Source organism: Streptococcus sp. UBA4344, from assembly GCF_002393675.1.
GTDB classification, from domain to species: Bacteria; Bacillota; Bacilli; order Lactobacillales; family Streptococcaceae; genus Streptococcus; species Streptococcus vicugnae.
In genome coordinates, this window is the sequence record NZ_DGTE01000032.1 from 1 (window position 1) to 57,671 (window position 57,671).

At 37.1% G+C, this 57,671-nt stretch carries 61 protein-coding genes, 1 tRNA gene and 1 other RNA gene (1 of these 63 running past the window's edge); 11 read left to right on the forward strand and 52 right to left on the reverse strand.

The features are described 5' to 3' along the window. From B4D49_RS05805 to B4D49_RS05865, 13 genes are all read right to left on the reverse strand, one after another. The coding region (locus tag B4D49_RS05805) for an ATP-binding cassette domain-containing protein (RefSeq protein ID WP_286783508.1) at positions 1-299 on the reverse strand (299 nt) is incomplete at its 3' end. Between the two features lie 100 nt (positions 300-399). Next, positions 400-1,248: a helix-turn-helix domain-containing protein gene (locus B4D49_RS05810; RefSeq protein ID WP_132868889.1), complete on the reverse strand. Its 849-nt coding sequence runs from the start codon at positions 1,246-1,248 to the stop codon at positions 400-402. Positions 1,249-1,278: 30 nt separating this feature from the next. Then, entirely contained in the window at positions 1,279-1,722 is a 444-nt protein-coding gene (gene dtd / locus B4D49_RS05815) for a D-aminoacyl-tRNA deacylase (RefSeq protein ID WP_199544643.1), read from the reverse strand. A gap of 112 nt (positions 1,723-1,834) precedes the next feature. Continuing rightward, positions 1,835-4,057, reverse strand: a complete 2,223-nt coding sequence (locus B4D49_RS05820) for a RelA/SpoT family protein (protein WP_074482909.1) — start codon at positions 4,055-4,057, stop codon at positions 1,835-1,837. Positions 4,058-4,173: 116 nt separating this feature from the next. After that, the gene (locus tag B4D49_RS05825; protein WP_286783509.1) at positions 4,174-5,130 is read right to left on the reverse strand and encodes an acetylxylan esterase; all 957 of its coding nucleotides are present in this window, start codon (positions 5,128-5,130) and stop codon (positions 4,174-4,176) included. Between the two features lie 14 nt (positions 5,131-5,144). Continuing rightward, the gene (locus B4D49_RS05830; protein WP_286783510.1) at positions 5,145-5,783 is read right to left on the reverse strand and encodes an SGNH/GDSL hydrolase family protein; all 639 of its coding nucleotides are present in this window, start codon (positions 5,781-5,783) and stop codon (positions 5,145-5,147) included. 10 nt (positions 5,784-5,793) lie between these two features. Next, positions 5,794-6,657, reverse strand: a complete 864-nt coding sequence (locus B4D49_RS05835) for an ROK family protein (RefSeq protein ID WP_286783511.1) — start codon at positions 6,655-6,657, stop codon at positions 5,794-5,796. Between the two features lie 33 nt (positions 6,658-6,690). Beyond that, a complete protein-coding gene (locus B4D49_RS05840; protein ID WP_074482912.1) occupies positions 6,691-7,404 on the reverse strand; it encodes a GntR family transcriptional regulator in 714 nt (237 codons plus the stop codon). A gap of 74 nt (positions 7,405-7,478) precedes the next feature. After that, positions 7,479-9,710, reverse strand: coding sequence for an alpha-galactosidase (locus tag B4D49_RS05845; RefSeq protein WP_286783512.1), 2,232 nt, complete (start codon positions 9,708-9,710; stop codon positions 7,479-7,481). After that, a complete protein-coding gene (locus B4D49_RS05850; protein ID WP_286783513.1) occupies positions 9,707-10,291 on the reverse strand; it encodes a hypothetical protein in 585 nt (194 codons plus the stop codon). The genes B4D49_RS05845 and B4D49_RS05850 overlap by 4 nt, the downstream gene beginning before the upstream one ends. 33 nt (positions 10,292-10,324) lie before the next feature. Next, on the reverse strand, positions 10,325-11,152 hold the full coding sequence (locus B4D49_RS05855; RefSeq protein WP_074564921.1) for a carbohydrate ABC transporter permease: 828 nt from the start codon (positions 11,150-11,152) through the stop codon (positions 10,325-10,327). Next, positions 11,149-12,036 carry a carbohydrate ABC transporter permease gene (locus B4D49_RS05860; protein WP_286783514.1) on the reverse strand — a complete coding sequence of 296 codons (888 nt, stop codon included), beginning with the start codon at positions 12,034-12,036 and terminating at the stop codon, positions 11,149-11,151. Before B4D49_RS05860 ends, B4D49_RS05855 begins: the two co-directional genes overlap by 4 nt. Before the next feature lie 107 nt (positions 12,037-12,143). Continuing rightward, complete coding sequence (locus B4D49_RS05865; protein ID WP_074567050.1) at positions 12,144-13,439, reverse strand: ABC transporter substrate-binding protein; 1,296 nt, start codon at positions 13,437-13,439, stop codon at positions 12,144-12,146. Positions 13,440-13,870: 431 nt separating this feature from the next. Between B4D49_RS05865 and B4D49_RS05870 the strand changes: the two genes are divergently transcribed. From B4D49_RS05870 to panD, 4 genes are all read left to right on the forward strand, one after another. Beyond that, entirely contained in the window at positions 13,871-15,322 is a 1,452-nt protein-coding gene (locus tag B4D49_RS05870) for an RICIN domain-containing protein (RefSeq protein ID WP_286783515.1), read from the forward strand. 160 nt (positions 15,323-15,482) lie between these two features. Beyond that, positions 15,483-16,310, forward strand: a complete 828-nt coding sequence (panB, locus tag B4D49_RS05875; protein ID WP_039697482.1) for a 3-methyl-2-oxobutanoate hydroxymethyltransferase — start codon at positions 15,483-15,485, stop codon at positions 16,308-16,310. 23 nt (positions 16,311-16,333) lie between these two features. After that, positions 16,334-17,176, forward strand: coding sequence for a pantoate--beta-alanine ligase (panC, locus tag B4D49_RS05880; RefSeq protein ID WP_286783516.1), 843 nt, complete (start codon positions 16,334-16,336; stop codon positions 17,174-17,176). 12 nt (positions 17,177-17,188) lie between these two features. Next, entirely contained in the window at positions 17,189-17,590 is a 402-nt protein-coding gene (panD, locus tag B4D49_RS05885; protein ID WP_132868998.1) for an aspartate 1-decarboxylase, read from the forward strand. Positions 17,591-17,636: 46 nt separating this feature from the next. Here panD and manA read toward each other — a convergent pair whose 3' ends face one another. From manA to celB, 3 genes are all read right to left on the reverse strand, one after another. After that, positions 17,637-18,587 carry a mannose-6-phosphate isomerase, class I gene (manA, locus tag B4D49_RS05890; protein WP_132868997.1) on the reverse strand — a complete coding sequence of 317 codons (951 nt, stop codon included), beginning with the start codon at positions 18,585-18,587 and terminating at the stop codon, positions 17,637-17,639. 87 nt (positions 18,588-18,674) lie between these two features. Further along, the gene (locus tag B4D49_RS05895) at positions 18,675-19,400 is read right to left on the reverse strand and encodes a GntR family transcriptional regulator (RefSeq protein WP_132868996.1); all 726 of its coding nucleotides are present in this window, start codon (positions 19,398-19,400) and stop codon (positions 18,675-18,677) included. Positions 19,401-19,452: 52 nt separating this feature from the next. Further along, positions 19,453-20,721 carry a PTS cellobiose transporter subunit IIC gene (gene celB, locus B4D49_RS05900; protein WP_074564909.1) on the reverse strand — a complete coding sequence of 423 codons (1,269 nt, stop codon included), beginning with the start codon at positions 20,719-20,721 and terminating at the stop codon, positions 19,453-19,455. A gap of 150 nt (positions 20,722-20,871) precedes the next feature. On the opposite strand from celB, the gene B4D49_RS05905 reads away from it, so the two are divergent. Next, on the forward strand, positions 20,872-22,272 hold the full coding sequence (locus tag B4D49_RS05905; protein ID WP_132868995.1) for a glycoside hydrolase family 1 protein: 1,401 nt from the start codon (positions 20,872-20,874) through the stop codon (positions 22,270-22,272). Between the two features lie 186 nt (positions 22,273-22,458). Here B4D49_RS05905 and B4D49_RS05910 read toward each other — a convergent pair whose 3' ends face one another. Beyond that, positions 22,459-22,779 (reverse strand): PTS cellobiose transporter subunit IIA, encoded by a 321-nt coding sequence (locus B4D49_RS05910; RefSeq protein WP_014334244.1) that lies wholly within the window; start codon positions 22,777-22,779, stop codon positions 22,459-22,461. 16 nt (positions 22,780-22,795) lie between these two features. Next, a complete protein-coding gene (locus B4D49_RS05915; RefSeq protein ID WP_132868993.1) occupies positions 22,796-23,110 on the reverse strand; it encodes a PTS cellobiose transporter subunit IIB in 315 nt (104 codons plus the stop codon). A gap of 232 nt (positions 23,111-23,342) precedes the next feature. Here B4D49_RS05915 and nrdI point away from each other — a divergent pair, with 232 nt between their 5' ends. Next, positions 23,343-23,813, forward strand: a complete 471-nt coding sequence (gene nrdI / locus B4D49_RS05920) for a class Ib ribonucleoside-diphosphate reductase assembly flavoprotein NrdI (protein WP_286783583.1) — start codon at positions 23,343-23,345, stop codon at positions 23,811-23,813. 99 nt (positions 23,814-23,912) lie between these two features. After that, positions 23,913-24,950: a M42 family metallopeptidase gene (locus B4D49_RS05925; RefSeq protein WP_199544657.1), complete on the forward strand. Its 1,038-nt coding sequence runs from the start codon at positions 23,913-23,915 to the stop codon at positions 24,948-24,950. Positions 24,951-25,288: 338 nt separating this feature from the next. Here B4D49_RS05925 and B4D49_RS05930 read toward each other — a convergent pair whose 3' ends face one another. The 7 genes from B4D49_RS05930 to B4D49_RS05960 all read right to left on the reverse strand — a co-directional run bounded on the left by B4D49_RS05930 (position 25,289) and on the right by B4D49_RS05960 (position 33,061). After that, on the reverse strand, positions 25,289-26,104 hold the full coding sequence (locus B4D49_RS05930) for an endonuclease/exonuclease/phosphatase family protein (RefSeq protein ID WP_199544658.1): 816 nt from the start codon (positions 26,102-26,104) through the stop codon (positions 25,289-25,291). Between the two features lie 102 nt (positions 26,105-26,206). Continuing rightward, entirely contained in the window at positions 26,207-28,387 is a 2,181-nt protein-coding gene (locus B4D49_RS05935; protein ID WP_286783517.1) for a PTS transporter subunit IIBC, read from the reverse strand. Positions 28,388-28,661: 274 nt separating this feature from the next. Beyond that, positions 28,662-29,681: a LacI family DNA-binding transcriptional regulator gene (locus tag B4D49_RS05940; protein ID WP_286783518.1), complete on the reverse strand. Its 1,020-nt coding sequence runs from the start codon at positions 29,679-29,681 to the stop codon at positions 28,662-28,664. 107 nt (positions 29,682-29,788) lie between these two features. Continuing rightward, positions 29,789-30,532 carry a 16S rRNA (uracil(1498)-N(3))-methyltransferase gene (locus B4D49_RS05945; RefSeq protein WP_286783519.1) on the reverse strand — a complete coding sequence of 248 codons (744 nt, stop codon included), beginning with the start codon at positions 30,530-30,532 and terminating at the stop codon, positions 29,789-29,791. After that, the gene (gene prmA / locus B4D49_RS05950) at positions 30,533-31,486 is read right to left on the reverse strand and encodes a 50S ribosomal protein L11 methyltransferase (protein ID WP_286783520.1); all 954 of its coding nucleotides are present in this window, start codon (positions 31,484-31,486) and stop codon (positions 30,533-30,535) included. 203 nt (positions 31,487-31,689) lie between these two features. Beyond that, positions 31,690-32,562: a GIY-YIG nuclease family protein gene (locus B4D49_RS05955; protein WP_286783521.1), complete on the reverse strand. Its 873-nt coding sequence runs from the start codon at positions 32,560-32,562 to the stop codon at positions 31,690-31,692. 28 nt (positions 32,563-32,590) lie between these two features. Then, entirely contained in the window at positions 32,591-33,061 is a 471-nt protein-coding gene (locus tag B4D49_RS05960) for a DUF3013 family protein (protein WP_132869249.1), read from the reverse strand. Between the two features lie 63 nt (positions 33,062-33,124). Between B4D49_RS05960 and B4D49_RS05965 the strand changes: the two genes are divergently transcribed. The 4 genes from B4D49_RS05965 (at position 33,125) to B4D49_RS05980 (ending at position 35,261) form a co-directional block, all read left to right on the forward strand. Beyond that, on the forward strand, positions 33,125-33,619 hold the full coding sequence (locus tag B4D49_RS05965) for a GNAT family N-acetyltransferase (protein WP_132869250.1): 495 nt from the start codon (positions 33,125-33,127) through the stop codon (positions 33,617-33,619). Then, positions 33,609-34,877 carry a replication-associated recombination protein A gene (locus B4D49_RS05970; protein ID WP_286783522.1) on the forward strand — a complete coding sequence of 423 codons (1,269 nt, stop codon included), beginning with the start codon at positions 33,609-33,611 and terminating at the stop codon, positions 34,875-34,877. Before B4D49_RS05965 ends, B4D49_RS05970 begins: the two co-directional genes overlap by 11 nt. A gap of 118 nt (positions 34,878-34,995) precedes the next feature. Then, positions 34,996-35,187: non-coding RNA, 6S RNA (gene ssrS / locus B4D49_RS05975), on the forward strand. Between the two features lies 1 nt (position 35,188). Next, positions 35,189-35,261, forward strand: a tRNA-Lys gene (locus B4D49_RS05980). 62 nt (positions 35,262-35,323) lie between these two features. On the opposite strand, the gene B4D49_RS05985 is transcribed toward B4D49_RS05980, so the two are convergent. The 27 genes from B4D49_RS05985 to B4D49_RS06110 all read right to left on the reverse strand — a co-directional run. Next, a complete protein-coding gene (locus B4D49_RS05985) occupies positions 35,324-36,490 on the reverse strand; it encodes a tyrosine-type recombinase/integrase (protein WP_286783523.1) in 1,167 nt (388 codons plus the stop codon). A 50-nt stretch (positions 36,491-36,540) separates the two neighbouring features. Beyond that, the gene (locus tag B4D49_RS05990; protein ID WP_014619919.1) at positions 36,541-36,873 is read right to left on the reverse strand and encodes a DUF771 domain-containing protein; all 333 of its coding nucleotides are present in this window, start codon (positions 36,871-36,873) and stop codon (positions 36,541-36,543) included. Between the two features lie 87 nt (positions 36,874-36,960). Continuing rightward, on the reverse strand, positions 36,961-37,587 hold the full coding sequence (locus B4D49_RS05995; protein ID WP_286783524.1) for a hypothetical protein: 627 nt from the start codon (positions 37,585-37,587) through the stop codon (positions 36,961-36,963). Positions 37,588-37,798: 211 nt separating this feature from the next. After that, entirely contained in the window at positions 37,799-38,674 is an 876-nt protein-coding gene (locus tag B4D49_RS06000) for a cell surface protein (protein ID WP_286783525.1), read from the reverse strand. A gap of 18 nt (positions 38,675-38,692) precedes the next feature. Then, on the reverse strand, positions 38,693-39,259 hold the full coding sequence (locus B4D49_RS06005) for a hypothetical protein (RefSeq protein ID WP_286783526.1): 567 nt from the start codon (positions 39,257-39,259) through the stop codon (positions 38,693-38,695). A gap of 9 nt (positions 39,260-39,268) precedes the next feature. After that, positions 39,269-39,967, reverse strand: a complete 699-nt coding sequence (locus tag B4D49_RS06010; RefSeq protein ID WP_286783527.1) for a class A sortase — start codon at positions 39,965-39,967, stop codon at positions 39,269-39,271. 15 nt (positions 39,968-39,982) lie between these two features. Next, positions 39,983-41,374, reverse strand: a complete 1,392-nt coding sequence (locus B4D49_RS06015) for a phage tail tip lysozyme (protein WP_286783528.1) — start codon at positions 41,372-41,374, stop codon at positions 39,983-39,985. Between the two features lies 1 nt (position 41,375). Then, entirely contained in the window at positions 41,376-43,514 is a 2,139-nt protein-coding gene (locus B4D49_RS06020; protein ID WP_286783529.1) for a hypothetical protein, read from the reverse strand. Between the two features lie 13 nt (positions 43,515-43,527). Next, positions 43,528-46,029, reverse strand: a complete 2,502-nt coding sequence (locus B4D49_RS06025; protein ID WP_286783530.1) for an ATP-binding protein — start codon at positions 46,027-46,029, stop codon at positions 43,528-43,530. 71 nt (positions 46,030-46,100) lie between these two features. Continuing rightward, positions 46,101-46,511 (reverse strand): conjugal transfer protein, encoded by a 411-nt coding sequence (locus tag B4D49_RS06030; protein WP_286783531.1) that lies wholly within the window; start codon positions 46,509-46,511, stop codon positions 46,101-46,103. Between the two features lie 3 nt (positions 46,512-46,514). Next, positions 46,515-46,739 (reverse strand): hypothetical protein, encoded by a 225-nt coding sequence (locus B4D49_RS06035; RefSeq protein WP_014619907.1) that lies wholly within the window; start codon positions 46,737-46,739, stop codon positions 46,515-46,517. Positions 46,740-46,752: 13 nt separating this feature from the next. Beyond that, the gene (locus B4D49_RS06040) at positions 46,753-47,727 is read right to left on the reverse strand and encodes a conjugal transfer protein (RefSeq protein WP_286783532.1); all 975 of its coding nucleotides are present in this window, start codon (positions 47,725-47,727) and stop codon (positions 46,753-46,755) included. Between the two features lie 18 nt (positions 47,728-47,745). After that, positions 47,746-48,180: a hypothetical protein gene (locus B4D49_RS06045; protein WP_286783533.1), complete on the reverse strand. Its 435-nt coding sequence runs from the start codon at positions 48,178-48,180 to the stop codon at positions 47,746-47,748. 16 nt (positions 48,181-48,196) lie between these two features. Further along, positions 48,197-48,565: a hypothetical protein gene (locus B4D49_RS06050; protein ID WP_286783584.1), complete on the reverse strand. Its 369-nt coding sequence runs from the start codon at positions 48,563-48,565 to the stop codon at positions 48,197-48,199. Beyond that, positions 48,565-48,780 (reverse strand): hypothetical protein, encoded by a 216-nt coding sequence (locus tag B4D49_RS06055; protein ID WP_064593207.1) that lies wholly within the window; start codon positions 48,778-48,780, stop codon positions 48,565-48,567. The genes B4D49_RS06050 and B4D49_RS06055 overlap by 1 nt, the downstream gene beginning before the upstream one ends. A gap of 9 nt (positions 48,781-48,789) precedes the next feature. Further along, complete coding sequence (locus B4D49_RS06060; protein ID WP_286783534.1) at positions 48,790-49,272, reverse strand: antirestriction protein ArdA; 483 nt, start codon at positions 49,270-49,272, stop codon at positions 48,790-48,792. Between the two features lie 51 nt (positions 49,273-49,323). Further along, complete coding sequence (locus B4D49_RS06065) at positions 49,324-49,596, reverse strand: hypothetical protein (protein WP_012962323.1); 273 nt, start codon at positions 49,594-49,596, stop codon at positions 49,324-49,326. 213 nt (positions 49,597-49,809) lie between these two features. Continuing rightward, positions 49,810-49,926, reverse strand: coding sequence for a DUF3850 domain-containing protein (locus B4D49_RS09610; protein ID WP_288940092.1), 117 nt, complete (start codon positions 49,924-49,926; stop codon positions 49,810-49,812). Continuing rightward, entirely contained in the window at positions 49,923-50,330 is a 408-nt protein-coding gene (locus B4D49_RS06070; RefSeq protein ID WP_286783535.1) for a hypothetical protein, read from the reverse strand. The genes B4D49_RS09610 and B4D49_RS06070 overlap by 4 nt, the downstream gene beginning before the upstream one ends. Further along, positions 50,305-51,564, reverse strand: a complete 1,260-nt coding sequence (locus B4D49_RS06075) for a replication initiation factor domain-containing protein (protein ID WP_286783585.1) — start codon at positions 51,562-51,564, stop codon at positions 50,305-50,307. The genes B4D49_RS06070 and B4D49_RS06075 overlap by 26 nt, the downstream gene beginning before the upstream one ends. 270 nt (positions 51,565-51,834) lie before the next feature. Further along, the gene (locus B4D49_RS06080; RefSeq protein WP_286783536.1) at positions 51,835-53,544 is read right to left on the reverse strand and encodes an FtsK/SpoIIIE domain-containing protein; all 1,710 of its coding nucleotides are present in this window, start codon (positions 53,542-53,544) and stop codon (positions 51,835-51,837) included. Positions 53,545-53,554: 10 nt separating this feature from the next. Beyond that, positions 53,555-54,022 carry a conjugal transfer protein gene (locus tag B4D49_RS06085; RefSeq protein WP_286783537.1) on the reverse strand — a complete coding sequence of 156 codons (468 nt, stop codon included), beginning with the start codon at positions 54,020-54,022 and terminating at the stop codon, positions 53,555-53,557. Next, positions 54,022-54,333, reverse strand: coding sequence for a cytoplasmic protein (locus B4D49_RS06090; protein WP_253066413.1), 312 nt, complete (start codon positions 54,331-54,333; stop codon positions 54,022-54,024). Before B4D49_RS06090 ends, B4D49_RS06085 begins: the two co-directional genes overlap by 1 nt. Before the next feature lie 159 nt (positions 54,334-54,492). Next, the gene (locus B4D49_RS06095; RefSeq protein WP_286783538.1) at positions 54,493-56,772 is read right to left on the reverse strand and encodes a putative cross-wall-targeting lipoprotein signal domain-containing proteiin; all 2,280 of its coding nucleotides are present in this window, start codon (positions 56,770-56,772) and stop codon (positions 54,493-54,495) included. Positions 56,773-56,900: 128 nt separating this feature from the next. Then, a complete protein-coding gene (locus B4D49_RS06100) occupies positions 56,901-57,218 on the reverse strand; it encodes a hypothetical protein (protein ID WP_286783539.1) in 318 nt (105 codons plus the stop codon). A gap of 17 nt (positions 57,219-57,235) precedes the next feature. Further along, the gene (locus B4D49_RS06105; RefSeq protein ID WP_286783540.1) at positions 57,236-57,628 is read right to left on the reverse strand and encodes a thioredoxin domain-containing protein; all 393 of its coding nucleotides are present in this window, start codon (positions 57,626-57,628) and stop codon (positions 57,236-57,238) included. A gap of 38 nt (positions 57,629-57,666) precedes the next feature. Then, on the reverse strand, positions 57,667-57,671 hold the 3' portion of the coding sequence (locus B4D49_RS06110; protein WP_286783541.1) for a hypothetical protein. The gene runs 295 nt beyond the window's last position; 5 of the gene's 300 nt are visible here — the last part of the coding sequence; its start codon lies off the right edge, out of view; it ends in the stop codon at positions 57,667-57,669.

Genomic DNA, 57,671 nt, shown 5'->3' on the forward strand with positions numbered 1-57,671 from the left:
AATGCCATGTTATCATAAACAGTCATGTGCGGATAAAGGGCATAGTTTTGGAAAACCATGGCGATGTCACGGTCTTTTGGTGCTTTGTCATTAACAACTTCACCATCAATTTTAAGTTCACCTTCTGTGATATCTTCAAGACCAGCTACCATACGAAGAGTTGTTGATTTACCACAACCTGAAGGTCCAACGAAAACGATAAATTCTTTATCTTTAATGTCAAGATCGAAATCTTCAACAGCATAGTGGCTTGCATTTGGGTATTTTTTGTAAATATGATTAAGATTAAGTTCTACCATTTTTTAACTCCTTTGATCTATGTGGCTTCATTATAACAAAGATAACGCTTACAAACCATAGTCAGGAGTTACAAGATTTTTTGTGCAATGTGCCCAAAATCTAATTTTCCATAATTAACAAATAAGAAAAAGCCAAATCATTAAGATTCTTTAAATTTAGCCCAGATAATAGGCGAAACTTTTCAAGTTTATAGTGGAGAGAATTACGATGAATATAAAGACTTTGCGCCGTTTTAGCAAGATTTCCTTGTTCTTGCCACATGGTCATAATAATCATTCTGATATCTTTACTGTCATCAATCGCTTGTAGAATTTTATGCTTAATAGCTGGCAAATCAAGCTGATGTGCATAGGCCAAAAGCAACATTTGTGAAAAACTTATCGTCCGTTCATTACCACGATAATGTCTCATATTGGCAAATAAGCGGCTTTCTTCTCTGTAAAAAGCAGGTAAATCATCTGCCTGAAACTTACACCACACATTACCAAAGAAAATCGTCAACTTAATCCCAAAGTCACTTTCCAAAGTTGGTAGCACATCATTCATTAATTCTTCTGCTTCAATTAATTCTTCTTGATTCAGAATAAGCAAGGTCCGAGTCTTTGAAATCACTACAGGCGCAAGCAAATTTGGCAATAGTGTTGTAAAAAAATCAAATAACTCTTCTGGCAAGGCCTCCTTGTGATCGATATAAATGATTTGAAGGGATTTGTAATCTTGTGCCAGGCTTAAATCATCTTGGACTAAGTAACGATACCAAGGATTTTCAGTCACCTTATCATCTAAGATGCCATCATTTTTCAAAGCCAAAAGAGCTTTTTCTCGCTCACTAAGATTTGCTAAAGGAAGGTAATAGGTTTGACCATTTTCTTCAACAGCTACCCATTCTTCTGAATGCTCAACTTTTCCAGCTTCAACAGCTTCTGGAAATAATCTCTCTAGTGACATACTCCACCTCCGTTCTTCTCCAATCTAGACTTACCGCGATTGTGTATCCAAGATAATGGTAACAGGTCCATCATTAACAAGGCTAACTTGCATATCTGCACCAAAAACACCAGTTTCAACGGGAACAAATTGGGCTAAAGCTTCATTGAAAGTATCGTACATTGCTGATGCTTTATCAGGCTTAGCAGCTCCTGTAAATGCAGGGCGGTTTCCTTTTTTTGTATCAGCAAACAAAGTAAATTGAGATACTGACAAGATACTTCCCTTAATATCTTGAACTGACAAATTCATCTTGCCCATATCATCTGAAAAAATACGCATATTAGTGATTTTACGCACCGCATAATCAAGATCTTCTTGGGTATCATCTGGTCCTACTCCAACTAGCAATAATAATCCTTGATTGATATCTCCAACAAGCTCATCCTCAATCACAACTTGCGCTTCTTTTACACGCTGAATGACTACTTTCATGTCTAATCCTTTCTGAAAATAAATTCGCTTTCATTACTGTCATTTTACCATTTTCAGAAAAATAAAAAAAGGAAATCCAGGACTTTTACCCTAGATTTCCTTTTATGATTTCCTACCCATTGGTACGTTTAACGGAATAAACGTCTGGGATAATTTTAATTTTATCAACAACCGCTGTTAATTCTGTCAAGTTAGGAATCGTGAAGCTGACGTGGATATTAGCAAACTTCATATCCTTACTTGGCTGAGCATTGACAGTTGAAATATTCTTAGTAACATTTGAAAGGACTTGAAGAACATCGTTTAGAAGCCCTGAACGGTTCAAACCATAAATATCAATTTCAGCTATGTAATCATTATTGGCGCAAGAAGTATCATCCCATTCAACTTCAATCAGACGTTGTTCGTACCCTTCTTGACTCTTGATATTATGGCAGTCTGCACGGTGGATAGCAACTCCACGACCTTTGGTAATATAACCTTCAATTGGATCACCTGGAACTGGGTTACAACATTTGGCGATACGCATCAAGAGACCCGAAGCCCCTTGGATGATAACGCCGTTTTCACTACGAACTTTTAAGACATCTTTGTTTTCTGTCTTGATTTCGCCACCGTTCATCAATTCGTCTGCTTCAGCTTTCGCTTTAGCACGTTCTTCTTCGCGGCGTTCTTTTTCAGTCAATCGATTAAAGACAGCAGCTGCGCTAATTTCACCAAATCCAACGGCCGCATAAAGAGCTTCTTCACTACGGACACTAAAGCGTGGCAAAATAGCTTCAAGGTGTTTTTTATCAAGGTATTTATTAGCCACATAGCCTTGATCTTGGAAATAATCCACCAAAAGTTCACGACCTTTGTTGACGGACAATTCCTTATCTTGATTTTTCAAGAATTGACGGATACGGTTACGGGCTTTGTTTGTCTTAACAATCTTAATCCAGTCGCGGCTTGGTCCAAATGAATTTGGATTAGTCACAATTTCGACTACATCACCTGTTTTTAGTTTAGCTGTTAGTGGTACCATACGGCCATTAACTTTAGCACCGACGGCCTTTTCACCAACTTGAGTGTGGATAGCATAAGCAAAATCAATTGGTCCTGAATCTTTTGGCAATTCTTGCACAGCACCTGTTGGGGTGAAGACGTAGATACGTTCTGAGAAGATATCTTGTTTAACTGAGTCGACAAAGTCTACCGCATCACCATTTGAGGCGTCTTGCAATTCAACCAACTCTTTTATCCAACTCATACCGACAGCTTGTTCTTGGCTGTCTACCTTGCCTTTAATCCCTTTTTTATAAGCCCAGTGAGCGGCTACCCCGTATTCAGCAACTTGGTGCATTTCTTTAGTACGGATTTGAATTTCGATTGGTCCTTTTGGTCCATACACAGTCGTGTGAATTGACTGATAACCATTAGCTTTAGGGGCGGCAATGTAATCTTTAAAGCGGCCCGGCATTGGACGCCACAACTCATGAATGTAACCAACCATAGCATAAACGTCACTAGGTGTCTCCATGATACAACGGATGGCAATCAAGTCATAGATTTGGTCAAAACGTTTCTTTTTATCACGCATCTTGCGATAAATAGAATAAATGTGTTTTGGTCGACCATAAACATCGCCGTAAAGACCTTGTTCTTCAGTGTAGTCTTTGATTTTCTTAACAATCTCATCAACCAAAGCTTCACGTTCTCGACGTTTCTCATTCATCATGTGAGAAATCTTATAGAACTCAATTTCATTAAGGTAACGGAAAGACAAGTCTTCCAATTCCCATTTGATACGGCTAATCCCCAAACGATGAGCCAGTGGAGCATAGATTTCCATGGTTTCACGTGAAATGCGTTCTTGTTTGTCCTTACGAAGATGCTTCAAAGTACGCATATTGTGGAGACGGTCTGCCAATTTTACCAAAATCACACGGATATCCTTAGACATAGCCATCAACATTTTGCGGTGATTTTCAGCAAGCTGTTCTTCATGTGATTTGTACTCAACTTTACCAAGTTTTGTAACGCCATCTACGATAATACGGACATCTTTACCAAATTCCGCCTCAATCTCATCCAAAGTGATATCAGTATCTTCAACAACGTCATGCAAAAAACCACAAGCCACTGTCACCACATCAAGATGAAGATCTGCTAAAATACCAGCAACTTGAATAGGATGAATAATGTAAGGCTCACCTGATTGTCTAACTTGGGAAATATGTGCTTTAGTCGCATAATCTAATGCTTTCTGAACAATTGCCACATCAGATTCACTCATATATTGGGCCGTTAGGGCAACGACCTCTTCACCCGTCAAATTCACAATTTTTGCCATAAGGACCTCTTCTTTTGCATACAGATTTATATTGTATATTATTTTAACACTAAACGCCCCAAAATACCAATGCATCACCCAAAAAGACCTGAACCAAAACTGTTCAGGTCAACTTTTTAATCGTTAATCAAAGTTTGATGAATTATGTCATTAAATTTTGGCAAGTATTCGTGACCGTATTCTGGGTAAAAATAAAGTTTTTTCGGTACTTGAACGTGGTTATAAACAGCAAATTGTGTTTTGGGGTGACAAACTCGGTCTTCTAAGCCCATCGCCCAGACAACATCTGCTTTTATCCAGTCAGCCATATACTGAATATTTACATAATCAAGCGTCACAAAAACTTTTTCTTCATTTTCATGCAAAGGGTCACGAAAGCGGAAATAATAAGCTAATTCTTCATAAGCTGATTGAGTGACATCAAGACTGTAAGCTGTGCGATAATCACTTAAAAATGGATATTGCACAAACACCCGTTTAATCGTCGGGCACAATGCCGCACAAACCAAAGCTAAAGCACCGCCTTGCGAAACACCGTAAGCTATCATCTGCGAAGAATCCACAAAAGACAGCTGACTAACTACTTGCGTTAATTGATAGACATCTTGAAAAACCGCACGATAAAAAAGATTTTCGGCTCCGTCTTCAATCCCTCGAATCAGATGTCCTTTTAAGGTTCCACCATTTGTTTGCAAATGGTCTTCTGATTTACCACCTTGTCCACGAACAGACATGGCTACGATGGCGTAACCTTCTGCCACCAAAGCTAATTTATCTGACCAGTCACCAACATCGCTATGATAGCCGTGAAATTGAAAAATCACGGGAAATTTCTGCTGTGATGTTTTAGGTAAAAGCAATTGTGCGTAAATTCTAGACTGATAAACCCCTGTGAAAAACAGGTCATAACAATCTGCCACACTTGAAGTAAAATCCGCTGGAACCAACTCACAATCTGTCCCTAACATTTCCACTTCTTTTTTAGCCTTTGCCCAAAACGCATCAAAATCAGCTGGTTTGTCTTGACGGCCTTGATAATCGCCCCATTGTCTTAAAGCATCTTCAATTCTCATTTAATCCCTCCACTTTAATAAACAAAAGTAAGACGTTTCAAAATTTCTTGGGCAATGACCATCGCCCCTGCCAAAGTCGGATGAACACCATCTTCACCAGTTAATTCTCGTCTGCCACTGCGAAGAGCTTGCTCATTCATCAGCCCGTCAAGCGGAATCAATTCTAACTTAAACTCACGCGCTAAGTGACGTACAATCTGTATTTTTGGATCCAAATCACGTCGCCACTCTATACGGTCTTCTGGGTAATCAAGAACATAAGGTTCCATTAGCAAAATGCGGTCAATTCCTGCATCCTTTAAGGTTTGCAATAATTTTCGGTAGGTAGTTTCAAAGCGCTTTTGCTCAGCTAAACTAGCAAAGCCATCTTTTCCAACAAGGTGCCAAACATCGTTAATCCCAACCATTAAAACAAGTGCATCAGGTTGGCAAGATAGGCAGTCCTCCACTCGGTCTACCAAATCTTGAACTTTATTGCCACCAATTCCTCGATTAAAAAATTGGAGCTTCAAATCAGGATGATGTTCTAGGATATCTGCAACCACTAGACTCACATAACCATTGCCTAGACTTTCTGGATTGTTCTTATCTCGTCCCCACTCAGTGATACTATCACCAAAAAAGACAAGATGATCATGTTGACGAATTTCCATGACTGGTTCCTCACTTACTATTCAAAAAGTTAGAAACAGCCCCTAATAGATTGGCGTCATTTTGGAATTGGCAAGTTTTCACTTGGTATTCTAATCCGTGAGCATCGGTTTTTTCGACCAATTTTTGCAGACGTTTTTCAAGTTCTGGCACCAAATCTTCACGCGCAGAAATACCGCCACCAATACCGACCAAATCAGGGTTAATGCTGACAAGGCAGTTAAAAATGCCGATAGCAATGACATCATACATTTCTGACAAGGCAGCCTTCGCATCGCTATTGCCAGCATCTGCCAAATCAAATAAATCTTTGCCAGTAAAATCAGTCAAGCCATGTTCTTTAGCATATTTTTTAGCCACGGCAACGGGACTAGCTAGGTTACTAAGCGTAATGCCGTCTTTGATAATCATGAAACCAAATTCACCACCGTAAAGGCTACTTCCTTTGTACAATTTACCATCAAGGCAAACCGCACCACCAATACCTGTCCCAAGAATGAAGTAAATTGATTTTTTACTGTCTTTTCCGATACCAAATTGACTTTCAGCTAGACCTGCACAGTTAGCATCATTTTCGATGGTCACAGGTAGGCCAAACATTGCTTCCAATTCATCAATAATCTTGAAATGATGAATGTATGGGATAGCACTGAAGCCTTTAATCACACCTTCTTCAGTATCCACAGCACCAGGGCTAGAGATAGCAACTCCTTTGGTATCAGCATCTGATAATTCTGTAAAGACACGATACAAGTTTTCTTTCATTTCTTCCCAAGTTTTGGGAGTTGGAAAGGAACCTTTTTTATCAATGGCACTGTCTTGGTAATGGCCATATTTCACAGAAGTTCCACCAATATCAAACACGACTAAATTCATTTTCTTCTCCATTTCTACGTAGCAAGATCACTGCTAACGATGTGTTAAAACAATCTCCAATGAAAATTCATCATAACGATGCGTACTAATTGAGTATTCAAACGCAGCTCCATTTGTTAAATAACCTGTTTGAACAGCTACTGCTACAGGATCACCTTGTTCAAGTGCCAAGTAGTCAGCTTCTTCATCTGTCGCACGTCGAACCGTAATGGTTCGGTGACCAGATTGAATCTTCAAGCCAAGGTCATTTTCAATGTAATCATAAATCGAATTTTCCACATGCTCGATTTTCAAACCTGTAATCAAATCAATTGGCATGTAAGTTTCTTCAATAACTGTTGGTTTATCATCAACCAAACGAACACGATGAATTTTATAAACAAAGCTTGTTTCTTTTATTTTTAACTTCTCTGCAATTTCAGCGTTTGCTTTTACAACTGTAAAATCAATCACGCGACTTGTAATTTTTTTGTCTGGATAAAAAGCTGTTGTCCCCATCATTTGAATATCCATCAGCATTTTTTCCATTTTTTCAACCGATAAATCCATGACAAAGGTACCAGCACCACGGCGCTTGTAAATCAACCCTTCTGCAACTAAAATGTCTAGAGCTTTTTTGACCGTCATTTTACTAACTTTATATGCTTTACAAAAATCTTTTTCAAAGGGTAATTGCTCATTTGGTTGATATACACCTTCTAAAATTTTCTTGCGAACATCATTTGCAATAAGGTTGTATTTTTCCATTTCTTCTCCTTCGTTCATGTACTTACTCTTTTGTTTATCTATATTGTAAACTAGAAGCCTCGAAGTTCCAAATGTTATTTGACAATTTCTTGCAAATGATACATTTTTCCATAAAAGTCACCCGGCATTTCGCGTGACCAATAATCATTTTCTCTTCCAATATAATTTTTTCCTAAAATGATACCTACCGTTTCTAAATCACGACCAAATCGGATACTTTTATCATCGGCTTCCGATACTTGGTAAGCAGCATCGGTTTTTAGTCCAACTAATTTAAGACGTTCATAAGAAGGATTTGGCTGCGCTAAAATGGTATAGTAACCAACTAAAGCTTCGCTTCTATCTCGACTAACAACCATCCAACCAACATGATTCTTATCTGTCAAATCCAAACGATAGAAAATACCATTTTGAATCAATTCTTGATAGGCATGATATTCTTCAATCTGCGCTTTAACAGTTTCTTTTTCCTCTGCTGTCAAAGACAAAGGGTTCAATTCGTAGCCAAATACACCAAACATGGCAACATCTTTTCGCATATCAAGCGAAGTCACACGTGCTACTTGATGATTAGGAACTGCTGATACGTGGGCACTCATGGTCGACAAAGGATAGACCATCGATGTTCCCCACTGAATACTCAAACGTTCCACTGCATCTGTATCATCACTTGTCCAGATTTGTGGTGAGTAGTAAAGCATTCCAGGGTCAAAACGTGCCCCGCCACCTGCACAAGACTCAATCAAAACATCAGGAAATGCTTGATTTAGTTTTTCATACAAACTATAGACACCTAAAATATAACGATGATTGACCTCACCTTGCTGCTCACTAGGCAAATGATTCGAAAAGCTTTCTGAAATATAGCGGTTCATGTCTAGCTTAATGTAATCAATTGGCACCGTTGATAACAAGTGTGCCATTTGTTTGTAAATTTCTTCAACTACCTCAGAATTTCCAAAATCAAGGACAAATTGGTTACGACCATGCGAAATATTTTTTTCTGGATTGCCGATGACCCAATCTGGATGCTCTTCAAACAAATCAGTATCATCTGATACCATTTCTGGCTCAAACCAAAGTCCAAATAGCATTCCTTTTTCTTTGATAGCCTTAGCTAAATGAGCAAGTCCGTCTGGTAATTTTTCCTTGTTTTCTGTCCAGTTACCAAGTGAACCTGTATCACTATTTCGCTTGCCAAACCAGCCATCATCAAGAACAAAAAGTTCGATACCCAATTTGCTAGCTTCTTCAGCTACTTTTAAAATCTTTTCTTGATCAAAATCGAAATACACCGCCTCCCAACTATTTAACAAAATAGGTCGTTTTTTATTTTTCCATGAACTTCGAATCAAATGATTTCTATAAAAATCATGAAAAGCCTGACTCATTCCATTAAAGCCTGATTGGCTGACAACCATGACAGCTTCAGGAGATTCAAACAGCTGCCCTGGTCGCAGTTTCCAATCAAACTGAAAAGGATTAATACCCATTTGTATGCGTAAGGTATTATAATTATCGGATTCAATTTGGGCTAAAAAGCTTCCACTATAAATCAAGCTAAAACCATAAACAAGTCCACTGTTTTCACACGTTTGTGGTGAGCAAACAGCAAAGAATGGGTTATGCATGTGACTACTGTGACCTCTCGTGCTTGAAATATTTTGGATACCTTTTTGAATGGAGCTACGTGATAAATGATTTTCACGCGCCCAAGCACCATCTAAATGAACCCAGTCATAATTCTCATTTGGAAGATCTAAACTAAAACTAGCAAAACGTTTAATCGAGACCGTTTGTGTGTCCTTGTTAATGATTTTTTGCTGACGCGTAATGATAGGATAATTCGCATAAATCGCATAATGCAATTCAAGCTCTAAATCAGCATAGTCATCTTTCAAACAAACAATCAACGTTTCAACATCTTCTTCATTTCCAAAAGTCCCTGGAAGAGCACCCGTTACCGTTTTTCCTTTTTCAATACGATAGCCCACATAGCGAAAATGTGAAATCAAATCTCCCGTCGGATATTGAATTTCTAAAGCAGGATAACGAAAATCCGTCGTCCCAAATACGGGATACTCTTGCTTAATATGCTCAAGCGACATTAAGCTCGACCCCATATAAAGATTATTTCCTGGGCGAATTTCACGCTCAATCAAAAAGGTAAACGATTCGTAATCAGAAATGGCAGGTCCGCAATATAATTGCTCTAAAATCCCTGTTCTCTCCATTACTCTAAACACATACGATACTTTTCCATTAGTCAAATGAAAAGACTGTTCTTCTTCATTAATGTGAATCATGACTCGACTCCTTTAAAATGGACTTTTTGAATACGTTCAACAAGATAAAAATAAATTCCTGGGAATAATAACCACCCCAACATTGTTTTAGTTAATGTTAACCACACAAAGATAAAAGCAAGAAGAAAAATTAAGATAACCTTTTGAAAGTCTCGTTTCATCTCAAGAAGGACTTGATAAAGCTGATTTTCTCCGCTTGACGACTGTGTTTTAACGTAATAAATCACGATAACTAACCAGACTAGCCAAGCAAGCCCACCAATATAAAACATGGCAAACGATAGCTGGCTTATATTGACCAGACTAAGTAGCCAACCAGTCAATCCCAAGCTAAAGAAGAAAGTCATCATAGCCGAAATCACTTTAGCATAAGCTACTTCTTCTACTTGCTTTATGAAATCTCTGAATCGTATATCCTGTGGATTATCAGATGCAAAATACTGCAAAATAACTTTGATAGCAAAGACCCAGCCATAGACAAGACCTCTACTTAGCAAAGCCAGCCAGAAGAGCACTGAGCCCTTCATGACGGTATAAACTAAATTAACAGCGTCTATCAAACGCGATGATTTTTCGGTCATAGCTGTTCCTTTCTAGACAACTTCTAAATCTTTCTATTTTACTGAACCAGCAACACCATTGTAGATGTACTTTTGAAGTGATAAAAAGACAATTAAAATTGGCAAAATAACGATGACAACCCCTGCCAAAATAACAGGCCAATTGGTTCCGTAAGGTCCCTTAAAGGCAAAGAGCGCTGTTGAAATAACTTTCAAATTACGGTCTGGCATATAAAGGAAAGGATTGTAAAAGTCATTGTAAACACCGACACCACTGATGATTAACATAGTCACAATCGGCGCTTTCAAATTTGGAAGAATGATGCGCCAGAAAATGCCAAAATGACTAGCACCATCCAGATAAGCTGATTCATCCAGAGAAATTGGAATTTCATCTAGGTATTGTAAAAAGACGTAGACAGAAATGACATCAGTCCCCAAATTGAGCAAGATAACTGACCAAATCTTGTTAAACAATCCAAGTGAATTGATGATTTGGAAAGTGGCCACTTGGCTGGTAATACCAGGAATTAGCATAGCAAGCATAAAGAGCGTCAAGATAAGCTTTTTCAGTTTAAAATCAAATCGGCTAACCGCATAAGCAAACATTGAGGCAAGAGTTAATTTTCCAACCATACTAACCACAAAGATAATCAAAGTATTTTTAAAGCCGAGCAACATTTGCCCATTTACAAAAGCCGTTTTATAGTTTGAAAAATCTAGGGATTTTGGCAATTCCAAAACACCTGTACTTAAGAATTCTGTATTTGATTTAAAAGAACCGATAAAGACTACTAGAATTGGCAAAAGCGCCACCGTTGCCCCAAGCAACAAAATGAAATACTGAAGAATTTTTCCAACTGTTATTTTTTTCCTTTTCATTTGACTGTCTTCCTTTCACTTGTGACAACTTTTTGAATCAAAGAAACAACAATCACGATAAATAAGAGGATGATTGCCATAGCCGATGCCAAACCAACTTTATTGTACTTAAAGGCTGTATCAATGGTTTGAATAACGAAAGTTGACGTTTCATTTGAACCTCCTGTCATGATATATGGAATATCAAAAACGCTTAATGAACCACTGACACCCAAGATGATATTAAGAAAGACAATATTTCGGATACTTGGAATGATAATGTATCTGAATTGGTCCCAACGGTTGGCACCGTCAATCTCAGCTGCTTCATAAACTTCAGGGTTAATAGACTGAATCGCCCCTAAGAAAACCAAGAAGTTAAAACCTGTATAACGCCAGATTGATGTAAAGGCAAGCGAAATATTATTAATCGAACGATCCCCAAGCCACAGTTTGATTTGGTCACCAAGACCAATAGCTTTCAAAACTGTATCAAGTGTTCCCCCACCTTTGTAGAAATAAAGGAAGATAAAGCCAATCGCAACACCATTTAGAAGGTATGGGAAGAACAGAATTCCTTTCCAAAGGTTGGCAAATTTCACCTTGAAAGATAGAATTGTCGCAAATAGCAGCGCGATTCCTAATTGGAAAAATGTCGCAATGAAATAATAGAGACTTGTCTTAAAGACTGAAAAATAATTTGGGTTTGTAAGTACTGTTTTGTAGTTATTTACCCCAACAAAATTCGATTCTTGACTGTATCCGTTCCAATCCGTCAAACTATATTGAATCATTTTTATCAATGGATAATATGAAAAGACAAGTAACAGAAGAACTGGAATGATGGTGAAAGAGAAAACCAAGAGACGTTTTTCCCATTCTTTGCTCAATTTACTTTTTGTCATAATAACCTCCAGCATGATAAAGATAACTTAACATTTCATACAATGAGCATCAGTAAAGGAGTCTGCTTTTTTGCAACTCCTTTACTGTCTCATCTCACTAACATAAATTAGTTATCAGAAACTGCTTTAATAGCGTTAGCCCATTTTGTGTTAAAGTCTTTCATGATATCGTCAAATGATTCTTTTGAATTTCCAATAGCAGAATCAATGATACGTTGTTTTTCAGCATCTGTAGTACCAATACCTAATTCAGATTCATTATTAATGTCGCTAAAGAGAGATTCTTTACCTTCTGGTGCTGGATTTTCTTCAAGGACTTCCACACCTGCTTCTTGGCTATCTTGAAGAGCTTTTGGATATTTCGCACCTTTTACTGTAGGAATACCACCGTTATCAACAGCATAGTTAGAATCATTTACCATCCAATCGATGAATTTACGAGCTGCCTTTTTATGTTTACTGTGAATGTTAATACCATAATTATAGTCACCACCAATTGGCATGTATTGTTTACCATCCGGTGCTGTAGCAGGGAAAGCTTCAAAGCTAATATTATCAGCATTATCCTCGTTTGCTTCTTGAATTTGTGGAACCGCCCAGCTACCAAGTACCATAACCCCAACTTTTCCATTTGCTAAATCAACTTTTGATTGTTCCCAATCACTAGTCGTTGGATCAGACTCAACCAGACCTTCTTTAGCCGCTGTATAAAGCGTATTGTAAACAGTGTACATTGTGTCACCTTGCTCGAAAGGTGCTGTATCAGACGTCATTTTATTGGTGAAATCTGGATCACCTGCTACTCCTGAACGAGTGAAGTCCCAGTTAGATAATGTCCATCCTGCTGCATAGTTGGTATAAAGAGGTGTCACATCACTATCTTTTTCTTTTATTTTCTTCAACGCAGCAATAAAATCTTCTGGAGTTTTAGGGAAGTCTTTAATTCCCGCATCTTTGAAGACTTTTTTATTAACAACCATACCAGTCGCATTCATCTGACTTGGAATACCATATTGTGTTCCTTGATATGAACGATCATTAAGACCTAAATATTTTTCAGATAGATCCTGTGTTTTTCCGAGGGGTTCAAAGAAATTAGCGTAGTCTTTTGGACTAATGTCACCAGGAATCATCAAAACATCACCATATTCTTTACTGTTCATGCGTGTTTTCATTTGACCAGCATAATCAGTGATTGTCTGAACTTCGACTTTGATATCAGGATACTTTTTATTGAATTCAGCAAGATACTCATCCCATTTACCATTAGTCTCCCAGTCGGTCTTGTGGTTAATGAAAGTAATTGTTTCCACTTTACTATCCTTAGCGTTCCCATTTGAACAACCAACTAATGTTACGGCTGCAAGTGCAGTCACTCCTACAGTAAGCCAACCTTTTTTCATAGGTTTTCCCTCCTAAATTTAGCTTCTTTTTGTTTGCGCTTACATTATAGCACTTTATTTTAGAAAAGTATATACATTTAAATAAAAATACTTTATATTTTTTAGTGTTTTTTCTTTTTCTACTATTAAAGCCACACTTTTTAAAATTTTAAAAAATTATTTTTCTTAGTTAAAAAGTTCATTTTTTAGGTATTTTTAGGCTGTTAATTCAAATAAAAAGGTCTTTTAAAAAATTGATAAAAAGCAGCGATTAATATATATACTTTTTAATTCAAATATGTTATACTCTTTTTGGATGCGCTTCCTGAAACTTTATTGATGTTTTTGTATACAATTACTAGCACATGTCACAAAAAGGAGATTTACACAACTAACACTATTAATGTCTAAATTGAACACTTAGTTTTAACATTTGGGAGAGGAGAAAACTAATGAATAAAAAACTCGTCGGATCATTAACAGCGCTAGCTTTGCTTACTGGTGCTATGTCAGCTCATGAGGTAAAAGCTGATGCTATTGTTTCAGGGAATACTTATAAAATCACAGCTAGACATAGCGGAAAAGTTCTAGATGTTGCTCGTGGGGCAAAAAATGCGGGCGCTAATGTCCAACAATGGGATGATACTAACGGTACCAATCAAAAATGGACAGTCGTTGATACAGGAGACGGTTATTACAAATTGGTATCAGTGAACAGCGGAAAAGTTCTCGACGTCGCTTCTGCAGCAACTTACGATGGTGCAAATGTTCAGCAATGGGATGATACTAACGGAACTTGCCAAAAATGGAAAATCGTTGATAATGGTGATGGCTCTTACAAGTTAGTCTCAGCAGTTAGCGGAAAAGTTCTTGACGTCGCTTACGGTGCGACAAATGCAGGCGCTAATGTCCAACAGTGGTCAGACACCAATGGCACAAACCAAAAATGGGAATTCACAAAAGTAAATGATGGTGGAAATACTAACCCTTCTGACACAACACCTACTACGACAACTGGTTTCCACACCAGTGGCACAACACTTTACGATGCCAAAGGAAATCCATTTATCATGCGTGGTATCAACTACCCATATGCTTGGTATAAAGGACAAGAAGATACTGCTATCCCTGCAATCGCAAGAACAGGTGCCAACTGTATTCGCATCGTCATGGGTGACGGGCAACAATACAGCAAAACATCACTTGCTGAAATTCAAAAATTATTGCAACTTTGTAAAGACAACCACTTGATTGCAATCGTTGAAGCACACGATGCTACGGGTTCTGATAACATCCAAGATTTGGAAAATGCGGCAAATTATTGGATTGAAATGAAAAACGCCCTCATTGGAAACGAAGCAAATGTTATTTTGAACATTGCTAATGAATGGGGTGGGGCTTGGGATAGTTCAAACTGGGCTTCAGGTTATCAGTCAGTCATTCCAGAACTGCGTAACGCCGGCATTAAAAACACTATTATGGTTGATTGTGCTGGCTGGGGACAATATCCAAAATCAATTGCTGATGCAGGTCAAAGTGTCCTTCAATCTGACTCACAAAAGAACATCATGTTCTCTATTCACATGTACGAATATGCTGGTGCCTACGGTGCTGTACAGAACAATATTGACTCATCATTAGCCGTTGGGGCACCGTTATGTATCGGTGAATTTGGTATTAAACACACAAATGGTCCAATCGATTACAAGACAATCATGAGCTACTCTCAAGCAAAAGGTGTTGGGTATCTAGGCTGGTCTTGGAAAGGAAATAGTGACGATTTAGCTTATCTAGATATGGTCGAAGATTGGGCTGGTAATCATTTAACCGAACAAGGTCAAGCCATTATCAATGATCAAAATGGTATTAAAAATACTTCAAAATCTTGTAGTATTTTTGAATAAGAACTAACATTTCTATACCCAATCATATTCAGATGAGGAAAGGTGCGGAGCTCACTTTTCCTCGTTTTTAAATTTAAAATTTTCTGAATATTTGATATAATGTTAGCTAGACATGTTTTATTCTAAAAGTTTTTGTGGCTTTTGGTGAAAGGAGACTCTCATGAAAAATACCGTATTGAGCTTTCAAAAAGCTAAAGCAGACGGTAAAAAGTTAACCATGTTAACCGCCTACGACTACTCAACAGCAAAGTTAATCGATAGCACTGGTGTCAACAGCATTCTTGTTGGTGATTCTCTTGGCAACGTCATGCTAGGCTACGATGACACTATTTCAGTAACCATGGAAGATATGATTCATCATGGCAAAGCGGTCTGCAGAGGGGCTAAAAACGCTCTAGTTATCGTTGATATGCCTTTTATGTCTTATCAAGTATCAGTTGAAAAAGCTGTAGAAAATGCTGGACGCTTGATGAAGGAGACTCATTGCCAAGCTGTCAAATTAGAAGGTGGTAAAAGTGTCTGTCCACAAATCAAGGCAATGGTGGAGGCTGGGATTCCAGTTTGTGCTCACCTTGGTTTAACCCCACAACATATCAATGCCTTCGGCGGTTTCAAAGTTCAAGCCAAAACCGAAGCTGCTGCCAAACAACTTCTAGAAGATGCCAAAGCTGTTCAAGAAGCTGGTGCTTTTGCCGTGGTTCTTGAAGCTATCCCAGCTAAACTCGCCCAACTTGTAACCAAACAGCTAGATATTCCAACCATTGGGATTGGCGCTGGCAATCAAACTGACGGGCAAGTGTTAGTTTACGCTGATTTGTTGGGGCTATTCTCTGATTTCACACCAAAATTCGTCAAACGCTATGCCAACATCGGCGAGCTCATCTCCGACGCTGTCAAAAGCTATATCGAAGATGTTAACGCTCAGAAATTCCCAACACCTGATAATGAATATCATATTGATGACAGTATTATTGAAAAGCTCTATTAATTAGAAAAGAGGCATGACATTACATGAAAATCGTTCACACCGTTGAAGACGTTCGAAAAGCTGTTCAAGCTTGGAAAGCAGAGGGAAAAACTATTGGACTTGTTCCTACCATGGGTTACCTACACGAAGGACATAAGAGCTTGATTGACAAAGCTGTTGCCGAAAACGACCACGTTGTTGTCAGCGTTTTTGTCAATCCAATTCAATTTGCTCCGACTGAAGATCTTGAAAGCTACCCACGTGATTTGGAGCAAGATGCTAAACTCTGTGAAGCAGCTGGTGCTAGCCTGATTTTTAATCCGGAACCAAGTGACATGTACTCTCCTACTTTTTCAAGTTTCATTGACATGTCAACATTGACAAAAGGTCTTTGCGGAAAAACACGTCCTATTCATTTCCGTGGTGTTTGTACCGTTGTTGGAAAACTCTTCAACATCGTTGAGCCAAATAAAGCTTACTTTGGTCAAAAAGATGCGCAGCAACTCGCTGTTATCAAACACATGGTTGAAGATTTAAACTTCAACCTTGAAATCGTTGGCTGTCCAATTGTCCGTGAGGCTGATGGTCTGGCTAAAAGTTCTCGTAATACTTATCTCTCAGCTGATGAACGAAAAGCTGCGCTAGTTCTCTCACAAAGTTTGGCACTCGCTGAAAAAATGATTAATGACGGTGAAAAAGACACTAACAAATTAAAAGAAGCCATGACAACTTTCATCGAAAAAGAACCTTTGGCCAAAATCGATTATGTAGAATTTGTCGACTGGAAGACGCTTGAACCTGTCAGCGAAATTGAACGTCCTGTTCTCAATGCCATTGCAGTTTACATTGGCAAGATACGCTTGATTGACAATCACATCTACGAGTAAGGGAGAAAAATCATGCACATTCAAATGCTAAAATCAAAAATCCACCGCGCTGTGGTTACAGGTGCTGAAGTGGATTATGTTGGAAGTATCACCGTTGACCCAGAATTATTTGAAACAGCTGGAATGGTAGAATACGAAAAAGTTCAAATTGCTGATGTCGAAACAGGTAGCCGCTTAGAAACTTACATCATCGCTGGCGAACCTGGTAAAGGCGAAATTTGCCTAAATGGTGCAGCAGCAAAACTCGTTAACGTTGGCGACCACGTTATCATCATGTCATACGCTGACCTTACGCCAGAAGAAGCTAAAACGCATAAACCGCGTGTTGTCTTCGTTAATGAAAAAAATCAACTCACGCGCTTCACACACTATGAAAAAGCTGGGCGTTTGTATGACCTTGAAGTTGAAAAATAAAAAGAAATCCGAAAATATCGGATTTCTTTTTATTTATACTTACTTATTATTTTTCATTTGGATGACTAGCGATAATTTCTAGATTACCATCAAACTTCCATGTTTTAACGTCATTGGGAAGAATGAAATGATCTCCCTTTTTGACATTATAAACACAGTTATCCACCGTCAGACTACCTTGACCAGACAAAACACTAACCAAAAGATATGGAGCTGTTTGACTAAAAGCAACCTCACCAGACACCACCCATTTATAAACCGCAAAGAATTCATTTGACACCAAAAGGCTTGAAGTCAAGTTATCCACACCTATAGTCACAGGGGTGCTGTTAGCTGGCTCACCAATGGTCAAGACATCGATGGATTGTTTGATATGAAGATCACGAAGATTTCCAGCAGCATCTCGACGGTCAAAATCGTAGACACGATAAGTTGTATCACTTGATTGCTGTGTTTCCAAAATCAAAATGCCTTTACCAATGGCATGCATTGTGCCACTTGGTACGTAGAAGAAATCACCAGCTTTAACTGGAACTTTTGTCAACAAGTCATCCCAGTCACCTGACTCAATCATCTGACGAAGTTCTTCTTTTGACTTAGCGTTATGACCATAGATAATCTCAGAATCTTCATCCGCAGCAATGACATACCAGCATTCTGTTTTCCCAAGTTCTCCTTCATGCTCAAGAGCGTAAGCATCATCTGGGTGAACTTGGACACTAAGCCAATCGTTGGCATCCAAAATTTTAGTTAACAATGGAAAGACTTCTGATTTTGGATTGCCAAAAAGCTCTTTGTGCTCACGATAAAGTTTATCTAAGCCTTGTCCTTTATAAGTCCCATTATCCACAATCGACACACCATTTGGATGAGCTGAGATTGCCCAGTATTCACCAGTCGTTTCTGTTGGAATATCGTAACCAAACTCATCACGAAGCTTAGTTCCACCCCAAATTTTATCGTGCATTTGCGCTTTTAAAAATAATGGTTCTGCCATAATTTATCCTTTCTTTCGGGGGATTTCCCCGTTCAGCAGTTAAGCCTGGAGACTTTTCTCCAGACTTAACCGTTACCCTATCGACTCTTAACTATTTTTAACATCTAGCAATGAATACCCGCGGACATCATAACGATTTCGCGTACGTGAATACTCAATCGGTCTACCATTTTCCAAATAAACCACTTGCTCAACTTGCAAAATCGGGTCATCATCCTTGCAAGTAAGGTAATCTTTGTCATAGTGGTCAGGCTTTTCAGCCGTAATATGACGATAAGACCCAGCAAATTTAAGTTCCAAAGTATTCCAAAGGTAATCATAAACGGATGCTAATAAAATACTATCATCCAGACCTGGAACTAAATCGCAAGCCATGTAAGTATGCTCAAGCGCATATGGCTTACCATCTAGGAGACGTAAACGAATAATTTTATAAACTGGTGTTGTCTGATCTACCTGAAGACGTTCTGCAATTTCCGCATTGGGAAATTCAACCGTAAACTCAATAATTTGACTCGTTAATTGTCGAGGGTCATCCTTCAAATCGTTACTTAAACCATTGTAGTTGTTCAATCGAAATTTTGAATCCTCTTTGTCCCAAAATGAGGAATTCAAAACCTTGGTGCCATTTCCTTGTTTTGAAATGACCAAACCTTCGATGGTTAACATCTCAATAGCTTTTTTCACCGTCATTCGACTAACGCCAAATTCCTTTGCCAAATCAGACTGAATCGGCAACATGGAATCAATCGGATACGTTCCATCTGAAATTCTAGCTCGAATAATCCCTGCAATCTCTTCATATTTTGACATAGATCGCTCCCACTCTACTTGTATAGACTAATATTTTTAAACTATAGTCATATTATAGCGCAGAGTCAGGTTGTTTGTCCAGCATATGCAAGAATGGTAACCAAATACAGCCAACAATCAAGCAGTCAACAATTTGAAGAAGTCCACCAGCAAGTGAGTTTGTCGCAATCATTCCACTAAAGAAGACTGGAACAGTCCAAGGAACTGAAACCCCTGTTGGTGCAGGAACAAGACCAATTGACATCACAAAGTAGTTAAGGGCTGTGACAATAATTGGTGAGATGACCCATGGAATAAGAATTGTAGCATTCAAAACGATTGGCAACCCAAAGATAACAGGCTCATTAACGTTAAAGATACCAGCCCCAAGTGCCAAACGACCAACATCACGATATTGTTTTTTCTTCATGATAAAGGCCATGATAATAACAACTGCAAGCGTCATTCCTGAACCACCAAGACCAACAGTAAATGTTTCCATGAATGGTTTTGAAATAATATGAGGAAGGTGTTCACCTGCCTTGTAAGCTTCCAAGTTTTCAAACATCAAAGTATTCCAAACAGGGTCCATGACTGAATTTACAAGAATTTGACCGTGAAGACCAAAGAACCATAGGAATTGAATAAAGAAGATTGCAACCAAAGTTGCCCAGATACTACTTCCAAGACCAACAAGCGGAACTTGAATAACGTTATAAATCACATCGTGAAGATTTGTTTTGAAACCAACTGTCACAACAGCATTAATCGCTGTAAAGACAGATAGGGTCAAAATAGCTGGAATCAAAGCTGCAAAAGACTTAGCAACTGCAGGCGGTACACTGTCAGGCATTTTAATTTGCCATCCTTTTTTGCTCGTGCGACTGTAAATTTCAGCAGCAAGAAAAGCAACAATCATCCCAAGAAACATTCCTTTTGCACCAAGGCGATCAAGACTCAAAACACTTGAAACTTTTTCGCCACCATCACTTGTTGTGAAAAACGGTGTCAAAATAAGGAAACTTGCAAATGAAATAGCACCCCCGAAAATTCCTTCAACATCGTAAGATTTAGAAAGGTAATAACCAATACCAAAAGTAACGAAGACTGTCATAATCGACATGGTAGCACTTTGACCACTACCAAGCAGGTCGTTTAAAAGCGCTTTCGTGCCATCGTTTAAAAAAGGAAGGTTACAAATAACCACGACAATTGACCCAAACATGGTCAAGGGGAAGGCAAGCATAAAGGCATCACGCAAAATCGATAAATAACGATTTGAAGCGAGCTTGTTTGCCAAAGGCAAAAGTTTGTCACTGATAGCATCTAGAAACTTGTTCATAAACACTCCTCTTTCCATTTATTTGTTTTTACATTATCATTATAACTTATTTTTCATAAAAGTCTAGTCTTTTTATATAAAAATATTGTCTTTTAATTTTAAAAGTGTATAATTGTACTTGTAAAACCAAAACTTATTAAGGAGAATCCTATGGCAACTTACACTTTTCCAGAAGATTTCTGGTGGGGAGCTGCGACATCTGGACCTCAAAGTGAAGGACGTTTCAATAAGAAACATGCTAATATGTTTGATTATTGGTATGAAATTGAACCTGAAGCTTTTTACAACCAAGTTGGACCAGACACAGCCTCTAACTTCTACAATAGTTATAAAGAAGATATTGCTCTAATGAAAAAAGTCGGTTTAAATAGTGTCCGTACTTCTATTCAATGGACACGTTTGATCGATGACCTTGAAAAAAACACTGTCAACCAAGATGCAGTAGACTTCTACAATAAAGTCATTGATTGCTTTATCGAAAATGGTATTCGTCCAATCATGAACCTACACCACTTCGACTTACCAGTCGAACTTTATCATAAATATGGTGGTTGGGAGTCACGTCATGTGGTTGACCTTTATGTTGGTTTTGCTGAACAAGCTTTCAAGGCTTTCGGTGACCGTGTTAAAGATTGGACCACTCATAACGAACCAATGGTCGTTGTCGACGGTGAATACCTATATCAATTCCACTATCCAAAATTAGTTGATGGTAAAAAAGCTGTCCAAGTCGCTTACAACTTGAATATCGCATCCGCAAAAGCCATCGCTAAATTCAGAGAACTTGGCTTAGACAAAGACGGTGGTCGCATTGGTACAGTTTTAAACTTAACACCAACTTATGCTGCTTCTGATTCTAAAGAAGACCAAGCTGCTGCACACTTTGCTGAACTTTGGAATAACAAAATGTTCCTTGAACCGGCTATCAATGGACATTTCCCAGAAGAACTTGAAGAAGTTCTCAAAAAAGATGGTGTCATCTGGCAAACAGAACCTGAAGATGCTCAAATTCTTAAAGAAAATACCATTGATTTCTTAGGTGTTAACTTCTATCACCCAAATCGTGTAAAAGCACCAGACATCGCACCAAATTCTGTCGGAGCTTGGATGCCAAATCGTTATTATGACGAATACCATATGCCAGGACGTCGCATGAATATTGATAAAGGCTGGGAAATTTACCCAGAAGCTATTTATGATATCGCCATTAACATCCGCGACAACTACAATAATATTCCTTGGTTCGTCTCTGAAAATGGTATGGGAGTCTCTCGCGAGGAACGCTTCATGGATGAAAACGGTCAAGTCCAAGACGACTACCGCATTGATTTCATCAAAGAACACCTTGCTTGCCTTCACCGTGGTATCCAAGAAGGTTCAAATTGCTTTGGTTACCATCTTTGGACACCAATTGACTGCTGGTCTTGGATGAATGCTTACCGTAACCGCTACGGATTCATCTCAAATAACATCCACACTCAAATCAAAACCATTAAAAAATCAGGTGAATGGTTCAAACAAGTCACTATCGATAATGGTTTTACCGATTAATCCCTCCTAATCCTATATTTCAATCCTCCAATTAAAATTAATATTTATGATTATCACCCATCCTCGGTAATCAAAACTTCTATCCTTTTATTAATTCAAACAAAAAGCTCCCTTCCTCCAACCAAGGAAGGGAGTTTTTGATGATGATAAAAAGAGCGAGTTTGTCACTCGCTCATCTAATTTCAGTTATTTAAGTGCAAATCTTTGATACATTCCCATCATCTCGATAGCAACTTCTTTCAAAGTCATTGTTGTCATCAAATGATCTTGGGCATGTACCATGATAATTTCAATTTTAATTTCGGTACCGCTTGCATATTTCTGCAACAAATCTGTTTGAGCATGGTGAGCCTGTAATAATTCTTCGTCAGCAGCAGCTAATTTTTCTTCCACCACTTCAAATTTACTTTCTTTCATGGCATCAAACGCTTCATGAACGTAAGTTCTAGCTGTTCCACTGTGTAAAATAATCTCAAAAGCGGCTAATTGTAATTCTTCTTCTGTCATATCTTGCAATCCCTCATTAAATGCTTTCTAAAATTAAGTTAGCCATTTTTTCAACTCCCATTGGAATTGGAACATAAGCTTGTGGTGGCACTTTAACGACTGGTCGTCCTGATTTTTCACCAGCAGTCGCAAATTGGTTGTAGTACATAGTTGCTTGCGGGCTAACAAGATACACATCATAAGTAGCATCCGTAATCACGCGCTCACCTTCGTTAGAGCTAATCGCTTCAACAGTAATGTCTTTACCTTGATTTTTGAAGAATTCTGTTGTTTTTTGAGCCATAAGTGATGATGACATTCCAGCAACACAAATAATTAATGCTTTTGACATGGGCATTCTCCCTTTTTGAATATAAATATTAGCTAAAGATGTTTTCACTCCCCAACATCTTTACCAAAAGTATATCACAGGTATTTTAATAAGTCTAGTCTTTTATTTTAAAAGAACAAACTTTTTAAAAAAATCACATTTGAAATCCAACTAATTTCTCCAAGCTAATTGCTTGTTTATCTATTTTCAATATGGTAAATTGGCTAAAAATACAATTCATATGAGAGGTCTTATGACAGAAAAAACACTAACCATCGTCTACATTAGCTTAAGTGGCAATGTCCAGAACTTTGTGAAACGTTTAGGAGAATATCTTCAGAACCATTATCAACTCTCTAGTAAAGCCATCAATATCAAGGATCTTAACCACGAAACATTTCCCGTTACTTCACCTTTTGTGGCAATTCTGCCGACCTACCTAGAAGGTGGCAATGGCGTTGACTCAGGTGATGTCGAAATCTTAACCAATCCGCTAGGAGATTTTATCGCTGCTCACGATAACTACAAACATTGTTTTGGTATTATCGGCTCAGGCAACCGCAATTTCAATGAACAGTACTGCTTAACAGCCAAACAATACGCCAACCGCTTTGGATTTCCCATGCTTGGAGACTTTGAGCTCCGCGGCACTAGCTCAGACATTGAACGTCTGGCAGAAGTTATCGTAGACCATTTTCAAAAACTTACGCCTCAGTCAAAATGACTTTTTTTCTTCGTCAGAAACAAAGTCGCAAATAAATGTTATAATGACATTAGACTGTCGGAAATGTCCGACAAATGACTAGATTGTATTGGAGAGACAATGAAAACAACAGTTGATTACATTACAAAACTTGCAAATATCCCTTCACCTACTGGATACACAAGCCACATCATAAATTATGTGATTGCTGAGCTTGAAAGTTTCGGCTACGCTCCTGTCCGCACAAATAAAGGTGGCGTTATGGTCACTGTCACTGGTAAAGACGACAGCAAACACCGCGTGGTCACAGCTCACCTTGATACCCTTGGTGCTATGGTGCGAGCTGTCAAACCAGACGGTCGCCTTAAAATGGACCTTATCGGTGGCTTTGTCTACAACGCTATCGAAGGTGAAAATTGTACCATCCACGTTGCCAAAAATGGTAAAAAAATTAGTGGTACAATCCTTATGCACCAAACTTCTGTTCATGTCTACAAAGATGCTGGAACTGCTGAACGCAATCAAGCTAACATGGAAGTTCGTCTGGACGAAAAAGTGACCAACGAAAAAGAAACACGCGCCCTTGGTATCGAAGTTGGGGACTTTATCTCATTTGATCCACGCGTGGTTGTTACCGAATCAGGTTTCATCAAATCACGTCACTTGGATGACAAAGTATCAGCAGCCATTCTCATTGAATTGCTCAAAGAATACAAAGCTCAAAATATCACTTTGCCATACACAACTCACTTCTACTTCTCAGCTTTCGAAGAACTCGGTCACGGTGCTAACTCAAGCATTCCAGCTGCAACAGTCGAATACCTTTCAGTTGACATGGGGGCTATGGGTGACGACCAACAAACAGATGAATACAGCGTTTCAATCTGTGTCAAAGACGGTTCTGGACCTTATAACTACGAACTCCGCCAACACCTTGTTGCCCTATCTGAAGAAAATAAAATCCCATACAAATTGGACATCTACCCATACTATGGTAGTGATGCCTCTGCTGCCCTTCGTGCAGGTGCCGAAGTCAAACACGCCCTCTTTGGCGCAGGCATCGAATCAAGCCACTCATACGAACGCACACACATCGACTCTGTCCAAGCAACAGAACGCCTTGTTGACGCTTACCTAAAAAGCCCAATTGTGGAATAAAAATATATAACAAAATCTTTTTTCTGATACTTCCCTTAGGTGGTATGGTCGGCAGCGAATTCCTTCGAAATTCCATGCCTAAGTTTTGAGCCTAAAGTCTCAAAACTTCCCGGTGGCTGATTTATCATTATTTCAGCCACTTTCACCACGGTGGAAAGTATCACTCTATCGAGAGCAAAGCTCGCAATATTTCTAAAATCAAATTATAGTAAATAACTAATCTTAGATTTGTTTATATTTTAAAACGCCTTTTACCAAGGTGTTTTTTTCACACATCAAAAGCGCCCCAGGACAAGGGCGCTTTAAAAAACAAACAAATAATTAGGAGGTAGAATTAATTAGTAGTTAAGGTCGACAGCAAGACCAAAATGGTCACTGACGATTGGAGATTCACCGCCATCAAAGACAACGGTTGAGGATTGAATCTCAATTTCTTTACTTGTAAAAACGTGATCAACCTTGAGTGACTGTTTATTGCCTTCCCAGCCATCAATATCTTCAATAATAGTATGATCACCTTGAATGTTTTGAGCCACTTTATGGCTATCTTGTAAATGAAGCGGGCTCTTCAAAATCATATCATAACCAGCAGTGTCAGTAGGATTATTAAAGTCTCCCATTAATACCAAAGGTTTTGGATAGTTAAGCAAAGCTGACTCCAACTTTTGCCATTCACTTTCAAATCCCTTCCCAAACCAAGACATGTGAAGGCTCACCACCGTAATTGGCTTGCCATCAACTTCTGTCTCAGCCACTAAGACACGTCTCGTATGATAATCATGTTCATCATCCACTTCGGATACTAAGATGTCGTGAACTTTGATTGGATTTTTAGATAGAATAACGACACCTTCATTATATTTATCATAACCAATATGGTTATAAGCCCAAGACCAGTAATAATGTCTTCCTTGACTTTTAAGATAGTTAACCAATTGAAGAGCGTAATTATCACGGTGTAATTCAGGACTTCCAGGTAATTTTTCATACCCTTCAACTTCTTTAGTTACTAACCCACGAATATCTTGGTTGATTTCTTGAAGGCAAATAATGTCATAATTTTCACTATAAATCGTTTCAGCTAAATCGAATAATTTTTTTAACGAATTTGCCTCTAACCAAGAATGCGTATTAAGTGTTAAAAATTTTGCCATATCTCTTCCCTTCAAGTTAAAGGAGAGTCCGAGATGCCTACCTCGGACCCCCTTCTATTTAGTTTTAACCTAAATCTCTATATCACTAATAGTAATATATGCTTAAAGTTCTACTTTTGCAACAGGGGTTTTAGCAGAGACGTTTCCTGTTTGTGTTAAATTGACTGCTTTAATTTCTGCTGTATTTGTGAAGGCAACGATAATTGTTGTTTCACGTCCTGCTGAACTGATAGCTGCCAAATCAGCTACCACCAAAAGATCACCTGCTTGAACACGTTGACCTTCTGTTACCTTAACAGAGAACGGCACACCGTTAAGAGCAACTGTATCAAGTCCAATGTGAACAAGAACTTCAAGACCGCTATCTGTCAACAATCCAAAGGCATGTTTTGTAGGGAAGACGCTTGTCACAATACCTGAAACTGGTGCGTAGACATTACCATTTTCAGGTTCAACAGCAAATCCATCACCCATCATTTTAGCTGAGAAGACTGGATCTTTCACTTCAGTGATAGGTTTAACTTCACCATCAGCAACAGAAAGAACTTCTTCTGTCACACCTTTATATGAAACTTTTGTAGCATCATTTCCTTTAACTTCTGCTAAATCAATTGTTGGAATTTCAGCGCCTGATTCAAGAAGGTCTTGGATATCAGATTTCAAGATATCTGCTTTTGGTCCATAAACAGCTTGAACACCTGAGCCTTTGATGATAAGACCCATAGCACCTGCTTTTTTCCAAGTTTCTTCATCACCAACTCGTGCGACATCTTTGACGGTTACACGAAGTCGTGTCATACAAGCATCAACATCTTCAATGTTATCGCGTCCACCAAGGAGATTAATGATTTGAACGATTTGAGAATTTGCAGATACTGTCGCACCAGTTGTTGATGCAGCAGCGTCATCATCCATATCGTCGTAATTACCGTTACGACCTGGAGTAGCAAAGTTAAATTTCTTAATCATGAAGTCTGCGATGAAGTACATCACAACACCTGATAAGATACAGCAAATAACAAAGTTAATTAAGTCACCACCAAGACCTGCTTTAAGAGCCATTGGTGTACGTGTCAAAAGTTCGATATTACCAAATGAATGGAGACGAAGGTTAACTAAATCAGCTAAAGCAAATGTCACCCCTTGAACAACTGCGTATACAACGTAAAGTGGCATTGCAACAAACATAAACATGTATTCGATTGGTTCTGTAACACCTGTCAAGAATGTAGCTGCTGCTGTTGAAATAAACATAGCAGTATATTTTTTCTTCTTATCAGGATCAACGTTACGGTACATAGCAAGACTAAGTCCCATAAGAGTACCAGTTGCACCAATCATTTGTCCAACTTTAAAGCGGGCTGGTGTCACATTTGTCATAAGATCATGGTAAGCTGAAGCATTTGAACCTTTAAGATTGATAAGGTCTGTTACCCAAGCCAACCAAAGTGGGTCTTGACCGAAGACTTCAGTACCTTTTTGAGCACCAGTCAAGATTTCATAAGTACCACCAAGTGAAGTGTAATTCATTGGGATAGTAATCATGTGGTGAAGACCAAATGGAAGAAGCAAACGTTCCAAAGTACCATACAAGAATGGTGCCAAGAATGGAGCTGAGTTTTGTGATGATGCGATCCACATACCAAATCCATTAATTCCTGATTGGATGATTGGCCAAACAAGTGCCATAAACAAACCAACAAGAACTGAACGATAGATAACAACGAATGGTACGAAACGTTTACCATTGAAGAATGAAAGAACATCAGGCAATTTGCGGTAGTTATAGTATTTATTGTAAGCTGTTGCCCCAACAAAACCTGAGATAATACCTACAAAGACACCCATGTTAAGCGCTGGTTGACCAAGCACATTGACAAAGTAGTCAGAGACAAGCATCTTGCCACCGAGAACATTGTGAACAACACTTTTACTATCAGCAATCATATCAAGTGATACACCGTAAACGTGACCAGTGATCAAGTTGATAAGAATAAATGCGATACCAGCGGCAAATGCACCACCAGCACGTTCTTTTGCCCAGCTACCACCAATAGCAAGAGCGAACAAGATGTGAAGGTTGTTAATAATCCCCCAACCAATTTGTGCAATAACATTACCAACTGTAGCAAGAATAGCTGAATCTGCATTGATTAGTGGAAGTGAGTTACCAATACTAACCATCAACCCTGCTGCTGGCATAACAGCAATAACAACCATCAAGCATTTACCGAATTTTTGCCAAAATTCGAAGCTGGTCAATTTTTTAAATGCCTTCTTCATGAAACAACTCCTTAAACCTTTCTGCAGGAAACCATTTGCTTTAATGATCAAGCAAGAATGCCACTTATATTACTTGATTTATTAAAGTTTTAGGTTTGAGCATTATTTTAATTTTACGCAAACGTTTGCGTTGTTTTGATGATTTTATTATAGCACGTATTTTTATTTTGTAAAGCGTTTTCGAAAAAAATTTTAAAAAACAAAAAGAACAAAGGAGAAATTTTCCTTTAGAAAATCTGAGCTTTGCCCCGTTCTTTTCTAGTGTTATCAAGCATTAGAGTTCATCAATTTTTGTTGATTCTCTTTCGATAATTTTATGCGGAATAATCACTTTTTGAACTTTCGATTTTTTGCTTTTTTCTAGTAACAGCTGCGCAGCTTTTTCACCTAACTGATAAGGAAAAATATCTACTGACGTCAATGCAGGATTTGCAATCTCAGTAATCAAAGAATTATTAAAGCTGATGACCGCATAATTTTTATGCAAACGGCTATTCTTGAACAAACGTTGCAGACGAATAGCCATAATGTCGTCACAAGCAATAAAAGCTTGTGTTTTAGGGTGATTAGCTAAAAAAGTTTGCAACTTAAGAATATTTTCCTCTTCTTTGACCCTTGAAAAAGAAAGGGACAAACCTTCTTTTTGATGTTCTTTTAAATAGTCGCTACAACCTTGATAGCGCTCTGTCTGCACCAATTCATTCATGTCAGTATAGGCAAATACCAAATGCTCATACCCTTTTTTTAACATAAAGTCAGCAACATCTCGCCCTGCCTGATAGTTATCATTATCCACAAACTGAACTGATTTCTGAGTCTTTTTTTCATAGGAACTTCCAACAACAACACAAGAAACCTTTTTCTGCTTTTTAACAAAATCAAATACAGGATCATCTTTTCGAGAATACAAAAAGATGAATTTGCTAATATTGCCACTGCGTATCAATGCCTGACAATTTTTGCGCAATTCATCATCTGTACGTCCACTTGCCAAGTTAACCATGTAATCATTCTCACTACACACACTTGAAATTCCCTGAATGATTTGCATAAAAAAGGGGTTATTTCCAAGAGAATCTTGACTTTCTCGGACAGGTAGAACAATCCCAATGGTATTAGTTGTACGATTAACCAAATTTTGCGCAGAATAATTTGGCGAATAATCCAGTTCTTCCATCGCACGCCTAACTCGCTCTTTTGTTGCTTCGCTAATCATGTCACTATCATGTAATGCCCTCGATGCTGTTGAAGCAGATACTCCAGCAATCCTGGCTACATCCTTTATCGTTGCCATCTTTTTTACCCTTACTTTGAAAATTCTTACCTCTAGCATAAGAATTTTTTAAAGCGCTGTCAATCAAAAAATATAAAAAAGAAGCTGAGCACTTTTGTCTCAGCCTTTTACTTTAATAATTCCAAAGCATAACTAACACTTGATAATGCGTACAAAGGAGCCGTTTCTGCACGCATGATACGAGGACCTAAACCAACTTTTAAGCCACCGTTTTCTTCAAATGCAGTAATCTCATCTGGAGAAATGCCACCTTCTGGGCCAAAGATAAAGAGAATTTTCTCTCCTGCTTTAACTTGTGACAATTCACGCGCTAAAACAGCTGTTTCCCCCTCCTTAGCTGATTCTTCATAGGCAATGAAAATCCTATCAAACTGCTGAAGTTCAGTCATAAAAGCAGCTTTTTTATCAAAAAGAGTCACTTGAGGAAACACATTACGCTTGCTTTGCTCAGCAGCACCAAGCACAATTTTCACCAATTTATCTGCTTTTTTAGCTAACTTTTTGCCATCCCATTTAACTACTGACCAATCTGCTGGAAAAGCCCAAAGATTTGCCATGCCAAGTTCCGTTCCCTTTTGGGCAAGGAATTCCAATTTATCACCTTTTGGGAACCCCGCAGCAATTGTCACTTCAACTGGCATTTCAACATTGCTATCCAGTTCTTCAATAATCTCAAAACGATGTTCAACACTATCAATAACTTTTGCCAAACGTTTTACATGATCATCAAAAACAAGAACGACTTCTTCATCCTCTGTCAAACGCATAACGTTAAACATGTGTTTAATCGTATCCTTATCTGTGATAGTAACGACGTCTTGAGCTTGTCCTGCTACAAAATATTGTTGCATTTACCCTCCAATTACACCTGAAATATCATCTGTTTTTTTGAAGACACATGCATTCCATTCTCCTTGAACCATGTGTGTTTCAAGGAAGAATCCAGCATCTTCAGCTGATTTACGAACCATTTCCCATTTATCAGAAATAATACCTGACATAATAAGGTAACCTTCATCTTTCACAAGACGATAAGCATCTTCGGTCATGTTAACCAAAATATCAGCAAGGATATTTGCCACAATAACGTCAGCTTTAACATCAACACCTTGCAAAAGGTTACCAGTAGCCACGTGGATGTTTTCAGTGTTAGCATTCAAGTCAATATTTTCTTGTGCCACGCGCACAGCCACTTCATCAAGGTCATAAGCATAAATGTCTTTTGCACCAAGAAGTGAACTTGCAATTGAAAGCACACCAGAACCAGTACCCACATCAATCACTGTTTCACCACCACGAAGCACTTGTTCGAGGGTAAAAAGACTCATTTTTGTTGTTGGGTGAGTACCTGTACCAAATGCCATACCAGGGTCAAGACGAATTGTTTTTTCACCTTCACTAGCTTCGTAATCTGTCCAGCTAGGCACAATTGTTAAATCGTGACTGATACGAGTTGGTTCATAATATTTTTTCCAGTTTTCTGCCCAATCTTGCTCCGCTAATTCTTGCGTTGCGTAGTGAACATCACCAGCATCAACTCCAAAATTTGTCAATTCGGCCAAACGTTTGGCCACTTCTTTTTCGACAGCTCCAATATCGATGTGTTCTGGGTAGTAAGCTGTAATTTTAACAGTCTCTACCTGTTTGATTTCTGGGAAAACTTCGCCATATTTGCCCACATGTCCAAGATAGTCCGCACTATCATCAATAGCCACACCTTGACTACCTAATTCAATCAAAATATTGGATGCAGCTTCTTCTGCATCACGTAAAACCTCAACAGTTAACTCTTTCCACTTGTCCATAAATTCTGATACAAAGGACGGCCAGAAAACGACTGAAAAATTAGGAAACTTGATGACGTGTCGGCAGACACTAGTCAAGCTTATCTTTTTCCCGAGTTTTCCGGCCGTGTTCAAAACTGAACACTTATCCTTTTTTCCTTTCTTTGTTTTTGTAATCAACTTATAGTAACTATAGTTTTTTCATATTCAAACACAAAAAACTATTACATACTCTCTTCTAATTCTTTTAGAGTGTGACCATTTGAATCTTTCCAATCAGTACGTCCATTAGTGTTCATTCCTAAGACAAATGATGCTGCATAGGATGGGCTATTGAAAAACTGACTTTCCTTAAGGATGCCATCCTTGATAATTCCTTTTTTCTGCAACTCCTGTCGTAATTCACGAATAGATTCTGGAATTGCAGTTCCATCTGTATCCACTATCATACTACCTTCAAGAACAACAAACCCCTCTGCTGTCTGTCGGCAAGTTGCAATAATTTCACGATTTGAACGTTTAACTCTACGCTTGAGAGTAAGAACAGTTGCAGCCTCTACTGGCTCTTCATCACCAGAATAGTTACCATTAATCCTTGGGACAAACAACCGATAACCAAGAGCTCCAATTATTGTCTTTGTATTCTCAACAACTTCATCCAATTCAGATTGTTTCTCCTCAGTTACATTACCAGAGTTTGGTTCATTGCCATTTCGAACAACAAAACGATTCGCCTCATTTGCTAACTGAGTGAATCTATTTTCTAAGTAACTGATTTCAGTCGGACCAAACGAATTATTTTGTGTTGTTAATACGATAACATCATTGAAATAATCAGCATGATTATCCCTAGTATGCTCTTGAACACGTAGTAAAACACCTTCACCGTTCTTTCGGCTTGTTGCTTGACCAATATAAACTGTATCTTGCTGATTAGCATCATCACGACCAAACAAAAAATAAACACCACTTTGTTTCAGTTCAGGTCTTGATTTTAAATCACCTAATTGAATTCTAGGAATCTTATAAATTACACCTGTCCAATTGGATAAAGTACACTTGATCTTACCAGTGACTTCACCATCCATCAGAAACATGTTTATATTTTTACCTCTTTTTGCCACCTTAATACCTCGGATAAGCAAAGAATTCTGTTTCTTTCAATTCTGCTTTTCCTTTTTCAAAGCTTTCAGCGTCCCATTCGAGGGCAAAGTCTGTAGCATTTTCGTCTGCTAGGAAATCCATCAAATCATCAAGCCCTTTAGTTGCTACATCATTTAAAGTTTCAGCAAAATAAGCTAAGAATTCGCGTGAAAAACCTTTTTTAGCATCAAAAGGAATAGTAACCAAGTAATCCTCTTCATTTACTTTAGATTTTGCTTGGTTGTAAAATAGCACATAGTCTTCAAAGACAATATCTTCGCTGCTAACTTCACCTTGATCATCAACTGTTTCAACAGCTGATTGGTTTTGTGCTTCCAAAATAAAAGTCACTTCAACAGCATGATTTTTTTTGTTCCAATCAATTGCATAATCAAACGTGAAGTGCTTGTCTAATTCTTCTTCTAATACTGATAAAAAGCCAAATTTAGCCATTAAAAATTTCTTCCAATCTTCTTTTGTGTTACAATTATTTTATCATACTTAAGGGGAAATGACATGCAAATACGACCAATGAAGCTAGAGGACATTGACCAAGTTGTTGCATTGGAGAATCGAACATGGGATAACTTTAATACACCAGCTAGCTTACCAGCCGCAAATAAACATAAAATCATTCAAGCTTTCCAGAATCATTCCCACTATCTCGTTGCTGAAGAAAATGGGATTATTTTGGGTGTTCTTGATTATCATGCCTACTATCCTTTCCCTAGCGCACATCACGTGGTAACCTTCATTGTCGCAGTCGACAAAGATACACAAGGTCAGGGTATCGGGCATTCTCTTATCCGATCTTTCTTTGCCATGGCTAAAGCTGATAATTATAAAAAAATTGTCATTCATGTACTCTCATCAAATGAAAGAGCCTGTTCATTCTATGAAAATATCGGCTTCACTCTCGAAGCTACCCTTAAAAATCAATTCTATCTAAACGGTACTTACGTCGACGACCTCATGTACAGTTATTACTTGGAGGAAATACATGCCAAATAATCTCGCTTTACGGATGCGTCCTAAAAATATCGATCAAGTCATTGGACAAAAGCATCTGGTAGGCGAAGGAAAAATCATTCGCCGCATGGTAGAAGCTAATATGCTTTCATCCATGATTCTTTACGGTCCTCCTGGAATCGGAAAGACCTCAATTGCTAGTGCTATCGCAGGAACAACCAAGTACGCCTTTCGTACGTTCAACGCGACAACCGATAGCAAAAAACGCCTACAAGAAATTGCTGATGAAGCAAAATTCTCTGGTGGTTTAGTGTTACTACTCGATGAAATTCATCGCCTAGATAAAACGAAACAAGACTTTCTATTACCTTTGCTTGAAAATGGTAATATTATCATGATTGGAGCAACCACTGAAAATCCATTTTTCTCAGTTACTCCAGCCATTCGCTCAAGAGTACAAATTTTCGAACTAGAACCTCTATCAACGGACGATATCAAATTCGCTTTACAAACAGCATTGTCTGACAAAGAACGTGGGTTTGATTTTGATGTTTCTATCGATGATGGTGCTATCGACTTTATCGCAACAGCAACCAACGGGGACCTTCGTTCAGCCTTTAATTCACTTGACCTAGCAGTCATGTCAACTAAACCAGATGATAAAGGTCTTCGCCACATCAGTCTTGATACCGTAGAAAATAGTTTGCAACGTAGCTACATCACAATGGACAAGGATGGCGATGGACATTACGATGTCCTCTCAGCTCTTCAAAAATCCATCCGTGGTTCTGACGTCAATGCCAGTCTTCACTATGCCGCTCGTTTGATTGAAGCTGGTGATTTACCAAGTCTTGCTCGAAGACTCACTGTAATCGCCTATGAAGACATCGGTCTTGCTAACCCTGACGCTCAGATTCATACCGTTACAGCCCTTGATGCTGCGCAAAAAATCGGCTTTCCTGAAGCACGTATCTTGATTGCTAATGTCGTGATTGACCTTGCACTCTCACCAAAATCAAATTCAGCCTACGAAGCTATTGATAAAGCTATCGCCAATCTTCACAAAAATGGCACACTGCCCATTCCACGTCATTTGCGTGATGGACACTACGCCGGTAGTAAAGAGCTCGGAAACGCCCAAGGCTACAAATACCCTCACAACTATCCTGAAAAATGGGTTAAACAACAGTACTTACCAGATAAATTGGTCGGCAAAAATTATTTTGAACCTAATCAAACTGGTAAATATGAACGCGCCCTAGGTGCTAACAAAGATCGAATCGATCATCTCTCAAAATAAAAATTGTTCAAAAGCTTTTTTCTGTAAGTTTTCTGAGATTTTTTCAAAAAACGCTTTCTAAAAATTCAGGCTTCCCTCTTGAAAAAATTTTTTAAAGTGGTATCATAATTACATAAGTTAATTGCTGTGGCATACGAATTCACATCAATGTGTTGACCGACTAAATATTTGTATTTCGGGAAACAGTAGTCTTTCTCCAGTATGCAAGCCGTCACACGCGGAAGCGACTAAGGAGAAGCGAGTTGCCCACCTGCTTGTAGATCGCGGGTTCAATACAAATCGTGGATCACGGTGCCAATACAGCTTCTCATCCTTCCTTAGCTCAGTTGGTAGAGCAGTGGACTCTTAATCCATGGGTCATAGGTTCGAGCCCTATAGGGAGGATTTTTTAATTGCTTAGAAACCTTGTTAAATCAAGGTTTTTTTGTTTATTTTCCTAAATTTGGTCAATTTTTGGTCAATAAATTTTTTTCTTGTGATAATCTTTGACTACCTAATATATTTCTAATTTCCTCATATTCATTATCAATAACTTCTTCCAATAAGTGACCATACGTTGAAATGACCTGCTTAATATCTTTATGCCCAAGAATTTTTGAGACCACCCAAACATCAACACCATTAGCCAGCAAAACACTTCCATAAGTATGGCGTGTCCCAGTAGCAGTCATTTCTGAATCAATGTTTAACGCTGTCAAACATTTCTTCAAAAATTTATTAAGTCCTGTATTCGTTGGGACACCATAGCGGTAATCAAAAAAAACAAAACCTTCAGGATTTGAAATTCCTCGTGATTCTAATACAGTTTCTTGAATTCTCTTCAAGTATTTTAAAACCATTATTAAATCATCATCTATTGGAACATAACGAATTGAGGTATCAGTTTTGGGAGGACAAAACTCTTGCTTGTCTCCAGCAAAACGTCTATAAGTATATATCATCTTTGCTTCCCACTTAACATCAGACCAACAAATAGCCATTCCCTCACCAGTACGCAAACCTGTTTTAAACAAGGTATACAGCAAAAACGGAAGTACAGATACCATATAATCAAACTCACCACGTAAATAGATAAGCATATTTCTATAATCTTTCATACTTCTTAAATATTTATCTTCAGGTTTCTTACGAAACTTCTCGCCCATAATTTGAATACCATCGGTAAAGTCATTCAATAATAACCCATCACGTTTAGCCATAGCAATGACACGCTTAACATCTCCATTTAAACGGGATACTTGACTTCTAATGACCTTTTTTCCATAGTTATTTAAAAACTTTTGATATTCACTATGGCGAATGTCTTTCACCTTACGTTTTGAAAATTTCTGTTTAATTAATTTTCCACGATACTTATACTTATCTTTCGTTGACTTAGCTAAATCACTAGGTTCAATAACTAAGCGATACCATTCTTCCCACAACTCATACAAAGTTGCACTACTTGTAAAAACTGTACCAGCCTTTAATTTCTGGTCTATTTTTTGCGCTTCAAGGACGGCTTCACGTTTTGTTTTAAATCCAGAATTAGATGCTATAACATCACCATCAGAATTAAAAATACGATAATCCCAATAGCGTTTTTTTCCTCTTTGACGATAAGAAATTGCCATATTTAACCACTCCTTTCATTCAAGGAGCTTATCTTATAATACTATAACATTTAAAGACTTAATAAGATAGCTCCAAAATTTTTCTCAAAATATTCTCTCGTTTGACTTGCCAAAAAACGATAAGGTACTCCTTTACTTTTAGGATAAACAACAAATCCTTTTGGATTCAGCTCAATATCAATTTCTTTTTTAACATCAGGATTTAATAAAATATCATTAATTAATTTCGTACGACTAATATCAAGTAGCTCAACCACTTTATCAATCGTCCACCAAACACCTTTTTCACTTTGATTCAATAATTCCACATATTCTTCTTTATGAATGATCACCAAATCATCTGGAATAGGCACTTCAACGTTAAAATACTGTCTATTTTCCATTCTTTTCACCTCATTTTGCACACAAAAAAACAGACACTAATACTAGTACCTGCTAAAAATTTATGAAAAAGAAAAAGTCATAATAAGTTACCATGACTTCATCTGTTTTCTCTCTTTTAAAATATCATTAACCAAAAGTGGTAAAATACGATTAATTTCACGTTTTTTCATTATCGTGCTAAACACTTCAACTATCAAGGTTTTATACATTAAATATATACAATAATAACCAACAATTATGATAGCAATTTGCAAAATATTATTACTATTCTTCATAACATTATCTAATAGAGAGCCTAAAAAATCACTCCCTAAAACCCCTGTTACTATTGTTAAGATAATAGGTACTAAATTTTTCACTACACTAAAAGTATTCTTTAAACTATCTAAAATAACATCATTTGAAACTGGGACTTTAATAAAATAATGTAAATCTTCTAACTCACTAGTAGACATTTTATATAAACTATCTTTAACAATACCTATTTCTGTAGCCGTAATCTGGTCTCTTTTAAACCAAAACTTTCGACACCAAGTGTATTTCATAAATCTATTTTTCCAGAAAATTTTATGCACAAATAACCTACTATTAATTGCTACCTCAACAGCTGACTTATCATTTGTAAAGTATAAATACGTCCACAATTCTAATAAATAATTACTCGTTCTAAAACGTCTTTTATAATTGAAATTCACCCGAATATTATAAACCATAACAAAACTATTGTCAAAAAATATAGTATTACATAATATCTTATAGGTAAAGAAGAAAAGCGCCACTTAAACAAAAAATATAATACCAATCGCAAAAAAAGATATAGCCAACCTAAAACAACTGCTATAACAACAACTCCAAGATTTAAACCAATCATCATACCACTCCATAAACAACAAAAGCCATGACTAAAAATCATGGCTCAATTTATTATTTTTTAAACTTTGCTTTAACATTATCAATCAAGGCTTTCAGTTTATCTTTATAACCTAGACCAATACCAGCTAGGATAATCAACAAACCTACCACAACACCAACTGTACTTTCTCCTGTTTCAGGTAGTGTTACTTGCTCACCATCAATCGTTGTCGCCGTAAAGGTTTTATCCGCATTTTCTGTCACGCCTAAATCCGTTAAGTTAGCATTTGAACCGTCTGAAAGTGTCGCCGCACCCGCTTGAATATCTGTGATTGTCACACCGCTTGCAAGTATTACAGGATTAGCAGTCGTTACATCACGAACAACTTGACCTGTTACTTGTGAAGTCGTTCCTACCTGACTAGCGCCAGCGTCATAAGCGGTTTGAGCTGATACGTTTGGATTATTCGTTGGTTGTGACTTGTCTGTATTAACTGTTGCTGTTTCACCAGTCGTTGTTGGTACTTCAACTGTTCCTGTTTCTTGTTCCGTTTGAACATCTGATGTTTCCGTTTGTGGTTCTTCACTATCCGTTTGCGTGTCTGAATTCTCACTTTCTGACGTTTCTGTTTGAGTTGTTTCACCCACAACGTCTGTCTCTGTAGATGGTGTTGTTTCAGATGATGAATCATCAATTGTTGGCGTTGTTGGTGTTTCAATGACACTTGAACCACTATCAATTGTACCATTAACATCATCACCAGCATTAGACATATCTGTTTGCGTATCCGTTGAAGAATCTGAACCTGTTGTAGATGGTGTTATCACTACTTCTGTTGAATCATCTAATGTTCCACTAACATCATCTGTATCCGCAAACGCTACATTAGACATTGTCAATGCCAAACCACATACTGTTAACGCTGATAAAATTTTTGTTTTTTTCATTTTTATTTCTCCTAAAATTTAATATTGAATACCTGTTGGAATACCATGCAAACTTGCTAATTCCAACTGTTGTGTTCCTGTCACATAATTTCCTGCAAGTGAAAGATTTTCCGCACCGTCTTTCGTTAAATCAACAGTAAATTGATAAACATTTTCACTATCACTTGCATAAACTTTTAACGTAGTAATATCAAGCTGATAACCAGCTTTAAACATAGTTACAACGGTTTGTGCCATCGCTTGACTAGTAACAGACAACTTATCCTTATAAGTCACCTGCACATCAGACTGATTATTAACTTGTGTTAAATAATCAAAAGCAACCGTCAACGAAGCATTCACTTTTTGTGTTTCTTCCTCACCTAATGGTTCATCTGACTTTTCAAGCGTTTGTGTCGCTTCATCTTGTGCTGAAAGTACTTCTGATTCACTTGTAGATGAACTTTTCTTAGTTGACTGTTGCGTAACCGTATCCGTACTTTCTGACGGTGACCGTGGCTGTTCATTTCTGTGGCACGAACGAACAGATAAAATAATCAAGCCTACTAGTAACACTAGTAAGCCGATAACTACCTTTTTCTTCATTTTTACCCCCTATTGAATTTGATTGTATGAATAGCTAAAAGCTTTCAGTTGTGCTTTTGTTGCCTTTTGATAAGCTCTCGAATCAGTTAAACTTGCTTTAACGATAAGACGTTTCGTTGATTTCTCATCTTCACAAGTTACCAACGTTAGCGTTGGTTTTCCAGCAACATCATCTAAAACCTCTGTTTGTTCAGGACTAACGGATACAATTTCCGTAATTTTATAAGTATAAATCATTGACTTATCCGTTAAATAGATTGTCATACCAACTTTTGCCTTTTCTAACGGTGAAAAGAGCATTTGAGACGAACCAGTTAAACCAAAAACATGATGACTAGCCAAAGCGTAATTGTTCTCACCGCCCATAACTTGATTATCTTTCATTGTTCCTGCACCATAAAGCAAATTATCATTCATCACGCCTTTAAAAATAGGAAGATTAATAGATAAGTCAGGAACGGCAATGCCACCAACAACTGGTAAATCTGTTCCATCAGACGTTAATAAGCTTTTCATAGAAACAGACTTGACGCTAGAAAAATCATAAGTCGCTTCTGCTTTTTCATTTTTCGCAATCGTTGCTTTTGAAACCTTGCTTACTTGATAGTCATTAGACCTAAGCCCAATAATATAATGACTGATTGGCTTACTAAACACCAATAGGAAACCAACCACTATCATTAGTAGCATAATTATCTTTTTCTTCATATCTTCCCTTTCTTTTTATTCAACTGATGACGCATTAGAAACAATGCTATAACCTGCATTGCTTGGGTCATAAAAACTCCAACCTGACGCATATTGAGAAGTTGGGACATAACGGTAATTCCAAGTATATTTCCCAAAACCGCCGTTCTCACCAGACAAATCAGCGTAATTTTGTTCAACGACTAAAATATCGCCATTTTCAAAAACATGACTTACAACACCTGTATGCCCAACTGCATTTCCTGCAGAAGCTGGTGTTTGACTAAAAACTGCACCTGCTGTTGGTGACGTTGTTGGTTTATCTAAAAATTTATTAGCCCAATTTTTAGCAACATCTTGTCCATTGCCTAAAGTCATAGTGACATGAGAACCATTTTTCTCCCACAAAGCATACATGAGACTTGCGGACAAATCTGTACATTGACCACCTGAATAAGCAATCGCATTCCAGCCAGAACTACTTCGATATTTCAATCCAACACTTTCAGGATTAAGCGCATAAGGTTTTAAATCAGCTGGTAAGTCATCTTTCTTCCAAGCATTATGAGCACTATAAGAAACACTACCACCATCTTTAGACCAAGAACCAGTCCCACCACCAGATGATGATGAACAACCTTCAAAGCTAACCGTTGATACCTTAAAGTTTGAATCCGAATTGGTTTTATCAGATTTGACACCAAAAGCTTGACTAAATTTTACGTCATCATATTGATGACTAGCACCACCAAACATTTCATAAGCTTTTTGAGCATCAGATTGTTTTTGTGACTGATTGATATGAGCTACATTTCCACGTTCATATGCCTGCCAAACAAGTGTTGCCTGTTTAGGATCAGTCATTTGAGCCATCTGTTGAAACGAATGATTGCCACCCGTCAAATCCATTGAAGCATTCCAATCACCAGACAAAATCGCTTGTGCCACAAAGGTATTTTGAGCGTCCACATCAAGCCATTTGCTATCGCCAGCTTCCGCAAATTTAGTGTATGGTGTGAATTGGTAAATGCCACCACCGCCGACAGAGTAACCAGAACCACCGCTTGGAATAACACCAGCGGATAATCCATTGGTTAACTCATCTGTACCGTAATGCCCCTCGGCACGGTCAACAAGGGCAAACCCACCCTCGGAGTTAACCCAGCCAACGATTCCAGAAGCCGAAGCACCGCTTAACCCTTTTGAAATCCAAGAATCAAAGACTAATTTTGCGTTGTTATAAGCCGTTGACCCCTCATGCGTCCAATCAGTATCCGAAACCACCGTACTAACAGTAGCCCCAGACGTTGAACCAGAAACATCACAACTTTCATCTGCACCAGCAAACAAAGCAATGATAACAACGATAGTAATAAAAAAAGGCAATAATAAAATAGAAAAGAGACAGCCTAAGCGCCGTTTTTTCATCTTACTCACCTCGCAATTCTGCTAATCGTTGTTCAATATCAGACATTCGTTTTTTATTCATACGATATTGTCTATTTTTAGTCGTTGTTTTAGCTAATCCACGTTTAAAAGCTGATTGACCTGTTTCTAACTGTCCCAAATCATCACTAGATTGATAGTGGGATAATTCATCTTCCAATTTATCAACCTTAGCTTGTTTACGATACGTTCGATAATCATTCGGTAACTCATCAGACGTTGTTAAAGGGGATTCTGTTTGAGGAACTTCTACCTCTTCAATCGCTGAATCTTTTGAAAAGTTATCCGTTGAATAATCTTCAATAGCTTTATCACTTTGAGCATTATCTGCTTGTTGATAATAGTCAATGGCTTCTTCACTTGACAAATCTTGTTCAAAATCTTCAATAGAAACATTTTCATTATCATCAAGAGAATCATCAGGTAAGCTTTCTTGATAAACACCATCATAATCAACGCTGTCATCTTCAATACTTGGTTCACTCTCATCATATAGTGGAACATCTGCCATGTCAGGGTCAACTTCTGTAAAGTCAACATCTTCAACAGTAGAATCATCTTCACTATATGACGGATTATTCATATCCTCAAATTGGTCATCATAATCAGAATTATCAGCTGAATCAGGTGTTATCTCACCATAATCTGGTTTAAATTTTGAAAAAGCTTTTTCCAAACCATCTTTAGCTGTTAAGGCTAAGCCTGCACCACCACCAACAATAAATGCCCCTGCAGTCGCATAGTCACTCGCTCTGTCATACATATTTTGACCTGACTCACGAAATTGACTAGGTGTATTGACAACACCGTCCGCAAGTCTGGCAACGCTATTTGCTTGATTGTGACCTAAAATAAAGGTTAAAACCTTTTCTTTATTCTTCCAAATCGCCACAAAAACTATCGCTTGTACAACTGTTGAAATCACTAGTTCAAAAACAGGTTGAAAATCACTAAAGCTAACTAAATCTTGTTCAGACAAACTATTAAAACCATCTGACACAAAAACATTGATAATCGCCTCAATGTAAAAGACCATCAACGTCAAGAAACCAGTCAATACAGGAAAGAAACTAGCCCCTAACATTAATTTAATAGTGTTAAAAATCACATCTTGCATACGAGGTGCTAGTGACACAATTAAAGCTAATGGAAAAGCAATCATCAAGAAAATCACTAATAACTGTGCTACAAAAGACATTAGTTGAATTAAGATTAGCGGTAATCCTAAAATAATCGCTTCAACAATTTTTAAAACCACATAAATAAGTTTAATAACAAGGTAATCACCAACAGCTGAAAGCCAACGATTTTTTTCTGTTCCTTTATCACCACCATGTCCTATTTTATTCAAATATCCATCATTAGATGTTCTTTCACTAATATCTGCTTTTTGAAATTTACCATCTACCACAGAGCCGAGAACCTTTGAATCATCAAAATCTTCTGTTGCACCTGTTTGATTGTTCATATATTTACCATCAAGACGACCTGTATTGACATAGATATAGGCTGCATAAGCCGTTCTCGCAATATAATTATCCGCAACAGATGTTTCTAAACTGATTGTGTTATCATCATTTTCAGGATTGACAATACTCATGTTAGAAATCGTCGTGCTAGCAGAGGTTGCCACATTGTGAATTGTATCTAAGACATAAATACCACCAGATGTATTTTGCATAGTGCCAAAATACCCTAAGCCAAGCATAATCACCACAAATAAATGCAATAATCGACGTCCAACATCACCTTTTGAAAAAGTGTAACCAATAAAAATACTAAAAGCCGTTACAGCTATCACAAGATACAATAGAGAATTGTTATAATTCCCTGAACCTACTAAACCATTCCATAAATTTTTAGACGTGTCATAAACGGTATTTTTATAAACATCATATAAATCAAAACTTTCAAAAAAGCGAAGAATTAACGAAATAAAGCCAACAATCAAATCTAAAATCATAAATGGACCATTGACAAATATTTCTGTTAAAATCTTCCAGACGGCACTAATATTAAGACTAGCAGTCGGTTCTATATAGGCTTTTAAGTCAAAAATCGAAACACCAGATACTTTATTATAGAGATTAACTAAAATACTTGTTGTATCTTCAGAACTCATTTGCACCTCCTAACTAGCTAGCGTATTTATTTTCTAGTACACTTGACGTTGTTTGTTTCATTGGTTTTAAGAATGGGTCAATATCTTCAAAAAGATTATGGACTGAAATCATGTTCAAATTGCCATAAACATCATAATAAAGACATTGTCCTGAAATCATATTATCCAGCCATTCTAGATTTTTTTCAGTCACTTCTAAGCCTACATGTTTCAGAATATCTTTTCGTTCCGATTTTTCGTAAAAGGCAAAGATTGTTCCAAAACCAGTAGAATCTTCTTCGTTTTCAGCGTCATGAACCGATTGAGTAACCAAGCAAAGCGTGTTATATTTAGACCGTCCAACACGACGCATAGACTTGATAACCGCTTTTCCCTCTGATGACTGCATTAAAATCCATGCTTCGTCAAAGATTTCAAGTGTTTCATCATCATTACGTTCACCAAAATGTTTACAAAACGCACCTAGTGCAAACATCAAGCAAATTGAATTTGCTTCATGGTCTGAAATATCTTCCACACCATCTTTTGGCAATGACAAATCCGCAATCTCTAAAACAGTTACCCGTTCATCATAAGAAAGCCCTTTAACATTGCCGTCTGAAAAGGCTAACTCTAAGATTGAATTACGAATAATGGCTTTAAAATACTCACCAACTTCAACAACCTTTTTATCCTCGTCTTGACAAAGTAGCTCAATCACATGATTAAAGCCAACTGTTTCACCAGCTTCACGTCGTTCTAAAACCGTTGTAATCGCATTTGTCAACGACGTTGTTTGAGTGAGTTCAACCTGTGTCGCTTGACGTAACAAGTAAAGCAACATATTTTTAGCTGTTGCTTGCGCATTTTCTTTTTCCAAAATCACAATTGGGTCAAGTACCCCATGATTCGATTCAAGAGTAGCGTCAAGGGTCACAAAATTGATATTCTCAATTTGTTTTTTACGTTCTGGGAAACGTCTTGCAAAATCAGGTTGGCTAATCACCTTTTGATAATGCTCACGGAGTTCACGTTTTGGGTCAATGTACAAAATTCTCACATTTTGTTGGCTTGTCAACAAGAAAAGTAATTGAGCAAGATAGGACTTCCCATTACCTGTTGCACCTGTGATAATCAAGTGTGGGTTTTTCGTTACTTTACCAGCAATATCCTCTTTATTTGCGACGGTCGCATTAAAGAGAACTAAGTTTTTAGAACCTTGAACCGCTTCACCGATATTATCCCAAGCCGTCAAGCGGTTATCTACTCGTCCAATATACCAGCCAATTCGATTGCCTGAACGTGTATTTGTAAACAACATTAACTCCGCAAAGCCTTTACAAGTGACTAAATGATTCCACTTACGAGTAGTCACTTGCAAATCTTGACCGTAAAGTAAACTTTGGAAAAGGTAAGGTGTATCATGACCTGCCTCATGCAAACTAACACTCATATCTTGGAAGTAAGAAAGTAACGATTGACGACGTTGTTTCAACTGTTTAATATTTGAACCAGCCACCGTCACATACGCTCCAAAACGGATCAATTCTTCCTTGTTACCAACTTTTTTCATTAAATCTTTCAATGAATAAGCACCCATTAAAATATCATCTTGCTGTACCGTATCCGTACTAGCCGCTTCATTCATAATGTTACGATAACGATTATTTGAACGCCCCATTTGACTATTCAAACCAGACTTATCAATAAACTCTGCTTTCATTTTCAACCAAACAGGAAAACTCAACCGTTGAAGCAACTCTCCCAAATGAAAACCATTAAAGACCGTTGAAAAACGCCCAATTGGTAAAATAGAAAGGTAAGAGACGCCATAAATGCTAGATAATTTTAAAATTCCCTCCTCAACAACTGTAATCACAGTATCTGTCACATTTTCCAAAGTACGATTCGCAATCACATCTTCTTTCAAATGAGGAATATAAGTTAAGAACTGATACCGTTGATAGTAGAACAATTCTTCATTTGTTAATCGTTTTGCCTTTAACGGTGATAATAGGCGATAGATAATAGACTCAATCTCTTGATAATCTTCATACCAATTCTCTAAGGTCTCAACTTCAAAGCCTAAAAAACCAGCAATATTTTCTGCTATTTCTGACAATTGATTCGTAACAGCTTCAGTTAAATTATTTTTAACTATCGTTTTTTCAATATTAATACCGACTATCCATTCGTACTCGTAAGGAATTTCCATCTCTTTAGTCAATAGTTCAACAGTTCTATTAAGTGTTTGTTCACCTAATACTTTTGAATCATCAGCTAAATCATCTGAAAAATCTCGCATTTTTTCTTCTAATAGATAGTCCTTGGGAATCAAAGAAACTTCAAAATATTTATATTTTGCTAGCTTCTTAATCACCTGTGAAACTGTTATCTTATGTTTTTTCTTTTTATCCGTATCTGTAATTGTAATTGGTGTGTTCGGAACTCGATAAAAAGCCGTGACAACACCGTCCTTACGTAAAGCCATATTTCCATCAGTCTTTGCTATCGGATATTCCAAACGCTTTACCATTTTTTAATTACCCCCTTTATTTTTTACACAATAAAAAGCCTTGATTTTAAACAGTCAAGGCTCTTACCTTTTTACAAAAGAGTTTTCTCAAAAACAAACTCTTTTTCCATATCAACTCGCTCACCTTGATAGATGGCTCGCTTATCTAATCTAAACTCAAACCAATATTTCAACCAGTCAGCAATGAAAACATGCATTTTTTTACCCTCTGGTTCTGTTTCCGTATAAATTTTTGCGATTTTATACGGTAAGACAGCATAAAGCAAACTAGAAATTGAATGCGTATGCAATGCTAACCACGACAGCAACGGTGATAAAAGTTGAAACATCACAATCAAAACTAAGAAAAAAACAACAAAAAAGGAAACTTGCATTGGCGTTGAAAAATACCAAATACGTTTCCCTTTAGGTGACTTAATTTCCTGTATCCAGTAGGGAGCATTAATACCCCTACTGTAATCAAACAATTGCTCTTCTTCCATTTTTTATAACCCTGAATTAATACCAAACCATTCCAAAATACCTGAAAGGAAGTTAAGCATTTGAGTACCTTTGAGCATGACTGCAATAATGGCATAAATGATAAGAGTTGTAAAGATTTTAATCATCTCACCAGATTTCCAATATTTGATAATAAAGAACGCACCAACCACACTCAAAAGGTAAATTGCATCACCTGACATAAATGAACGTAGATTTGAAATATCCATAAATTATTACTCCTTAATTTTTAAAATAGTTATATAACTTTTCAACAACCCAACCATTATCTGATTGAGATAGATTCAACGTGAAATTTTCAGTGTGCTTATCAGTTGTATTTTTATCTGTAAACGTGACAGACACTTGCACAACCTTTTGACCATCAGCACCCTCATAAAAGAGAGCTGTTGAATTATCAATCGTATCCACTTGATACGAACCACCCATTAAGACTGGTTCTCTCATCACCAATTTTAAATCCGTCTCATCACTTGAAGCGTATTTATCAAAGAATACTTCCAAAAAGTCTTTGATTGAATCTGTTTCAGTAGATGATAACTTCACCAAATCAGATGAATCATTTTTCTCAAACGATTTAGAATCACCTTGATAGAGGTCATCAGCCAAGCTGTAAGGTGGGCTAACAATTGTCAGCAAGCCATCTTTAATCTTAAAAGGAACAGCTAAGTTCATGACATAACTGTTGCCACTAACTTCATAGCCAACTTTTACAATTGCCAAATCATAAGATTTATATTCCTCAACACTAATTACACGTTGTGATTTTAACGTTCGTGTCTCGTTCAATTCTTCCGTATAAGTCGAAGAATCAAAAGCATAATAGTCTTGTAAGGTCTGTTCCCGCTCCTCCGCAGATTCTTTATCATAATTAATATACGCATAAATGAAATTAGTCATATAGTATTGAACACGTGACACATCTAACGTTGAGGTCTGATTAGCACTATCCGTTAAGGTTGTTTCAAAATCAGCCACCTTATTTTTCAATGAATTTACTTGACTAGATAATGAGATTGCTCTCACTAAACCAATAAAACCAATAAACACAAAGAAAAGCAAAAAACCATAAGTCATGATATTAGCAGTCCTTTTGGATAGCTCCTTAACCTTTGGTTGTTTGCCTTGCTTTTCTTTTTTTGAAAATTTCATTAAAAATGCTTTAATCTGGGTGATAACACCCCCTTTTAATTTCAATTTAACTTACTCCTTTCCCTATTTTTCTGCTACATAGAAGCCTTTTTCAGTATTCAATAAAACACCTCGCTCAATATAATCTGTCAATATATCTTTCAAAAGATTATCTCGTTTTAAAAGATACGTAACTGTTTGAACTTCATCTTTGGAAACTAAATGATAATAATGAGAAATAATCTCTGTAACTGGTACGTGTCGTTTTAACAAATGAACAACAATAGTTTCATCACCGTCATAAAGCTCTTGCACACATTTTTTCAGCGCATAAGCCAAGGTTAATGACATCTCACTATCAACATTCCAATCAACAAAACCACAAACAAAAAAGGTATCATCTCTGATACCTCGTTCAGACATACGTTCTCGTACCTGTTCTTCGGAGAAACGCATTAAATCTAATTGACACAAAAATCTACTTTTTCCTGAATCACGAATACGAATATTTGCTATCATTGTAAACCTCCGCATATTATCCAAATTCTTCCAGATAATCCTCAACTTTAATCATTAGACCATTAACAATCGTATCTATGTCATGAGAAGTTAAAAACAAATCATCTGATACTGTTTTATACTTTACTTTGACATGCTTAAATGTAGAATCATAATAATCATAGCTGATATAAAACTGATTACCAGCAAATCCTGCGTATCCTAAACGAAAAGCTGTAACAAAATGACCACCCAAACGGTTAATAATACGATTTAACAAACCAGTAGCTCCACTAGCATAATAATTAGGAATACGCTCTAAAAGTCTTTGTTTAACAATGTCACCAACCTTTTCCACTTCTTGTCTAGAAGCTTGATGATTTAATTTTTCACGAATTTCCTCCATCAATAATACCCCTCCGCTATTTGATTTAAAGCTTCCAATTCTTCAACAGTATAATAACCTGTTCCAAATCGATTCGTTCCATCAACCTCAACGACTTCAACAATGTCATTAAAATCACCAGAAAAACCAATTTCAACTAGTTTTCCAAAATACAATGGAAAAGCGAACCAACGACGCTGTCCCGTATTCGGATTTCTAATTAATGCTCTAATCATAGTTATACCTCAACGAACATCTAAAAAACCATCTTTTACAAAGCCACCAGCACTCTCAATATTAATATCTCGTCCATAAGCTTCGTAATCAAAGTACATTTCCAATTGCTCACGAGACAAATTTTGAATACCAATTTCATCAGCAAAATACTGACCAAGTTCCCTATTATTGTCAATATCAGGAATCAAATACATATCATCAAAACTATCGACATAAAACAAAAATTCTTTAACGTCATAACCAAAGAACTCATGACACGCATAAACTAAGTGTTCATCAACATCTTCAACAAGTTCCGCAAATTCAATGACATCAGAAAGTAAATCTTTCTCATCAATAAATGAAACACTAGACTCAACAATCACTAAATTATCGTAATCATCTGTTTCATCTAATCCAAAGCATGCTTTAATACTTTCTAAGCTAGTTGGAAGTGCTACTTCTTTTTCTTGACCGTTTAACGTATTTCTCAAACGAATTGTAATATCCATAATATTTCCTCCAAAACAAAAAGGCGATTAGACTAACTAACCGCCTTACTCTTAATTTGAAACTTCAGCTAAGCTATGACCAATTGCTGACATTACACGGTGTGCTTGACGGATAACCTGTGTTTCTTGATAATAATAAGATTTAACATTCTTACGCATAGTCTCAAGAACTTCTTCAGGTAATGAATAATCTTCTTTTTTCAAAAGAGCATTCAACTCGCCTACCGCTTCCCATGCTTCATCATACTTATAAGCTAACAACAATTCCGACACTTGATTAGCAACAGCTAATAATTTTTTATCATTTTGATTCATCTCTGCCATTTTAATTCCCTCCCATTTTACAGCAACAAAAAACAACCTACAAAAATAGGTTGATGGCAAGCGTATCCGTTTCACTTTAAATAAAATGCTCATTAACATTTTCCTTTTCTTACAATTTAGCAACTCCATTTTCTTTCAACTCTTGTAAAACTGTTAAATAATAACTATAATCATATACTGTTGAAAACCACGAAGCCAAATCAGCTACACCACTTACTTCAACATAAGAATGATTCTGTTCTTGTGTTGATACCGATATTCAAACGTCTTTACTCCACTATCTACCGCTTCAAAATAAAGTGGATAACATTTTAAATTATGTTGCTTCATTCTCTAAACACCTCTTTCAATGCTAAAACACGTTTTTGTAAGCGATAACTCTTAATTATTCTACATAAGATATCCCGTCTGCTGCTATCACTTTGCATCAGAATACCGAAAATTAAAAGCTTTCTCTTTCGAATCACTAACTGTTTAAGCTCAGCATGATATTCTTTTTGTAAATGATTTGCATTCATTCCTGAACAGGCACTTTTAAGACTTCTTGCTGTTACAATCAGTTCATTAATATCTTCACGATAAGCCGACAATTGTTCAGCTTCAATTTCAGGATAATAAAATTCCCTATCAGGTATCATATTGATAATTGCCTCAATCAATGCTTTTGACGGTTCACGAGTATTAAGAAAGTTAGATACCTCATCCGACTTAAACAACCTCATCATAATTAACATAATCTCCTTTTCTTAATTCAACATCCGTTTGAATCGCCAATAAGATTTTTTCAGCTTCTTCTGTAACTTCACCAGAATTTAAAATATAGTTTAAATTATCTTCACCGACAATTTTATCAAAAGCTTTAACCATAGCTAAGCTATTAGACACCTGATACCGTAACCAATTAATCGTTTTTCGAATATCATAAGGTTCAGGATTCGTACTTAAGGTTAACGGTTCTGTTCCACCAAATAAGCGTTGCCACTTACTGTCAGCCAGATAAGCACCAAATGCATTCGTTCCATCATAGACCGTCACCCGACTATTAATCAAGCCACGCCCAATCTCCGCTAGGTCAACACCATTGATATATTCATCCACAACACTATCTGCTTTCTTATGGGCTAAACGAATTTCATAACGATTCCAAACATCAAATATTTCTAACGCTTCTTCAACACTAATCCGTTCTTCCTTAGCTAACTCATAACGTTTCTCGTAAAAGTTAAAATACATCTCTGATTGACGAGACCCAAAATAAAGTGAAATCCCTTGACGTTCTTCCTCATACTTTTCTTGTGTGCAAATCAAAGAACCTCCACCGATAAAGTTAAATTTTTTCATCTTTTCAAAAGACAGCTCTTGCTTATAATACTTACTAATCATATCCTGTAATTGAAACTGTTCTTTTTCTTGACCAGCGCCTTGATAAAGTTCATCAATAGCAATATCCAAACGGGTAACTTTCATATCCTTACCATAAGCTAAGCGCATATTAGCTAATAAATCCTGCCACGTCCAATCATAATATTCAAGCATAACTTCCAATTGCCGACAGCCACTCCCTGATAATTGAATCGTGATTTGATAATTACCAGTCTCAAACTTATCATGATAATCAAATATCCAAATGTCACCTCGTTTCCACAAGTGATTGTACATCATGAGTTTTGTTTCATAAGAGTGAAACTCTTTAAACGGGATTAACAAAAAGTTTTTTGTAAAATACTCTAAATCACGAACATTCATAAACGTAATTCGCAAGTAGTCAATCATAAACCGTAAACGACTGCTCTCACAATCGCTAAAACCAAAAGATTGTTTAAATTTTCGATACGTTTCAAGGCTAAATGGCTTTTTGCCAAGTTCATATTGAGAAATCACTTGACGAGAAACACCGACCGATTTTGCAAAATTCGTTTGATTTAAGCGCATTTTTTTGCGTAACTCCTTTAAATAAATGACATCCACTGCTTTTTTCCTTTCGTATTTTTTGTCAACCAAATTTTGCCCGTTTGTCAACCACCTTACAAATCTCGCAAACCCTTGGTACATATAGTGTTTGGGCGTTGCAAGTTGCCGATTTTTCAAATCTCTACCCCCCTATTAGAATACGGGGGTTAATTTCTTTTTCCAAGAAGCGATAACCGCTTGATAACCGCCGATAACCGCATGGGCATTCGCCCATGCTATCGGCTATCAAGCTATCGCTTCTTGAAAAAAGAAAAGGGTAAACCTACCCTAATCTTCACTTTCTTTGGTAAAATACTGCTCCACAGCATTAGACCAAGTTAAATCATTTGTTGCTTTAAAATCAAAGAGTTCTTTCACTAAAGCCACTTCTGAACTAGTTAATACCTGTTTATCAGTATCATCATGCTCAAAAGTTGTATAACCATCATCTTCAATCATTTTCACAACCTTAAAGACTTGTGGACGAGAAACGCCGATATTATCAGCTACCTCTTTCAAGTTATACTTAACATCTTCTGTTTGATTCTTATTAACCGACATCTGATTAGCCTGATTAGTCGCTTCCGTGGCAACCGCCAAAAGTTCTTTATCGTTAACAATATCAACAGAAATTTCTGGATTTTCGTCAGGGTCAAAACGATTTTCATGACGCTCTAATTTAATAAACTCATCATAAAACTCAAATCCTCTAGGCATATTAGGTGAGAAGAACTCACGAGCCACATCACCCATAATAGCACCATATCCACGACCATAAACACGACGACCAGAAATATATTTAAGATATTTAAAATCTTTGTTACGATTAACTCCACCATACATAATGTCATAGCCTCCGTCATCAAGACGCCCAACATTCAAACGCATATTAATATTTGCTTGCAATTTAGAACCCAAATCTTCACGACTTGGTTTTTGCATAGCAGAAATATCAAAAACACCCGCTTGACGACCTAAAAACAAAATGTTTCCAAGTGATTTATCTAATCGTTCACGTTGTTTATAATCTAACATTGCCATTAAAGCGTTAAGCTCATCACAACTAATAAAATACGGCTCTAAGCCATATTCATAATATTTTTTTAAACTCTTATGTTTCAATCGAACACGTTCATCATTCATAAATTTATAACGTGCCATCATGATTACTTCTGCTTTCTCAAAACGTTGTATAATATCTTCAACATCAAAAGCAACACGACCTTTAAAAGCTGGCATATCAGCTATCGCTACAAAATCAGCCTGCTTAGGGTCACAAATATCAACCACACCAATTTTAGCTAAAGCTAAAACTAATGTTTGTAAAAGGACCGTTTTACCTCCACCAGTACCACCTGCAATAAGCAAATGTGGGTCTGAATCAAAATCCCAATAAAAATTTTTCATCAGCAACAAGCCTTTTCCTTTTTCGTACGTTACATCTGTAACATTAATACGATTAAGAAAAGCTTGATAAGCCAAAGTGTAAGTCTTATATTTAACATCATCTACTGTTTCCATAAAATCCATAAACAACGTTTTTTCAAGCTCACCACCCATTTTTGAAAACTTATCTTGAAACTTGTTTCCAGCCATCTCAAAAGAAATATCTAAATCATATTTTCTTTGTTTTACATAAATTTTTGGATACCTAATTTTAGACTTTGCATTTTGACCTGACCGCTTTTTCTCATAATAAAAACCATGTTCAAAAAAATATTTTGATAAAATACCTAAACGGTCAACTTTCTTACCAAAAGGCGTTTGTTCTCTAAAAAACCATGAAAACCAAATACCTAAAACAATTGCCAAAACACTTAAAACAGCTAAAATCACAATTGTTTTAACATCTACTGCTTTTAAAACGTCAATATTAACATAACCAAAAGCAATTGATGGTAACAACAACACAAAAGAAAAAACAAAAGCTAAAGTCACATTTAGCTTTCGCATATACGGACGAATTCGTCGCCCTCTATATTCAGGCAATAATCGCATAGATTACCCCCTATTTTTTATCTTGCTCCTGTGATTTTGGTTGAGATTGATTAGGTGTTTGACCCACTTTTTTAACATTAGAAGCTAAAAGTTTAATACGGTCAGAACGTTTACCAATTGACACATAAGCAAAAGTCAAATCATCAAATTCAATAACATCACGATATTTAATGCCAAGCTCCGCAAAATGAGCTTCGGTCATATCTGATACCGTAATATTAACTGATTTTTTCAAAACAGAAGATGATACTGAAAGCACCAAACCACGTGTTTCACCCGTGGGAATTTGTGGATATGTTCCATCTGGACGTCGTGGTTGAGACGTATCATCTGTATAAATCAAATCCTCTTCAACAACTGCAATTAATTTCAAATCACCCAAAATTTCCTTAGGTTGAACCAATCCATCATTTAAAATACGATATTCTTTATCTGCAACCTGTAATTTTTCACCAAAATTCAAACCAACTTTTGCCATTATTTGTTACCTCCTACACGTTTAAAACCTTTTGCCAATACATTCATAGCTGGTGGTACATCTTGACCATTCCAAGCTGTATCTTCTAAGAAGAAACAATCACCATCAATTTCAAGCTCATCATCAAATTGAAACGTTTGAGAAAGAGCAGGTGTAATAATATGAAAGACACCATGTTTTTCATTATTTACAATATGACGTTGATAATTTCCAGCTTCCTCATTAACACGACGTGGCGCTTGACCTAATTGTTCGTAAAAGAACTTACCAACAAAATCTTTTTTCAATTTCAAGTTATCAATAATTTCCATTTAAATTTTCCTCACTTTATTTTTTACACAATAAAAAGGCAGTTTTAAGACATGCCAAGGTCACAAAAGAAAACTATATGAGTTTTAAGCTGTGTCTTATCAAAATTTGCTTAAAACTATCACACTAGAACAGTTTAAGGACTTGTTCAGGTCACATCATTAATCTTCTTTACGTTTGCGAATACCTAAGAATCCAACCATTGTCATCAAGATACCAAATAGAACTGTAGCTAAGCTTAAAGCAACATTATCTCCTGTTTCAGGTAAAACTGATTGACTAACAACTGGCACATCTTCTGCCACTTCTGGCGTTTGCACATCAGTTGGTGCTTGTGGTTCTTCTGGCACTTCTTCAACTGGTGGTTCTACCGTATGGGTAACCACTTCATTTGATGGTACAGGAACTTCTGTCACATTACCATCTTCATCTTCAAAAGCAAGATGGTTCGTGAAATCATTATAAACATCACCTGCTGCGATACGAACGAATTCAATATCAATCTTAGCTTGGAAGTCAGAGTCTTTAGCGACTTGAGCTAAAAAGTCTGAATTTAATGACACATAGAAGTGACCTGTGACGTCGTCGTAAACAGCTTGTGCATAAGCTTTCAAATCTTCACCAGATTGAATAACTGTTCCATCTTTGAGCGTAATTGGTACAAACGCATAGATACTGTAACCTTGATACTGATCGTGCTTGACGTCAAGGTAATCTTCAAAGTCATATTTAACAAGTGTATCTTTGCCATTGGCGAGAACTTTAGCACCCTCTAACGTGTAGTGACCTGTTTCACCGATTTGAAGCTCGCCACCATCAATTGAAATACCTTGGTCATTTAAGACATCTTTAACCGTCGTTAGAGCCACATCATATTCGTTTAGGTGATAAGTCGCTGTTAGATTATCTTTGAGTGGTGTTCCCACTGGTGAGCTTGGTAGGCTAACACTTGTCAATGTCAAGGTTGGGTCTGGAAGATATTTGAATTCTTCTGTTTCAACCATTGAGGTAGTGCCAAACAAATCAAATTCAATATAATTGACAATATTACCATTACCATCAACAACATTATCATCTGACGTATGAGTGTAGTTAACCGTTGTTGAAGACCCAACCATAAGATATGTCCCCTGTGGTGCTTGTTGGTAGCCATCTACGGCAAAACCAAGACCTGTTAAAGAGTTATCGGCATTGGCAATCAAACCTGAACCATCTGGATTAACATAATTAAGCGTATTGCCCTCAAACTCAATTTTAGACGTTTGGTCATTATCCACATCACCAACCACAGAAGCAACCACCAATTTAACAGCATTACCACTATCACCTACAAATTGGAAAGATAATCCCAAGTTATCGTAGTTCCAATAATCGACAGCGATACCATTGTCAGCAGTTTTCCCGATAACAAACCATGAATCTTCTTTATCAGTTAAAGCACTAGCTTTAGTAATCGTCACAATCGCATTAATATTAGTACCATCAGTTGCTTTACCAATATTATTTAATTTAAAGGTATCGCCAACAGTCGCTTCTGTAACTTTATAAAGAAAATCTGACGTCGTGCCATAAATCGCTGGGTCATTTGCAGTATCATGACTTGTAACTGTTACGCCATTCACATTAGAAATCGTTGTGTTATCTTGCCAGCCAAGACTTTGAGCTGTTTTAGCGTTAGGGTCAAGTGTCACTACTTTAATGTTTTGATAGTAAGCAAGACCTGTCGCATTAGTATCAAACTCACCTGTGACATAAAGATAATTGGCTTCATCTGAAGCAATGTTATTACTCTTTAAAGCATCTTCACGAGCTTTCACTTGCGCATTATAAGCATCAACGGCTGCTTTTTCAGTTAAGTAATCACTAACAGCTTGCTCATTAGCTTCAGCAATACTTTCCGCTTGAGCTTGACCTGCTTGATAATCAGTAGTTAACGTGCCATCACCATAATCAACTGTTGTTTCAGTTACTGTTGCCCCATAAGTTGATTGAGCTTCTGAAACAGCTTGATTCGTGCTTTCTGCCTGTGCTTTAGCACTTTCGTAAGCTTCGTTTAGGGCTTGATTATCAGCTGTAATTTGCGCATTTTCAGTATTAATCTGTTCTTGTTGCGCTGTGACTGCTTCCAAGCTTTCTGCTTGTGTGGCATAATCGGCTTGCGCTTCTTCCTGATTAACAACTGTTTCTGACGTGGTTTGCGAAACTGTGACGCCTGCATTTTCTGCGTCGCTAATCGCTGTATTTAGCTCATCACTTGCTGGCTCAACAATCGTTTGACTAGCTTCAGCAACTACTGGAACATCTGTTCCGTCAGGCACAACAACCTCATCTGCGTTAACTTTACCACCTAGAAAAGCTAATCCTAATGCAATACCACATACTAGACCGTATGCTTTTGATTTACGGAAAAATCCATGACCTACAACATTATTATTTTTCATTAATTTAAAACTCCTATTTAACTTTTTTTATAAAACAAAAAAAGATAGCAAAAACTATCTTTAACTCAACAACACTAAATAACTAGCTGGTGCTCTTGCAAACTTCACTACATCATCTCGCTTTCAATTTAATCTAAAATCTGACGTTCAATATGTAGCCACTTTCGACCTTTTGACTTTAATAAAAAATCAACAAGTGAAGTTGTTGACTTACCTTTGAAAATAATAAAGCTACCATCAGCAATATAACGGCGTAATGTTGCATAATCTAAAGAAGAAACTTTTACAATATAAGCTTCATCATATCGTTTATAAGTTTTTACAAAAACAACCTCACCTGACTTTTTCAAGAAATAAACACGAATCGAATTAGACTGTGCTTTATTTCTTAATTGATATAGCAACTTATGCTTAACTAACCATTGTTCAAACACACTATTTAACACTTACTTTCTCCTTTCAACTAATCCGCAAACACCTCCTCGATATACTTATCATTAACAGTAATCTCACCATTTTTATCATAAGCATAATAATCTAAAGTAATTGCTCCATTACGAATCGTAACGATAGTCGGTGCTTTGACCACATCAAAACGACTTGTTAACGCTTGTCCGTCCGTTGAATTAACTTCAACATAAAACGTTGTCACATCACTTTGTTTAGCTTCACTCTTAATCTTACTCATTCCAGCTTCACAGTAAGGACAACCCTTTTTATAAAAAACAATGTTGACATCTTCATTAACTGTATCATTATATACTTTAGCCGTTAAATCGCTATGATAATCACTTGAATAATAATCATAACCAATCTTTAACGGAACTAATAAACCTAAAGCAATTAACGAAACCAAAATAAATTTCTTTCGATTTACTATTTTCTTAAAACCATTCAAT

Bases quoted from the DNA above. Each gene is read 5' to 3' on its own strand.
- B4D49_RS05810 (WP_132868889.1), bottom strand. From the start codon at position 1,248: ATGTCACTAGAGAGATTATTTCCAGAAGCTGTTGAAGCTGGAAAAGTT.
- dtd (WP_199544643.1), bottom strand. From the start codon at position 1,722: ATGAAAGTAGTCATTCAGCGTGTAAAAGAAGCGCAAGTTGTGATTGAG.
- B4D49_RS05820 (WP_074482909.1), bottom strand. From the start codon at position 4,057: ATGGCAAAAATTGTGAATTTGACGGGTGAAGAGGTCGTTGCCCTAACG.
- B4D49_RS05825 (WP_286783509.1), bottom strand. From the start codon at position 5,130: ATGAGAATTGAAGATGCTTTAAGACAATGGGGCGATTATCAAGGCCGT.
- B4D49_RS05830 (WP_286783510.1), bottom strand. From the start codon at position 5,783: ATGGAAATTCGTCAACATGATCATCTTGTCTTTTTTGGTGATAGTATC.
- B4D49_RS05835 (WP_286783511.1), bottom strand. From the start codon at position 6,657: ATGAATTTAGTCGTGTTTGATATTGGTGGAACTTCTGTGAAATATGGC.
- B4D49_RS05840 (WP_074482912.1), bottom strand. From the start codon at position 7,404: ATGGAAAAATACAACCTTATTGCAAATGATGTTCGCAAGAAAATTTTA.
- B4D49_RS05845 (WP_286783512.1), bottom strand. From the start codon at position 9,710: ATGATTCACATTAATGAAGAAGAACAGTCTTTTCATTTGACTAATGGA.
- B4D49_RS05850 (WP_286783513.1), bottom strand. From the start codon at position 10,291: ATGACCGAAAAATCATCGCGTTTGATAGACGCTGTTAATTTAGTTTAT.
- B4D49_RS05855 (WP_074564921.1), bottom strand. From the start codon at position 11,152: ATGAAAAGGAAAAAAATAACAGTTGGAAAAATTCTTCAGTATTTCATT.
- B4D49_RS05860 (WP_286783514.1), bottom strand. From the start codon at position 12,036: ATGACAAAAAGTAAATTGAGCAAAGAATGGGAAAAACGTCTCTTGGTT.
- B4D49_RS05865 (WP_074567050.1), bottom strand. From the start codon at position 13,439: ATGAAAAAAGGTTGGCTTACTGTAGGAGTGACTGCACTTGCAGCCGTA.
- B4D49_RS05870 (WP_286783515.1), top strand. From the start codon at position 13,871: ATGAATAAAAAACTCGTCGGATCATTAACAGCGCTAGCTTTGCTTACT.
- panB (WP_039697482.1), top strand. From the start codon at position 15,483: ATGAAAAATACCGTATTGAGCTTTCAAAAAGCTAAAGCAGACGGTAAA.
- panC (WP_286783516.1), top strand. From the start codon at position 16,334: ATGAAAATCGTTCACACCGTTGAAGACGTTCGAAAAGCTGTTCAAGCT.
- panD (WP_132868998.1), top strand. From the start codon at position 17,189: ATGCACATTCAAATGCTAAAATCAAAAATCCACCGCGCTGTGGTTACA.
- manA (WP_132868997.1), bottom strand. From the start codon at position 18,587: ATGGCAGAACCATTATTTTTAAAAGCGCAAATGCACGATAAAATTTGG.
- B4D49_RS05895 (WP_132868996.1), bottom strand. From the start codon at position 19,400: ATGTCAAAATATGAAGAGATTGCAGGGATTATTCGAGCTAGAATTTCA.
- celB (WP_074564909.1), bottom strand. From the start codon at position 20,721: ATGAACAAGTTTCTAGATGCTATCAGTGACAAACTTTTGCCTTTGGCA.
- B4D49_RS05905 (WP_132868995.1), top strand. From the start codon at position 20,872: ATGGCAACTTACACTTTTCCAGAAGATTTCTGGTGGGGAGCTGCGACA.
- B4D49_RS05910 (WP_014334244.1), bottom strand. From the start codon at position 22,779: ATGACAGAAGAAGAATTACAATTAGCCGCTTTTGAGATTATTTTACAC.
- B4D49_RS05915 (WP_132868993.1), bottom strand. From the start codon at position 23,110: ATGTCAAAAGCATTAATTATTTGTGTTGCTGGAATGTCATCATCACTT.
- nrdI (WP_286783583.1), top strand. From the start codon at position 23,343: ATGACAGAAAAAACACTAACCATCGTCTACATTAGCTTAAGTGGCAAT.
- B4D49_RS05925 (WP_199544657.1), top strand. From the start codon at position 23,913: ATGAAAACAACAGTTGATTACATTACAAAACTTGCAAATATCCCTTCA.
- B4D49_RS05930 (WP_199544658.1), bottom strand. From the start codon at position 26,104: ATGGCAAAATTTTTAACACTTAATACGCATTCTTGGTTAGAGGCAAAT.
- B4D49_RS05935 (WP_286783517.1), bottom strand. From the start codon at position 28,387: ATGAAGAAGGCATTTAAAAAATTGACCAGCTTCGAATTTTGGCAAAAA.
- B4D49_RS05940 (WP_286783518.1), bottom strand. From the start codon at position 29,681: ATGGCAACGATAAAGGATGTAGCCAGGATTGCTGGAGTATCTGCTTCA.
- B4D49_RS05945 (WP_286783519.1), bottom strand. From the start codon at position 30,532: ATGCAACAATATTTTGTAGCAGGACAAGCTCAAGACGTCGTTACTATC.
- prmA (WP_286783520.1), bottom strand. From the start codon at position 31,486: ATGGACAAGTGGAAAGAGTTAACTGTTGAGGTTTTACGTGATGCAGAA.
- B4D49_RS05955 (WP_286783521.1), bottom strand. From the start codon at position 32,562: ATGTTTCTGATGGATGGTGAAGTCACTGGTAAGATCAAGTGTACTTTA.
- B4D49_RS05960 (WP_132869249.1), bottom strand. From the start codon at position 33,061: ATGGCTAAATTTGGCTTTTTATCAGTATTAGAAGAAGAATTAGACAAG.
- B4D49_RS05965 (WP_132869250.1), top strand. From the start codon at position 33,125: ATGCAAATACGACCAATGAAGCTAGAGGACATTGACCAAGTTGTTGCA.
- B4D49_RS05970 (WP_286783522.1), top strand. From the start codon at position 33,609: ATGCCAAATAATCTCGCTTTACGGATGCGTCCTAAAAATATCGATCAA.
- B4D49_RS05985 (WP_286783523.1), bottom strand. From the start codon at position 36,490: ATGGCAATTTCTTATCGTCAAAGAGGAAAAAAACGCTATTGGGATTAT.
- B4D49_RS05990 (WP_014619919.1), bottom strand. From the start codon at position 36,873: ATGGAAAATAGACAGTATTTTAACGTTGAAGTGCCTATTCCAGATGAT.
- B4D49_RS05995 (WP_286783524.1), bottom strand. From the start codon at position 37,587: ATGGTTTATAATATTCGGGTGAATTTCAATTATAAAAGACGTTTTAGA.
- B4D49_RS06000 (WP_286783525.1), bottom strand. From the start codon at position 38,674: ATGAAAAAAACAAAAATTTTATCAGCGTTAACAGTATGTGGTTTGGCA.
- B4D49_RS06005 (WP_286783526.1), bottom strand. From the start codon at position 39,259: ATGAAGAAAAAGGTAGTTATCGGCTTACTAGTGTTACTAGTAGGCTTG.
- B4D49_RS06010 (WP_286783527.1), bottom strand. From the start codon at position 39,967: ATGAAGAAAAAGATAATTATGCTACTAATGATAGTGGTTGGTTTCCTA.
- B4D49_RS06015 (WP_286783528.1), bottom strand. From the start codon at position 41,374: ATGAAAAAACGGCGCTTAGGCTGTCTCTTTTCTATTTTATTATTGCCT.
- B4D49_RS06020 (WP_286783529.1), bottom strand. From the start codon at position 43,514: ATGAGTTCTGAAGATACAACAAGTATTTTAGTTAATCTCTATAATAAA.
- B4D49_RS06025 (WP_286783530.1), bottom strand. From the start codon at position 46,029: ATGGTAAAGCGTTTGGAATATCCGATAGCAAAGACTGATGGAAATATG.
- B4D49_RS06030 (WP_286783531.1), bottom strand. From the start codon at position 46,511: ATGGAAGAAGAGCAATTGTTTGATTACAGTAGGGGTATTAATGCTCCC.
- B4D49_RS06035 (WP_014619907.1), bottom strand. From the start codon at position 46,739: ATGGATATTTCAAATCTACGTTCATTTATGTCAGGTGATGCAATTTAC.
- B4D49_RS06045 (WP_286783533.1), bottom strand. From the start codon at position 48,180: ATGATAGCAAATATTCGTATTCGTGATTCAGGAAAAAGTAGATTTTTG.
- B4D49_RS06050 (WP_286783584.1), bottom strand. From the start codon at position 48,565: ATGGAGGAAATTCGTGAAAAATTAAATCATCAAGCTTCTAGACAAGAA.
- B4D49_RS06055 (WP_064593207.1), bottom strand. From the start codon at position 48,780: ATGATTAGAGCATTAATTAGAAATCCGAATACGGGACAGCGTCGTTGG.
- B4D49_RS06060 (WP_286783534.1), bottom strand. From the start codon at position 49,272: ATGGATATTACAATTCGTTTGAGAAATACGTTAAACGGTCAAGAAAAA.
- B4D49_RS06065 (WP_012962323.1), bottom strand. From the start codon at position 49,596: ATGGCAGAGATGAATCAAAATGATAAAAAATTATTAGCTGTTGCTAAT.
- B4D49_RS09610 (WP_288940092.1), bottom strand. From the start codon at position 49,926: ATGAAGCAACATAATTTAAAATGTTATCCACTTTATTTTGAAGCGGTA.
- B4D49_RS06070 (WP_286783535.1), bottom strand. From the start codon at position 50,330: ATGTTAATTATGATGAGGTTGTTTAAGTCGGATGAGGTATCTAACTTT.
- B4D49_RS06080 (WP_286783536.1), bottom strand. From the start codon at position 53,544: ATGCGATTATTGCCTGAATATAGAGGGCGACGAATTCGTCCGTATATG.
- B4D49_RS06085 (WP_286783537.1), bottom strand. From the start codon at position 54,022: ATGGCAAAAGTTGGTTTGAATTTTGGTGAAAAATTACAGGTTGCAGAT.
- B4D49_RS06090 (WP_253066413.1), bottom strand. From the start codon at position 54,333: ATGGAAATTATTGATAACTTGAAATTGAAAAAAGATTTTGTTGGTAAG.
- B4D49_RS06095 (WP_286783538.1), bottom strand. From the start codon at position 56,772: ATGAAAAATAATAATGTTGTAGGTCATGGATTTTTCCGTAAATCAAAA.